The 48,367-nt window shown below is 62.9% G+C and carries 51 protein-coding genes and 1 pseudogene (1 of these 52 only partly in view); 33 read left to right on the plus strand and 19 right to left on the minus strand.

Annotation, left to right across the window (positions count from 1 at the left end; translation table 11 throughout):
- The 3 genes in view from LB536_RS14090 to LB536_RS14100 are tightly spaced (at most 53 nt apart) and all read left to right on the plus strand, a layout consistent with a single transcriptional unit that may run on beyond the window.
- A protein-coding gene (locus tag LB536_RS14090) for a Pls/PosA family non-ribosomal peptide synthetase (RefSeq protein ID WP_224593393.1) crosses the window boundary here: on the plus strand, positions 1 to 1,061 show its 3' portion. It extends 3,052 nt beyond the left edge of the window; the window shows 1,061 of its 4,113 coding nt (coding positions 3,053–4,113); its start codon lies off the left edge, out of view; the stop codon is at positions 1,059 to 1,061.
- Positions 1,062 to 1,114: 53 nt separating this feature from the next.
- Positions 1,115 to 1,567 carry a GNAT family N-acetyltransferase gene (locus tag LB536_RS14095; RefSeq protein ID WP_411966547.1) on the plus strand — a complete coding sequence of 151 codons (453 nt, stop codon included), beginning with the start codon at positions 1,115 to 1,117 and terminating at the stop codon, positions 1,565 to 1,567.
- Complete coding sequence (locus LB536_RS14100) at positions 1,564 to 2,208, plus strand: 4'-phosphopantetheinyl transferase (protein ID WP_224593397.1); 645 nt, start codon at positions 1,564 to 1,566, stop codon at positions 2,206 to 2,208. Before LB536_RS14095 ends, LB536_RS14100 begins: the two co-directional genes overlap by 4 nt.
- Before the next feature lie 3 nt (positions 2,209 to 2,211).
- Here the strand turns inward: LB536_RS14100 and LB536_RS14105 are convergent, their stop codons facing one another.
- The 3 genes from LB536_RS14105 to LB536_RS14115 all read right to left on the minus strand — a co-directional run bounded on the left by LB536_RS14105 (position 2,212) and on the right by LB536_RS14115 (position 4,687).
- Positions 2,212 to 3,312: a KamA family radical SAM protein gene (locus tag LB536_RS14105; RefSeq protein ID WP_224593399.1), complete on the minus strand. Its 1,101-nt coding sequence runs from the start codon at positions 3,310 to 3,312 to the stop codon at positions 2,212 to 2,214.
- A 284-nt stretch (positions 3,313 to 3,596) separates the two neighbouring features.
- On the minus strand, positions 3,597 to 4,493 hold the full coding sequence (locus LB536_RS14110; protein WP_224593401.1) for an NmrA family NAD(P)-binding protein: 897 nt from the start codon (positions 4,491 to 4,493) through the stop codon (positions 3,597 to 3,599).
- A complete protein-coding gene (locus LB536_RS14115; RefSeq protein ID WP_140759654.1) occupies positions 4,490 to 4,687 on the minus strand; it encodes a DUF1127 domain-containing protein in 198 nt (65 codons plus the stop codon). The genes LB536_RS14110 and LB536_RS14115 overlap by 4 nt, the downstream gene beginning before the upstream one ends.
- Positions 4,688 to 4,903: 216 nt before the next feature.
- Here LB536_RS14115 and LB536_RS14120 point away from each other — a divergent pair, with 216 nt between their 5' ends.
- Positions 4,904 to 5,833: a transcriptional regulator GcvA gene (locus LB536_RS14120; protein ID WP_224593403.1), complete on the plus strand. Its 930-nt coding sequence runs from the start codon at positions 4,904 to 4,906 to the stop codon at positions 5,831 to 5,833.
- Positions 5,834 to 5,894: 61 nt separating this feature from the next.
- Here the strand turns inward: LB536_RS14120 and LB536_RS14125 are convergent, their stop codons facing one another.
- A complete protein-coding gene (locus tag LB536_RS14125; RefSeq protein WP_224593525.1) occupies positions 5,895 to 6,347 on the minus strand; it encodes a winged helix-turn-helix transcriptional regulator in 453 nt (150 codons plus the stop codon).
- A 112-nt stretch (positions 6,348 to 6,459) separates the two neighbouring features.
- Between LB536_RS14125 and LB536_RS14130 the strand changes: the two genes are divergently transcribed.
- Positions 6,460 to 6,756: a YciI family protein gene (locus LB536_RS14130; RefSeq protein WP_027144273.1), complete on the plus strand. Its 297-nt coding sequence runs from the start codon at positions 6,460 to 6,462 to the stop codon at positions 6,754 to 6,756.
- A 50-nt stretch (positions 6,757 to 6,806) separates the two neighbouring features.
- Positions 6,807 to 7,622 (plus strand): oxidoreductase, encoded by an 816-nt coding sequence (locus tag LB536_RS14135; protein ID WP_224593405.1) that lies wholly within the window; start codon positions 6,807 to 6,809, stop codon positions 7,620 to 7,622.
- A 177-nt stretch (positions 7,623 to 7,799) separates the two neighbouring features.
- Here the strand turns inward: LB536_RS14135 and LB536_RS14140 are convergent, their stop codons facing one another.
- Positions 7,800 to 8,012 carry a tautomerase family protein gene (locus LB536_RS14140; protein ID WP_224593406.1) on the minus strand — a complete coding sequence of 71 codons (213 nt, stop codon included), beginning with the start codon at positions 8,010 to 8,012 and terminating at the stop codon, positions 7,800 to 7,802.
- Here LB536_RS14140 and LB536_RS14145 point away from each other — a divergent pair.
- The 4 genes and pseudogenes from LB536_RS14145 to LB536_RS14160 form a co-directional block, all read left to right on the plus strand.
- Positions 7,999 to 8,151: pseudogene (locus tag LB536_RS14145) on the plus strand (LysR substrate-binding domain-containing protein); the annotation flags it as partial. The gene LB536_RS14140 and the pseudogene LB536_RS14145 sit on opposite strands and share 14 nt — an antisense overlap.
- Before the next feature lie 155 nt (positions 8,152 to 8,306).
- The gene (locus LB536_RS14150) at positions 8,307 to 9,965 is read left to right on the plus strand and encodes an acyl-CoA synthetase (protein ID WP_224593408.1); all 1,659 of its coding nucleotides are present in this window, start codon (positions 8,307 to 8,309) and stop codon (positions 9,963 to 9,965) included.
- Positions 9,966 to 10,708: 743 nt separating this feature from the next.
- Positions 10,709 to 11,863: a glycosyltransferase family 9 protein gene (locus LB536_RS14155; RefSeq protein WP_224593409.1), complete on the plus strand. Its 1,155-nt coding sequence runs from the start codon at positions 10,709 to 10,711 to the stop codon at positions 11,861 to 11,863.
- Complete coding sequence (locus tag LB536_RS14160) at positions 11,860 to 12,783, plus strand: glycosyltransferase family 8 protein (RefSeq protein ID WP_181178661.1); 924 nt, start codon at positions 11,860 to 11,862, stop codon at positions 12,781 to 12,783. The genes LB536_RS14155 and LB536_RS14160 overlap by 4 nt, the downstream gene beginning before the upstream one ends.
- A gap of 305 nt (positions 12,784 to 13,088) precedes the next feature.
- Here LB536_RS14160 and LB536_RS14165 read toward each other — a convergent pair whose 3' ends face one another.
- Positions 13,089 to 13,979: a LysR family transcriptional regulator gene (locus tag LB536_RS14165; protein ID WP_224593411.1), complete on the minus strand. Its 891-nt coding sequence runs from the start codon at positions 13,977 to 13,979 to the stop codon at positions 13,089 to 13,091.
- Between the two features lie 176 nt (positions 13,980 to 14,155).
- Here LB536_RS14165 and LB536_RS14170 point away from each other — a divergent pair, with 176 nt between their 5' ends.
- Positions 14,156 to 15,091 (plus strand): DMT family transporter, encoded by a 936-nt coding sequence (locus tag LB536_RS14170; RefSeq protein WP_224593413.1) that lies wholly within the window; start codon positions 14,156 to 14,158, stop codon positions 15,089 to 15,091.
- 48 nt (positions 15,092 to 15,139) lie between these two features.
- Complete coding sequence (locus LB536_RS14175; protein ID WP_224593417.1) at positions 15,140 to 15,862, plus strand: haloacid dehalogenase type II; 723 nt, start codon at positions 15,140 to 15,142, stop codon at positions 15,860 to 15,862.
- Between the two features lie 55 nt (positions 15,863 to 15,917).
- Here the strand turns inward: LB536_RS14175 and LB536_RS14180 are convergent, their stop codons facing one another.
- Positions 15,918 to 17,927: an ABC transporter ATP-binding protein/permease gene (locus LB536_RS14180; RefSeq protein ID WP_224593537.1), complete on the minus strand. Its 2,010-nt coding sequence runs from the start codon at positions 17,925 to 17,927 to the stop codon at positions 15,918 to 15,920.
- A 174-nt stretch (positions 17,928 to 18,101) separates the two neighbouring features.
- Here LB536_RS14180 and LB536_RS14185 point away from each other — a divergent pair, with 174 nt between their 5' ends.
- From LB536_RS14185 to LB536_RS14210, 6 genes are all read left to right on the plus strand, one after another.
- Positions 18,102 to 18,980, plus strand: a complete 879-nt coding sequence (locus LB536_RS14185; RefSeq protein ID WP_224593419.1) for a hypothetical protein — start codon at positions 18,102 to 18,104, stop codon at positions 18,978 to 18,980.
- Positions 18,981 to 19,334: 354 nt separating this feature from the next.
- Entirely contained in the window at positions 19,335 to 21,221 is a 1,887-nt protein-coding gene (gene htpG, locus LB536_RS14190; RefSeq protein WP_224593423.1) for a molecular chaperone HtpG, read from the plus strand.
- Between the two features lie 219 nt (positions 21,222 to 21,440).
- A complete protein-coding gene (locus LB536_RS14195) occupies positions 21,441 to 22,319 on the plus strand; it encodes an ABC transporter permease (protein WP_140759686.1) in 879 nt (292 codons plus the stop codon).
- 13 nt (positions 22,320 to 22,332) lie between these two features.
- Positions 22,333 to 23,175, plus strand: coding sequence for an ABC transporter permease (locus LB536_RS14200; protein ID WP_224593426.1), 843 nt, complete (start codon positions 22,333 to 22,335; stop codon positions 23,173 to 23,175).
- Positions 23,172 to 24,314 carry an ABC transporter substrate-binding protein gene (locus LB536_RS14205; protein WP_140809971.1) on the plus strand — a complete coding sequence of 381 codons (1,143 nt, stop codon included), beginning with the start codon at positions 23,172 to 23,174 and terminating at the stop codon, positions 24,312 to 24,314. Before LB536_RS14200 ends, LB536_RS14205 begins: the two co-directional genes overlap by 4 nt.
- A complete protein-coding gene (locus LB536_RS14210; RefSeq protein WP_224593430.1) occupies positions 24,307 to 25,470 on the plus strand; it encodes an ABC transporter ATP-binding protein in 1,164 nt (387 codons plus the stop codon). Before LB536_RS14205 ends, LB536_RS14210 begins: the two co-directional genes overlap by 8 nt.
- Positions 25,471 to 25,489: 19 nt before the next feature.
- Here LB536_RS14210 and LB536_RS14215 read toward each other — a convergent pair whose 3' ends face one another.
- Positions 25,490 to 26,470, minus strand: a complete 981-nt coding sequence (locus tag LB536_RS14215) for a GlxA family transcriptional regulator (RefSeq protein ID WP_224593446.1) — start codon at positions 26,468 to 26,470, stop codon at positions 25,490 to 25,492.
- A gap of 166 nt (positions 26,471 to 26,636) precedes the next feature.
- Between LB536_RS14215 and LB536_RS14220 the strand changes: the two genes are divergently transcribed.
- Positions 26,637 to 27,095, plus strand: coding sequence for a hypothetical protein (locus LB536_RS14220; RefSeq protein ID WP_224593449.1), 459 nt, complete (start codon positions 26,637 to 26,639; stop codon positions 27,093 to 27,095).
- Between the two features lie 163 nt (positions 27,096 to 27,258).
- Positions 27,259 to 27,969: a hypothetical protein gene (locus LB536_RS14225; protein ID WP_224593452.1), complete on the plus strand. Its 711-nt coding sequence runs from the start codon at positions 27,259 to 27,261 to the stop codon at positions 27,967 to 27,969.
- Between the two features lie 25 nt (positions 27,970 to 27,994).
- Here the strand turns inward: LB536_RS14225 and LB536_RS14230 are convergent, their stop codons facing one another.
- Entirely contained in the window at positions 27,995 to 28,360 is a 366-nt protein-coding gene (locus tag LB536_RS14230; RefSeq protein ID WP_140759703.1) for a hypothetical protein, read from the minus strand.
- A gap of 246 nt (positions 28,361 to 28,606) precedes the next feature.
- Here LB536_RS14230 and LB536_RS14235 point away from each other — a divergent pair, with 246 nt between their 5' ends.
- The 4 genes from LB536_RS14235 to LB536_RS14250 all read left to right on the plus strand — a co-directional run bounded on the left by LB536_RS14235 (position 28,607) and on the right by LB536_RS14250 (position 32,984).
- Positions 28,607 to 29,362: a gluconate 2-dehydrogenase subunit 3 family protein gene (locus LB536_RS14235; protein WP_224593455.1), complete on the plus strand. Its 756-nt coding sequence runs from the start codon at positions 28,607 to 28,609 to the stop codon at positions 29,360 to 29,362.
- Positions 29,363 to 29,367: 5 nt separating this feature from the next.
- Entirely contained in the window at positions 29,368 to 31,134 is a 1,767-nt protein-coding gene (locus LB536_RS14240; protein WP_224593458.1) for a GMC family oxidoreductase, read from the plus strand.
- Entirely contained in the window at positions 31,131 to 32,384 is a 1,254-nt protein-coding gene (locus LB536_RS14245; RefSeq protein ID WP_224593460.1) for a c-type cytochrome, read from the plus strand. Before LB536_RS14240 ends, LB536_RS14245 begins: the two co-directional genes overlap by 4 nt.
- Before the next feature lie 159 nt (positions 32,385 to 32,543).
- Positions 32,544 to 32,984 (plus strand): hypothetical protein, encoded by a 441-nt coding sequence (locus LB536_RS14250; RefSeq protein WP_224593462.1) that lies wholly within the window; start codon positions 32,544 to 32,546, stop codon positions 32,982 to 32,984.
- Between the two features lie 68 nt (positions 32,985 to 33,052).
- On the opposite strand, the gene LB536_RS14255 is transcribed toward LB536_RS14250, so the two are convergent.
- On the minus strand, positions 33,053 to 34,675 hold the full coding sequence (locus LB536_RS14255) for an ABC-F family ATP-binding cassette domain-containing protein (protein ID WP_224593465.1): 1,623 nt from the start codon (positions 34,673 to 34,675) through the stop codon (positions 33,053 to 33,055).
- A gap of 274 nt (positions 34,676 to 34,949) precedes the next feature.
- Here LB536_RS14255 and LB536_RS14260 point away from each other — a divergent pair, with 274 nt between their 5' ends.
- The 3 genes from LB536_RS14260 to LB536_RS14270 all read left to right on the plus strand — a co-directional run bounded on the left by LB536_RS14260 (position 34,950) and on the right by LB536_RS14270 (position 36,495).
- Positions 34,950 to 35,264, plus strand: a complete 315-nt coding sequence (locus LB536_RS14260; RefSeq protein ID WP_140759718.1) for an EthD family reductase — start codon at positions 34,950 to 34,952, stop codon at positions 35,262 to 35,264.
- A 147-nt stretch (positions 35,265 to 35,411) separates the two neighbouring features.
- The gene (locus LB536_RS14265) at positions 35,412 to 35,699 is read left to right on the plus strand and encodes a hypothetical protein (protein WP_224593541.1); all 288 of its coding nucleotides are present in this window, start codon (positions 35,412 to 35,414) and stop codon (positions 35,697 to 35,699) included.
- 166 nt (positions 35,700 to 35,865) lie between these two features.
- On the plus strand, positions 35,866 to 36,495 hold the full coding sequence (locus LB536_RS14270; protein ID WP_224593466.1) for a glutathione S-transferase family protein: 630 nt from the start codon (positions 35,866 to 35,868) through the stop codon (positions 36,493 to 36,495).
- A gap of 5 nt (positions 36,496 to 36,500) precedes the next feature.
- Here LB536_RS14270 and LB536_RS14275 read toward each other — a convergent pair whose 3' ends face one another.
- Positions 36,501 to 37,100 carry a YdeI/OmpD-associated family protein gene (locus LB536_RS14275; protein ID WP_224593468.1) on the minus strand — a complete coding sequence of 200 codons (600 nt, stop codon included), beginning with the start codon at positions 37,098 to 37,100 and terminating at the stop codon, positions 36,501 to 36,503.
- Between the two features lie 195 nt (positions 37,101 to 37,295).
- On the opposite strand from LB536_RS14275, the gene LB536_RS14280 reads away from it, so the two are divergent.
- Positions 37,296 to 37,640, plus strand: coding sequence for a VOC family protein (locus LB536_RS14280; protein WP_224593470.1), 345 nt, complete (start codon positions 37,296 to 37,298; stop codon positions 37,638 to 37,640).
- A gap of 33 nt (positions 37,641 to 37,673) precedes the next feature.
- On the opposite strand, the gene LB536_RS14285 is transcribed toward LB536_RS14280, so the two are convergent.
- Positions 37,674 to 38,147 carry a cupin domain-containing protein gene (locus LB536_RS14285; RefSeq protein WP_224593471.1) on the minus strand — a complete coding sequence of 158 codons (474 nt, stop codon included), beginning with the start codon at positions 38,145 to 38,147 and terminating at the stop codon, positions 37,674 to 37,676.
- Between the two features lie 65 nt (positions 38,148 to 38,212).
- Here LB536_RS14285 and LB536_RS14290 point away from each other — a divergent pair, with 65 nt between their 5' ends.
- The gene (locus LB536_RS14290) at positions 38,213 to 38,668 is read left to right on the plus strand and encodes a MarR family winged helix-turn-helix transcriptional regulator (protein WP_224593473.1); all 456 of its coding nucleotides are present in this window, start codon (positions 38,213 to 38,215) and stop codon (positions 38,666 to 38,668) included.
- Between the two features lie 127 nt (positions 38,669 to 38,795).
- Positions 38,796 to 39,524, plus strand: coding sequence for an SDR family oxidoreductase (locus LB536_RS14295; RefSeq protein WP_224593476.1), 729 nt, complete (start codon positions 38,796 to 38,798; stop codon positions 39,522 to 39,524).
- Here LB536_RS14295 and LB536_RS14300 read toward each other — a convergent pair.
- Both LB536_RS14300 and LB536_RS14305 read right to left on the minus strand, forming a co-directional pair.
- On the minus strand, positions 39,521 to 40,507 hold the full coding sequence (locus tag LB536_RS14300) for a LysR family transcriptional regulator (protein WP_224593479.1): 987 nt from the start codon (positions 40,505 to 40,507) through the stop codon (positions 39,521 to 39,523). The two genes, LB536_RS14295 and LB536_RS14300, sit on opposite strands and share 4 nt — an antisense overlap.
- A 16-nt stretch (positions 40,508 to 40,523) precedes the next feature.
- Positions 40,524 to 41,429: a S1C family serine protease gene (locus LB536_RS14305; RefSeq protein ID WP_224593482.1), complete on the minus strand. Its 906-nt coding sequence runs from the start codon at positions 41,427 to 41,429 to the stop codon at positions 40,524 to 40,526.
- Positions 41,430 to 41,646: 217 nt separating this feature from the next.
- On the opposite strand from LB536_RS14305, the gene yghU reads away from it, so the two are divergent.
- Positions 41,647 to 42,513, plus strand: coding sequence for a glutathione-dependent disulfide-bond oxidoreductase (gene yghU, locus LB536_RS14310; RefSeq protein ID WP_140809990.1), 867 nt, complete (start codon positions 41,647 to 41,649; stop codon positions 42,511 to 42,513).
- A 97-nt stretch (positions 42,514 to 42,610) separates the two neighbouring features.
- Here the strand turns inward: yghU and LB536_RS14315 are convergent, their stop codons facing one another.
- A complete protein-coding gene (locus tag LB536_RS14315; protein WP_140759747.1) occupies positions 42,611 to 42,913 on the minus strand; it encodes a DUF1236 domain-containing protein in 303 nt (100 codons plus the stop codon).
- Between the two features lie 794 nt (positions 42,914 to 43,707).
- Here LB536_RS14315 and LB536_RS14320 point away from each other — a divergent pair.
- A complete protein-coding gene (locus tag LB536_RS14320; RefSeq protein ID WP_140759750.1) occupies positions 43,708 to 43,983 on the plus strand; it encodes a hypothetical protein in 276 nt (91 codons plus the stop codon).
- Between the two features lie 52 nt (positions 43,984 to 44,035).
- On the opposite strand, the gene LB536_RS14325 is transcribed toward LB536_RS14320, so the two are convergent.
- A complete protein-coding gene (locus LB536_RS14325) occupies positions 44,036 to 44,254 on the minus strand; it encodes an exopolysaccharide production repressor protein (RefSeq protein ID WP_318013449.1) in 219 nt (72 codons plus the stop codon).
- Positions 44,255 to 44,498: 244 nt separating this feature from the next.
- On the opposite strand from LB536_RS14325, the gene LB536_RS14330 reads away from it, so the two are divergent.
- Positions 44,499 to 45,239 carry a sulfotransferase family protein gene (locus LB536_RS14330; protein WP_224593488.1) on the plus strand — a complete coding sequence of 247 codons (741 nt, stop codon included), beginning with the start codon at positions 44,499 to 44,501 and terminating at the stop codon, positions 45,237 to 45,239.
- Positions 45,240 to 45,322: 83 nt separating this feature from the next.
- On the opposite strand, the gene LB536_RS14335 is transcribed toward LB536_RS14330, so the two are convergent.
- The 3 genes from LB536_RS14335 to LB536_RS14345 form a co-directional block, all read right to left on the minus strand.
- Positions 45,323 to 46,177 (minus strand): glycosyltransferase family 2 protein, encoded by an 855-nt coding sequence (locus tag LB536_RS14335; RefSeq protein WP_224593492.1) that lies wholly within the window; start codon positions 46,175 to 46,177, stop codon positions 45,323 to 45,325.
- Complete coding sequence (locus LB536_RS14340; protein WP_224593495.1) at positions 46,178 to 47,395, minus strand: FAD-dependent oxidoreductase; 1,218 nt, start codon at positions 47,393 to 47,395, stop codon at positions 46,178 to 46,180.
- 102 nt (positions 47,396 to 47,497) lie between these two features.
- Positions 47,498 to 47,899, minus strand: coding sequence for a sugar 3,4-ketoisomerase (locus LB536_RS14345; RefSeq protein ID WP_140759765.1), 402 nt, complete (start codon positions 47,897 to 47,899; stop codon positions 47,498 to 47,500).
- Between the last annotated feature and the right edge of the window lie 468 nt (positions 47,900 to 48,367).

Raw genomic sequence — 48,367 nt, forward strand, 5'->3', positions numbered from 1 at the left:
CCGGCTCCAATTTCGGCTCCAACCAGCAGCACGAAAACCCGCTGCTGTGCGAGATCGGCACCCAGACCATGGTGTCGGACGGGCTTTTCATGATCAACATGCACAAGTCCGCTTCCGCGTTCCGGCTTGAGCCGACGCGGATCGGCGAGCGCAACTATCTCGGCAACAACATCTACTATCCGCCGGATGGACGCACGGGCGACAACGTCCTGCTCGGCACCAAGGTGATGGTGCCCATCGACGGACCGTTGCGCGAGAATGTCGGCCTTCTGGGCTCGCCGCCCTTTGAAATCCCGCGCATGGTGAACCGCGACAAGGAACTCATCGCCGGCATCGACGAGGAAGACCGGCGCAAGCGTATCCCGCTCAAGAATCTCCACAATCTGGTGACGATCCTCCTGTTCATGGCGACGCAATGGGTCATGCTGTTCGCCACGCTGGCGATCTGGGACCGGGCGCTGAACTACTACACCGAATGGGCGGAAATCGCCCTCTTCGCGGCGGTGCTCTTGACCTCGGCGATCACCATTCCGTTCTACATCTTCGTCGAGCGGGCAAGCCTTGGTTTTCGCAAGCTGAAGCCTCGGATAACGACGATCTACGACGTCACCTTCTGGCGCCATGAGCGCCACTGGAAGCTCGCGGATTCGCCCATCGTGCGCCTGTTCGCCGGCACGCCGTTCCGGCCGATGATCCTGCGCATGCTGGGTGTCAAGGTGGGCAAGCGTGTGTATGACGGCGGGGCCAACCTGACCGAGCGTTCGCTGGTGGTGATCGGCGACGACGCCACGCTCAACGAAGGCTGCGTCATCCAGGCCCACTCGCTGGAGGAAGGCGCGTTCAAGTCCGACTTCATCCGCATCGGCGATGGCTGCACGCTGGGGCCGTCCGCCTTTGTCCATTACGGCGTGGTGATGGGCAAGGGATCGATGGTCGATGCCGATTCCTTCGTGATGAAGGGCGAGGAACTCGAGCCCAACTCCATCTGGCGCGGCAACCCGGCCAAGCTGCATCGGTTCGTCGAGCCGATCATGGAAGACTGCTCCAGGGCGTCGTCCTGACGCTTGAGCCCGATATCATCGGAGGCCAGATGGCAGAGCGATCCGGAAGCACCATGGACATCCGTATCGCTCCCGTGACCAAGGCCAATCGAGCCCTGGTCACGGCCCTGCAACTGGCCCCGGAGCAGATGGATTTCGTTGCCAGCAACGCGGACTCCCTGCGTGAAGCCGGATCCGATCGGGACGCGCGGCCGCGCGCCGTGTTGGTCGGGGACCAGCTTGTCGGATTCCTGATGTACGAGGCGCCGCGGGACGACGATGAGGCGCGCATCTACCGCTTCATGATCGACCGCGCCTGGCAGGGCCGGGGATATGGCAAGGCCGCGTTGCATAAGGTGCTGGAGGAAATCGGCGGGCTCGGCCACATCAGGCACGTGTCGATCTGCTACGAGCCGGAGAACGAAGCGGCGCGGCGGCTCTATCGTAGCGCCGGTTTCGTCGAAGAAGGTCTCGACGAGGACGGCGAAATGATCGCCGATCTCGTCCTCCCGGCCGGCGACCGATGACGCCATCAGCCGATCCGTCGGAGGAAATCGCCCTGGCGCGCGCCATGGCGGCCATGGCCCCGGCGGGGGTCCGCACCGGTTGCCGGATCATCCGCGACGGCGACGAGGCCCATCTGTTGCCGGCGGAGGCACTCTCCATCCCCGCCCGCCGGCCGGCCATGCGGCGGGCCAGTGGCGCGGCGCGCTGGATCGCGCACCGGCTGCTGGCGGATGCCGGTTTCGACGGTTTCGCCCTCTTGCGCACGCCGTCCGGTGCACCGGCCTGGCCCGAGGGGATGACGGGCTCGCTCGCGCATGACGACGACATGGCCGTGGCGGCGGTCGTGAATGTTGCCGGCATCGGCTCGCTGGGCATCGATGTCGAGCCAGCGCTGCCGCTGCCCGATGACATTTTCTCCCTCGTAGCCATTCCCGCCGACCGCATGGGTGCAGCCGACCGGCAGCTTGCAGGCCGCATCCTCTTTGCCGCCAAGGAAGCGGTCTACAAGGCTGCCTATCCGCTGGATCGCGAGGTGCTGGGCTATGAGAACATCGCCGTGGACCTCGAAACCGGCCACGCGACGACGAGCATGGGGCGCAAGGTCAGCCTCGCATACTGCATCGCCCCGCGCGTGGTCGTGCTGGGGTTTGTCGGGGAATAACCCCTATTCGCCAACTATCTCCCGATAGGTCCTCACCTGCCCGTCCAGCCCGCGTATCCGCCAGCTCTGCCCGTCCTGTCCCTCGACATGGCATGGTCCGAGCGGCACCTTCCCTCCCCCTTCCGGCAGCTCCAGCACATAGACCGGATTGCAGATGCCCGACAGGCTGGACCGCAGCGCTTCGGCCAGCGCCTGGCCTTGCGCGATGGTCGTGCGGCGATGCGCCATGCCGCGCGCGAGGTCGCCATGGTGCAGGTAATAAGGTTTTATCCCCAGCCGGTACATCAGCTCGCGGCACAGTTCTTCCAGCACCTCGACCGTGTCGTTGACGCCTTTCAGCAGAACGCTCTGGTTGAGCAGCACGAAGCCCGCCTGCCGCAAGGCGCGGCAAGCTGCTTCGGTGGCATCGGTGATCTCGCGCGCGTGGTTGAAGTGGGTGACCACCGTCACCATCAGCCGGCCCTGTAGCGCCGCGACCAGCCCTTGCGTGATGCGCGACGGCAGCGCCACCGGCACACGCGTGTGGATGCGCAAGAGCCGCACATGGGGGATAGTCTCGATGCGGGCGCGGATTTCGGCGAGCGCTGCGTCGGGCAGCGACAGCGGATCGCCGCCGGTCAGGATCACCTCGCGGATTTCGGGATGATCCGCGATATAGGCTAGCGCCGGCTCCAGCGCCTCGCGCGTATAGCCCCGGCCGATCGATGTCAGCGATTCCTTGCGGAAGCAGAACCGGCAATAGATCGCGCATTGATAGGTCGGGAACAGAAGCACCCGGTCGGCATGGCGATGCGTCAATCGCGGCACCGGGCTGAATTCGTGATCGGCGATCGGATCGCCAAGCTCGCCCTCCGCCTCCTCCAGTTCCCCAGGCGACGGGATCACCTGCGCCCGGATCGGATCGGCCGGATCGTTCCAGTCGATCAGGTCGAGATAGCTTTTTGGCGCGCGCACCTTGTGCAGCGTGGCGGCGGCTTGCGCGGCTTCGCGCTCGGCCGGCGAGAGTGGCAAGGAGGCGAGGTCGCGCACATGGCGCACGCCTGCGCGGACATCGTCCTGCCAGGCGGTGTCGGCGGCGCGGGTTGCATCTTTGAGGTTTGGCATTGGCAGGTCTCGGGCTGTTCGCCCGGACCTATCGGCCGGATGGGCTGTCGGGTCAACCATCACAGGAGGCCAACGACATCCGCCGCGCCCTATGGCGCCCCTCTGTCCTGCCGGACATCTCCCCCTCAAGGGGGGAGATTGGATGTTGCGACGGCCTTCGAAAATCTTCAAGGTTACAAGGGGAACGCCGGCGCCCGAGCTGCCAATCTCCTCACTTGAGGGGGAGATGTCCGGCAGGACAGAGGGCGGTATCGTAGAGTGCCAGCCTCTGCCAAGAACCCTAATCACAACCTCCGCCCACCCGCGCCCGCCATCGCCACAAAAGCGCTCTCAATGCTTTCAAACCTCAGCTCCGGATAAAGCGTCCCGACTTCCGGCCTGGCGGTCTCGAGCGCGGTCTCGCCGCGGATCCAGAATGCCCGCAGCAATCCCAAGCCGGGAACCGCCGCGATCAGAGCCTCAAGCTCATCGGCGCTCATCTGCTTGACGCGCGGCGAGCGGCCGCTCACTTGCCGCCACAGGTCGATCATCGCGCTCTGCGTGATCTTGTTCTGCGCGATGCGAATTTCGCTGCGAACGGCGTTGGGATCCTCCAGCGCGCGCAAGGTGACCGCCGCGATATCCTGCTCGCTGACAAACGTCGCCGGAACACTGCCGTCGCCATAGAGCGTCACCTCGTCCGGCGGCAGCGGCGACGAACCGAAGCGCGTCAGGTCGCCCAGCGTCGCCACCCAGGTCGAGAAGAAGCCGTTGGTGTAGATCACGGTATAAGGCAGGTCGGCCTCCCGGACCGCGTCGAAGACGGCCCGCTTGATGTCGAGCGGTTCGATCGAGCCGCGTGCCGCTGCGGCAAAGTCGAGGCCAAAGCCGGTCGACGGCACATAGCGGGAGACGCGGGCATCCCTGACGGCGCGCACCAGCGTCATCTCGTTGGCCGACCCGACATGCACCGAGCTGATGACGCGATCGACGTTGCCGACGGCGCGAACGAGGCTGTCATAATCGTCGAGATCGCCGACATGCACCGTGGCGCCCAATTCCATCAGAGGGCGCATCCGCGCTTCATTGACTGATGTGGCCGGCCGGACGAGGACGTGCAGGCTGTCGCCATTGCGGGCGCTGGCCTTCGCCATCTCGCTGCCGAGAAGCCCGGTCGCGCCGATGATCAATGTGCTGGTCATATCGTCCTCCCGTTGCCCAGAATTCCTTTAGCAAGAATGGAGCCGTCCCAGTCGCGTTCGAGGCCGATGTCATGCAAACGGCGATCGGAAAGCCGGGAGATCTGGCGCAGCGTGCGGCGGCGCTCGAACGCTGCCGCGCTTCGCAGGGCAAGGCCGCTCATCGCGGCGCCGATGGGTCGAAGGGTCAAGCTCATAATCCGTCTCCTGTGTCTCACTGGGCGCGAGCCTGCCGATGTCGCCCGAGCGGGGCGAGCATGACGATTGCTCACACTTGTCTGGTCAATTCAGCGCATCGATGAACCGAAAGCCCGGTATGGATGCTTGGTACGCCTGAATATTGGGCCGTTATGGGCTGGACGACAAACGACTCTTTGTGCAGGATTTGTGAGCAACGCTCACAGATCGAACCCATGCCGCGCAGATTGCCGCCCCTCACCGCTTTGCCCGCCTTCGACGCGGCGGCCAGGCATCTGAGTTTCTCCAAGGCCGCGGAGGAGCTCAACGTCACCCATGGCGCCGTCAGCCGGGCCATCCGCAACATCGAGGACAGGCTGGGCATCCAGCTCTTCGATCGCGGCACACGCTCCGTGCGCCTCACCGCTGTCGGCGCGGCCTATGCGGCGGAGGTCGGCAAGGCGCTCGACCAGATCGCCGCCGCCACCATCGCCGCAACGCCCGACCGCTCGACGCGCATCCTCAACGTCAGCACGTCGGACGGCTTCGCCGGCCGCTGGCTGGTGCCGAGGCTGCATCGCTTTCATCGCGCCAATCCCGACATCGACGTGCGGCTGGCGACCTCGGGCGTGCTGGCCGATTTCGTCAGCGACGGTATCGACATATCCATCCGCTACGGGCGCGGCGGCTATAGCGGAGTGACGGCGGAATTCCTCGCCGACGAGGAGGTCTTCCCTGTCTGCAGCCCGGAGCTCCTGCAAGGCGAGCATCCGTTGCGCCTACCCGAGGATTTGAGGCATCACAAGCTGATCCACGATGCCTTTCGCATCGACTGGGCGACATGGCTTGAACAGGCCGGCGTCGAAGGCATCGACCCCAAACGCGGCGTGCGCTTCGATTCCGCCACCTTCGCCGTCGAGGCCGCCGTACACGGCGAAGGCGTGCTGCTCGGCCGCAGCGCGCTGGTCTCGGCCGACCTCGCGGCCGGGCGGCTGGTCAGGCCCTTCGACCTCGCGCTGAAATCAGCGGCCAGCTACTACGTCGTCTATCCCGAAGGCGCGCTGCGCCAGAAAAAGGTCAGGGCCTTCCGTGACTGGCTGTTCGCCGAGATCGCGACCGACTGGGCGGGCGAAGAAGAGCGGGTGATGCGGCGAACGCCCACCTAAATTCCCCCTCCGGTCGGGCGAGATATCGCCGTCCGCTCCAGAGCGGAGGCTGCGCAACCAGTCAGCCCGACGGGTCGTCAGGCAGCTTGGGCATCACGATCTGGATGGGACGGCTGCCGATCGGCGCTCCGGTCCCGCGATCGATGCTGACCGGGTCGATTTCGGTTCCTGTCTCGGCGTCGAAGAACCGGGTGAAATTGCCACCGCCGCGGTGCTTTGCCCCCCAAGCGGCGAGCGAAAACAGCACGGGAAGCAAATCCTGACCGGCCTGGGTCAACACATATTCATCGCGTGGCGGCCGCTCTGAATATCGCCGTTTCTCCAGCAGTCCTTCTTCCGTCAGGGCTGCCAGCCGGCTGGTCAGCATCGTAGGGGCGATGCCGAGGTTCTTGCGAAATTCGTCGAAACGGCTGAGCCCCGCATGGGCGTCGCGCATGATCAGCATGCTCCACGTGTCGCCCACCGAGCCGAGGCTGCGAGCGATCAAACAGGGCTGATTGGAAAGATTCTTCACGTCGATACCATTTTGATAGTGACTTACTACTAATTTGATAGTATCAGATCCCGCGAGGCCGTTCCACCGAAAAGTGAGGTGACGGCCGGTCATCGCGCCGCTGGAGTCCCAAATGAAATTCTATCTGTGCAAGTACATCCCGCCCCGTGCCGACTTTCTCGCGACCATGACCGGCGACGAGCGGGAATGGATGAAGCAGCACGGTGCCTTTCTAGACGAGTTGCTCGACCGCGGACTGATCGTCGCCCATGGTCCGGTGATGGATCCAGGCGGCGGCTATGGCCTGTCGCTCTACCGGATCGCCGACGACCAGGACATCCAGGCGATAACCTCGCAAGACCCCATCGTGAGGAATGGCGCCGGCCATTACGAACATCACCCCATGCTTCATCTGAGCGTACGCGGCTGACAAGTCCGTCAGCACAGGCGCCATCATCATGCATCTCGAAGGATATTGAAATGAACACCAAAAATCGCGGCGTCGTCGTCGTCACTGGGGCAGCGGGTGGCATCGGCCTTGCGACCGCCAAGGCCCTTCTGTCGGCAGGCTACCGCGTCTTCGGCACGAGCCGGAAAGCCGCAACCGGGTCGCAAGCCGGGATCACCATGCTGAGCTGCGATGTAACCGATGCGGAGTCCGTCGCACGCATGGTGTCGGAGGTCATAAGTCAGGCCGGGCGCATAGACCTGCTCGTCAACAATGCTGGCAATGCCCTGATCGCGGGTGCGGAAGAATCGTCCGTCGAACAGGCAAAAGCCCTTTTCGACGTCAACGTCTTCGGCCTCATCCGTGTCACAAACGAGGTGCTGCCGATCATGCGGCGCCAGGGCAGCGGCCGCATCATCAACATCAGCTCGGTCGTCGGCTTCGTCCCCAGTCCGTTCAGCGCGCTCTATACATCCACGAAACATGCAGTCGAGGGTTATTCCGAATCACTGGATCATGAGGTCCGCCCCTTCGGCATTCGCGTCCTGCTGGTCGAACCCGCGTTCACCCGCACGGCTCTCGACCACAATGCGACGAAGCCGGACAGGATGATGAGTATCTATGATCAGGCGCGGGCAACGGCAACCGCAGTCTGGAACCATGCCATCGAAGCCGGCGATGCTCCCGAGATCGTCGGCCAGGCGGTCGTCACCGCAGCCACTGCGACATCGCCGAGGCTGCGTTATCCCGCCAGCAAGCAGGCGCGCCGCCTGTACCTGCTGCGACGGTTTGTTCCCGCGAACGCGTTCGACAAAAGCCTTCGAAAACAGATGAACCTGCCGGCGTGACAAAAGCGCGTAGCCACTGTTCGTCGGCCAGTTCTGAAACGCCAGGCTGAAGCGAGACAGGTGGACAGAAGAGCTGCCCACCCGGCCCACGCCGCTAATACATGTCGCCCCGCGGACAGAGTGAACCGTGGGGTGCGTGGCGACCAGTCGTCATATGACGGGTATCCCGTTTGTGGCCTATTCCTTGGCGCGAAAAGCTTCCAGCACGACGAACACCTCGTCGGCGCGGCCATAGCCGCCGTCGGCAACTTCCTCCACCAGCACAATCGTGTAGGGCCGCACGCCTTCGCCGAAAAAGTCGACGAACATGGCTGTCGTGCGATGGATGAGGTCTTCCTTCTGCGCCTTGGAGAGGGCCGCCTGCGGCATCTTGATGTTGGCGAATGGCACGCTGGTCGAGGTGCTGGCCGAGTACCCGCCCTCGCCGACACCACTGTCGGCGCTCTACCCACAGAACCGCCAGCTCTCGCCGCGCCTGCGCGTCTTTCTCGACTGGGCGGCACGCATCTTCGCCGAGGCGAACCTGTAAGAGCCATTCCAGGAAAACTATGTAGCGGTTTTCCGCCCGGAATTGCGTCAACACCGGGGAACAGGCACTCGCCGTTGCCCATCGGCGCCATCTGGTGTCAATGTCGCCGCGACAGCGCGCCATGGGGAGATGGCGCACCGCCAGGGAGGATTTTCATGACCACGACACAGACCGGCCTGCCGCGCTATGACGATGCCGTTGCGGGCTTTCGTATCGAGGATGAGGTTGCCAGACTGCAGGGCGACCCTGCGACCGGCATCAACGCCTATGTCGAATGCTGCGGCCGGCACACTGGCGCGAACCGCCTGGCGCTGCGCGCCATCTCGGCCGGCGGCCAACTCAGCGAATTCACCTTCGACGATCTCGACGACATGTCCGGCCGTGTCGGCAATCTGCTGAAGGGGCTGGGCGTCGGTCCCGGCGATGTCGTGTCCGGCATGCTGCCGCGCATTCCCGAACTGGTGGCGCTGATCCTCGGCGCCTGGCGCATCGGCGCCGTCTACCAGCCGCTGTTCACCGCCTTCGGCCCGAAGGCCATCGAGCATCGCCTCGGCTACAGCGCGGCTAAGCTGGTGGTGACCAATCCCGCCAATCGCGGCAAGCTCGACGAGGTCGAAAACCCTCCGCGAATCGCCACCATCCTCGGTGCGGGCGAGGCCCTGCCCCCGGGCGACATCGATTTCCGCGCCGCCCTTGCCGCCGCCTCCCCCGACTGCGATCCGGTGATGCGCAAGGGCGAAGACCTGTTCATGATGATGTCGACCTCGGGCACCACCGGCCTGCCCAAGGGCGTGCCGGTGCCGCTCAGCGCGCTCATGGCCTTCGGCACCTATATGCGCGACGCGATCGGCCTGCGCGCCGACGACGTCTTCTGGAACATCGCCGATCCGGGCTGGGCCTACGGCCTCTATTACGCCATCACGGGGCCCCTGCTGCTCGGTATCGCCACCACCTTCAACGAGGGCGCCTTCACCGCCAGGAGCACCTATGACGTCATCGAGCGGCTCGGCGTCACCAGCCTAGCCGGCTCGCCCACAGCCTTCCGCCTGCTGCTCGCCGAAGGTCCCGATGCCGCCGCGCGTGTAAAAGGCCGGCTGCGCGTGGTGAGCAGCGCCGGCGAGCCGCTCAACCCGGAAGTGATCCGCTGGTTCGACGCCCATCTCGCCGCCCCCATCCACGACCACTACGGCCAGACCGAGAACGGCATGATGGTCAACAACCACCATGGCCTCGCGCATCCCGTGCGCGCGGGCTCCGCCGGCTTCGCCATGCCGGGCTACCGCATGGTGGTACTGGACGAGGCCGGCAACGAGCTTGGCCCCAACCAGCCCGGTATCCTCGCCGTCGACATCGCCAATTCGCCGCTGCGCTGGTTCGCCGGCTACCACCAGGCGGAGACACCGGCCATTTCAGGCGGCTACTACCGCACCGGCGACACGGTGGAATACGAGCCGGACGGCTCGGTGTCCTTCATCGGCCGCGCCGACGACGTCATCACCTCATCCGGCTACCGCATCGGCCCCTTCGACGTCGAAAGCGCGCTGATCGAACACCCTGCGGTCACCGAGGCGGCGGTGGTCGGCGTACCTGACCCGCAGCGCACCGAGATCGTCAAGGCCTTCGTCATCCTGGCCCCCGCCTACCAAGGCAGCCCGGAGCTCGCCGAGGAACTGGCGCAACATGTCAAAAAACGCCTCTCAGCCCACGCCTATCCGCGCGAGATCGACTTCGTGACGGAGCTGCCGAAGACACCGAGCGGCAAGATCCAGCGGTTTCTGCTGCGCAAGGCCGAGGTGGAGAAGAGGAAGGGGTGAAGGGCTGGCGCGCGGATTGGAGTCCGTTGCGCCCGAAGTGCAGACCCTTGGCGAAGTCATGTGATGCTTTGAGTCGGACCGCGAGCAGATCGGCAGTTCTTCGAGTATCTGGCCCGATCGGGGCCAATCCGCCAACAGGCCAAAACTAGATGGCCGTAAACGGCCCTGAGGGTGCTGAACCGACCTTCGTCTAAAAGCGATGGCCCGCGAGGGAAGATTGCCAAATCGGCCTTTTGGCACGCTCGACATAGAGCGGTTCGAGTGCGCCTGTTCGCCCGTAGATGGAATAGGGCGGCGCCCAACCATCGGTCGTCGGATAGTCGTGACGTCCGCAGGAACTCAGCCCCATTATGCGGCCGCTTCGTCAAATGTGATGCAAACTCCACTATTTCGAAGGCCGATGTCCAGCTGATCGCAACGCTGCGCCTAAGTTGAGCAGCACCCTGGCCCAAGATCAGTCCGCGGCTTGGATCGAGACGTGACCTCCTAACGTCGCCACATAGGCTCGGGGGTGGAATCATGTATTGGCCGATATTCGTACGGTGGCGCCAGCCGGTTGCCAGTGCCATCGACTTCGCTGCCCATCCTTTCCAGGAACAGATGGGGCGTAATACACCATGGGGTACTTTACTAAACGCAGCGATGGTCAGGTCACATACCGAAGTTGGGAAGCGGAAAAACACTCAAACTCCCGACAACTGAGGATCCTTGCTCTCAAGCTAGATCATGTAGGCGACTTCTGGATGGCGATGGGCCCATTGAAAGAATTGCGCCGGCGGTTTTCTCACGCCCACATCACGCTTGTCGTCGGAAGCTGGAATATCGAGACCGCGAAGGAGTTCCGCCTCGCCGACGACTACATTGCTTTCGATTTCTTCTCTCGCAATCCGTCGCTCGACAAAGGGCGTGAGGAAGCTGCCAGCATCAAACCTTTGCTGCTTGGCGAATTTGACCTCGCCATAGATATGCGGGTTCCTGATGAAACAAGGCCAGTCTTGCTCGCAGTTCCGGCAAGACATCGGGCGGCGATCGTGGACCAATACCGCGTGGATGGCATCGACATTGCGATCGCGCCATTCAATTTGAAGTTACGCAGAAACGTCTTCTACAAGTTCGCCCAGAGGATAGGAATTGCTGACAGAATACCTCGGAGGTTCTTTGATTGGTTCACTGATCGCAATCAAGTGCGCCTTCAGCATGTAACAGAAATACTTTCCTTTCTGGTGGCAAAGGCCGCCGCCTATTTCGACAACGAGAACGATGCGCACAATCACCAGAATGCGGCGACAAAAGGAGCCCCTGTTGTAGTGGCTCCCTTCTCGAACTCCAACCTGCGGGATTGGCCCATTGAGTATTTTGGGCAACTCGTGGCTGCGCTCGCTGAGCGTAGCGAAGTAGTCGTCATCGGCCGGAGCGAAAGTCAGGCAGCGCTCGAGAACGTCGTGAAAATCGCCAATGATCTTGGGGCCGCCTTGGTTAGCACTGCCGTCGACCTCCCGGAGCTAGAGTTCAATCAACTCATAAAGTCGGCATCGTTGGTTGTTTCGAACAACTCGGGCACAGGGCACGTCGCCGCTCAACTTGGCCGCCCAACTGTAGGCATTTTCACCGCATCACACCTGCCGGAAATTTGGGGGTTCCAAGGCCCGCTGGTTAGCATGCTTATGAGCTCGATCGAATGCCGTGGATGCGGTTTGGATCAAGTTCGCAGATGCCCGATCGGGGTCCGCTGCAAATTCGACATCAAACCGGATCGTGTGTTTGCAGAAATAAGCTCGATGATGAACCACGTGAGGGGAAAAGTTGCCGACGCGGTGCCTTTGGCCGTGAGTACTGCGGCGATCTATCCACTGCAGATGGGTCTAGCTGGCCGCATTCTGGAAGGGGCACCGTTATGATAATCGTTACTGCAAGCGACGATAATTTTGTTCCCGGGCTTTTTGTACTCGTCTATTCAGCTTGGCTGCATAATCGTACGGCGAAATTCTTCGTCATCGATGCAGGGATAGGGCTCGCCAGCGCGGCAGAATTTCGTCGCTTTTGTGAAAGAAATGGAATTGATTGTGAGCTGGTCCAAGCAGACTGCGACCGGATTTCTAATCTGCCCACGAGAGGAAAACTGACGGCTGCTGCATATGCCCGGCTTCTCATTCCCGAGATCTTGCCCGACTGCGACAAGGCCATCTACCTGGATGCGGATACGCTCGTGGTGTCAGATCTCCGCGACCTCTGGTCGGTGGACTTGGGCGACAATTTGGTCGCCGGCGTGGTCGACGGTTTCGTGGAGCAGGAAGAGCTTGATGACGTAGGCTTGGTTCGGGACGAATACATCAACTCGGGCGTTTTGGCTATCAACCTCGACGCATGGCGCAGGGAAGGCATTGCGGATAGGATCTTTGCAAAAGCCAAGGAAACCGTAAGCTCGCGGTACCTGGACCAGACGGTCTTAAATTCGGTATCGCGCGGGCGAGTTCATTACCTGGCCAGGGAATGGAACTTCTTTTCAGAGCGGTACGTCCAGAGCGAACGGCGGCTTCCCAAGGTGATCCACTATGCTGGATCGGCTAAGCCCTGGCGCTACAAGCGCGTCCCTTTTGCGGAGGTTTTCAATTCCTATAGAATCATGTCGGGATCGAATGTTCCTGCGGCGACGGCGGCTACAAAATCCGTCCGTGCCCGGAAGATTATCCTTGGCCTCATCGGATTGAGAAGGAAATATTGGTCCTCCCTGCTGGCAAGTGTCTACTACCGCCGTCGCTTTACCAAGCCACACCTGCGAAGGTTGGAAGAGATCCGTCAAGGAGGCGCTTCGGCGTAGGCTCCACTGATCCTGGACCCATAAGTGGCGCAATATTCTCGCGGCGGTACCGGCCCTTTACCAGGTCCGCGGCTGGCGGGTGCGCCGTCGCTGCCGGCATACCGGCTCCTGGCGCGATCTCGATCTCCGGTGCTTGTCGCGCCAGAAATGTCCGCTTTCGGGCGACGGCGAAATTGAATCCTAGATGGGGCGCGAAGCAGACGCCCGGCATTGGTCGCCTCAAGAACGAAAAGAACGAGACTTCGTTGCCCGTCAGAGCGGCCTAAGCCGGCGTTCACAGTATGTCCGGCGGCAGCCTCTCGCACTCACACCGCGATCTGCAGCGTCCCGTGGCGCCGCACCTCGGCCTCTATCTCCCGCACCAGCGTCTCCAGCGCGGGGTTGCGGGGGTTGCGGGCGCGGCGGATGACGTAGGCCAGGTCGGGAGGCTTGGGGAACTGCTTGTCGACGATCTCCATGCCAGGCTGCAGATGCCGCTGGCTGAGCAGCGCGACGCCGAGCCCGGAGGTCACGCCGGCGATGATGCCGGCCGCGCTCGAACATTCGAACACGATCTCGAACACCGTTCCCTCGTCCTGGCCGAGATCGAGGCCCCAACGGCGATAGAAGCAGTTGTCGTCGAAGGACAGGAACGGGACCGGGTCTCCTTTCGCCAGGATCAGTTCGGGCGACTTCACCCAATGCAGGCTCTCGCGGAAGAGCAGGATGTCGGTGGGCCGGACCTCGTGCTGGAACACCTGGATGATGGCCGCGTCGAGCGCCCCCTCGCCCAGCAGCTTCTGCAAGGCAAGGCTCATGCGCACTTGCGTGCGCACACTCACTTCGGGATGGAGCCGGCGAAACCGCCCAAGAATGCGCGACAGGTCCGTGCAGGTCGTATCCTCGGTCATCCCCAACGCGATCTTGCCTTGCAGCGTGCTTTTCGACAGGCTCAGGATCGCCTCGTCATGGATGCCCAGGATGCGCCTGGCATAGCCCAGCAGATCCTGCCCTGAACTGGTGAACATCGGCGCATTGGCCTTGCGGCTGAGGATTTCGCAGTCGAGGCTCGCTTCCAGCCGCCTGATCTTGTGGCTGACGGCCGACTGCGACAGGCCCAGCACCTCGGCCGCACGGGTGACGCCGCCATGTTTCTCGATCGCCACCATCGCCCGCAAGGCATCGACATCCAGGCGTCGGCTCATCACTCCAGCCATGACAATCCTCGTTTGAAACGAAAGCGGCGCTCCAGTTCCTGGCGCGCAACCGGTTTTCGCGCAAATGAATATGCCAGATTTCGTGGCAATTTCATGGATGCATCGAAATTTGTCATGTGCAAACGCGTGCGTGCCGCCATAAGTCCGCCCCGGCACCCATTCAACGTAGAGACCGCATGACGCTCCCGAAACATCAGCCCCTGCTCTGGCCGCTCATGGCGGCCGCGCTTGTCGTTAGTTGGAGTTCCGGCTTCGTCGGCATCCGCTACGCCAGCGAGAGCGCCAATGTCATGCTGGTCCTGTTCTGGCGGACCCTGATGTCGGGATTGGTCCTTCTGCCCTTCGCGCTCATGGTCGGGCCGCGCATCGGCGCACGCGCCCTGATACAGCAGATTGCGTTCGGCGTGGCGATGATGTTCCTCTATCTCGGCGGCTTCGCGCTCGCCATCGGCCAGCGCGTGCCGACCGGCCTCGTCGCCCTGATCTCGGACCTCGTCCCCCTCGCCATCGCGGCACTTTCGCAGCCCATACTGGGTCACCGGCTGACATCGAGGCAATGGACCGGAACGGCGCTCGGTGTGCTCGGTGTGCTGATCGTCTCGCTGAACAGCCTCAGCCTCGGAACGGCGCCGGCCTGGGCATATATTGTGACCATCGCCTCCATGATGGTCTTTGCCCTGGCGACCGTGCTGCAGAAGCGGATGGGGACGATCGACATGCCCATCCACCAGAGCCTGTGCATCCAATGCCTGACGGCGGCGATGCTTTTTGCCGCCTGCGCCGGCTGGAATGGCGGGCTGATGCCGCCCCTCGATGGCCGGTTCGAGTGCGGCATCGCGTGGCTGGTGCTGTTTTCGACCTTCTTCTGCTACGGCGTCTATTATGTGAGCCTGCGGCTCTACAGCGCCGCCCAGGTCAGCAGCGTGATCTATCTCAGCCCACCGGTGACGATGCTCTGGGCCTGGCTGCTCTTCGGCGAGCCGCTTTCATCGGCGATGGTTCTCGGCCTTGCGGTGACGCTGTTCGGCGTCTGGCTGACGTCGTCGCGCGGCACCGCATCGAAGGCAGGTCCGAGCCCGGTCGGGCAGCCCGCCGGGCAACCGGCCGATTGATCGTGATCCCGCACCAAACCAACCATCCAACCCAAGGGAATGAACCCGATGAAGCTGACTGATTTCAAGGCCCTCACCTTCGACTGCTACGGCACCCTCATAGATTGGGAATCCGGCATGATCGACGCGCTGAAGCCGCTGACCGGGCGGGTTGGCCGCGGCCTGAGCCGCGACGATATCCTGCAGGCGCATGCAAGGCATGAATCCAGCCAGCAGAACTGGACGCCCCAAAAACGCTATTGCGACCTTCTGGCCGTCGTCTACAAGCGGCTCGCCGAGGAATGGGGCGTCGTGGCCACGCCGGAGGAATGCATCGCCTATGGCCAAAGCGTGAAGGACTGGCCGGCCTTTGCCGACACCGCAGCCGCCCTGCAATACCTCAAGCAGCACTACAGGCTGGTCATTCTCTCCAACGTCGACAATACGAGCTTCTCCTTCAGCAACAGGAAACTCGGCGTCGATTTCGATGCGATCTACACGGCGGAGGACATCGGCTCCTACAAGCCGTCGCCTCGGAATTTCGACTATATGCTCGAAAAGCTGGCGACGCTCGGGATTGGCGACAAGCAAGTCCTGCACACGGCCGAAAGCCTGTTCCACGATCACACCGTCGCCAACCGGCTGGGCCTCGCATCATGCTGGATCCACCGCCGGCACGCCGATCAGGGTTTTGGCGCCACGATGCATCCCGGCGACATGCCGAAAGTGAACTTCCGCTTCGACAGCATGGCCGACCTCGCGAAGGCACATAGGGAGGAATTGCGCGCCTGACGGAAGAGCCGCCGGGCCATCCCTCGCGCTGAAATCAGAACTCACCGGACGGCCGTCAAGTCTTCTTACGGGCGGCGCCGCGCTTTTCCGCCCGCCCACCGGAACCCCACAAGGCGCGGCTGAGCAAGCCCCTGCGCCTGCGCGGGACAAGATCGATATCGCTGACGAGCTTGGCGCCGCCCCTGCGCCGCTCGAGCGTGATCTTGCGGCTGTGGAACGCCTCCAGCTCGGCCCGGTGCGCCACGCTCAAGATGGTCACATTGGGCAGTTCTTGGATGATGGTCTCCATCATCCTGTCCTGGCTCTTCTCGTCGAGTGCCGCCGTTGCCTCATCCAGCACGACGATATCGGGCGCGTGCAGGAGGAGCCGCGCGAAGGCCAGCCGCTGCTTCTCGCCGCCCGACAGGGTCTGGTCCCATGGCGCCTCTTCGTCGATCCGGTCGCCGAGATAACCGAGCCCCACCTTGTCGAGGGCGGCCCTGATCTGTGGAACCGTCCAGTCATCGGCGGCGCCGGGATAGGCGGCCGCCCGGCGCAGCGTGCCCGAGGGAATGTAGGGACGCTGCGGCAGCATGAACAAGCGCTTGCCGGGGTGGAAATCGACGCTGCCGCCGCCCCACGGCCACAGCCCCGCTATCGCCCGCACCAGCGTGCTCTTGCCCGTACCGGACTCGCCGGCCACCAGCAGCCGCTCGCCAGGTTGGATCACGACCTCGGTTTCCTTGACCACGGCGGTGCCGTCATCGAGTGACACGGAGAGATCGTTCAGGCTGAGCATCGTATCGTCCTTGGTCTCGCCATGACTGATGCGTCCGAGCGCGTCGCTTTCTTCCGCGCGCTCGAGCCCGTCGAGCGACATCATCAGCGAGGCGATGCGCCGTGCCGAGGCGTTCCAGTCGGCGAGACGCGGGTAGTTGTCGACCAGCCATCCGAACGCGCCCTGCACTATGGCAAAGGCCGATGCCGCCTGCATGACCTGCCCAAGCGACATCGAGCCATCGAGGAATTTTGGCGCGCTCAAAAGTACCGGCACCACGGGCGCGAACAGGCTCGACCCCTGGGAGACCAGCGCCGTGCGCATGTGCTGGCCAGCAAGCATCGCCCACCGCTTCAGCACGCCGGCGAAGGTCCTGTCGATGCCGCTGCGCTCCTCCTCCTCGCCGCCGAGCAAGGCAATGCTCTCGCCGTTTTCGCGCACGCGCGTCAGCGTGTAGCGAAATTCCGCTTCCACCTGGTTCTTCTGTTCGGAGAGTTCGACGAAATGCCGGCCGATGACCACCATCGAGGTGGAAGTGATGGCGGCATAGATGACCGCGGTGATGACGAGGAAGCCTGGAATGGTGATATTCGCCCCGCCGATCGGCAGCGTCAGCGCGCCGCCGATCGTCCACAGCACGACGATGAAGGTCGAGGCCGCCAGGAAGGCGTTGAGGACGCCGGAGACGAAATCCACGGGCGATTCGGTGGCGATCCGCAGATCCTCGGATATACGGGCCTCCGGGTTCTGGTGATCGCCGCGGACGAGATTGAGCTGGTAGTAGCGGCCGTTGGTGAGCCAGCGGCCGATGACCGATGTGGTGAGCCAGGAGCGCCAGCGACGCTGGATCGTCATGCGCAGATAGACCTGCGCGACGACGAGGCTGACGCTTCCAAGCACCAGCGGCACGAACACGGCGCTCAGGAAATAGACGGTCGGCGCATTGCGCTGTTCGATGGCGTCGAAGATCGCGCGGTTCCAGACATTGATGCCGTATTGGAAGCCGACATTGACGCAGATCAGGATCAGGAGCCCGATCGTGCACGGCCAGGCGAGCTTGTCGCCGCGCCGGCTCCAGTAGCCGCGCGCGCTGATCCAGAAACGCTTCAGCAGGTATTTCTTGCGCGCCTGCTCGGCCTGTTCGGGGCTCAGCTGCGGATCGGGTTCCGCCGCCGCTGGCGGCGGCGGCGCCTCGCCCACGACTTCGGATGCGACCTCGACATCGGGTGCCTTCCGCCGGTGGGGCTTCCTGGCACCGTTTGGCTTGGCGCCGCCGGCCGGCTTCGGTTTGGGTTTGATGTCTGCCACAACGGCCATAACGGCGTGGAAATCGGAAGGTTTCATCGTCCTTCTTCATATGACGGCGTCCGGCCGTGCGAAGGCTGTCCTGGTGCCCCGATATCTGCCACGCCTCGCCAGGCCTCACCGCCGCACAATCGCCACCAAGCCACGCGAAGAGCTTGTAAAAACGGAGGTTCCGCGATGCGTCTGGTCTGGACTTTGGTGTTCGCGCTGGCGAGCGGTGCGGCCTATGCGGCTTCGCCGGAGGACGACTACATCGCCGCGCGCGACAAGGCGATATCGGCCATCGCCGCGATGGAAAGCGCGAACGCCCCTGTCGAAACGCTCGATGCGGCCAATGAGAAGGCCCGCGCCGATCTCGAACAGCGCCTTTCCGCGCTTCTCGGGCCTTTCACGGTCCAGGGTTTTCCGGCGGCCGGCACGATCAACATCGAAAGCCTCAGTTCCTCCGATGTCGGCTTCGGCATGCTGGACGGGCTGCGACACGGCACCGAGGACGGCCCCAGCATCGTGGTATCGACGCGCGGGCTGGTCGAGCGCTGGCTGCGGTCACGCGCCGCCGAGACCGACGCCGATCTCAAACTGCCCACCGACTTCGACGCGGCGCTGAAACTCGATGCCTTCTACACCCAGGCCATCGGCAGCGATGCCGCGTTCACCGGCACGCTCGACTTTACCCTGAGGAAGCCGGACGGCGCCGACATGGCGATCGCCCGCCTCGGCGGCTGGGCACAGGATGTCGGGCCGAACTACGACCAGGAGGTCGTCGTCACGGTCGTCAAGGGCAACAGCGTCATGATCGCCGAGGCGCCCGCGACCGTCCCGAAAATCGCGGCCTGCGACGCGGTCTGGACCGCCGCCGATGCCGCCGCCCAGAAATTGATCAAGCAAACCACCGGCGACAGCGACGAGAATACATCCGATGCCGCCGACGCCGCCTGGGCAAAGGGCGACAGCGACTTCCGCGCCTGCATGGGCAAGAACCTGCCCGACAACCCCGTCTTCCCCGCACTGCTCGCCCAGGCACAGACGCTTGCCGACCACATGGCGGGGAAGTAGGGCGCGGAAGCTGCCAATCTCCCCCCTCGTGGGGGAGATGCCCGGCAGGGCAGAGGGGGGCGCGAAGGATCTCGGCTTACCAAAAAACCTGGGAGCAGCACGGGGTCGGCTGAGATGTCGGCGGGACAGCGCCCCTCTCTGGCCTGCCGGCCATCTCCCCCACAAGTGGGGAGATTGGAAACTTCGGCGCCGACGCCGATTCTTGCCCCCCTTGTCACCCCCGCACCCCATTACGATATTGTCGGCGCGCTGGCCTTGCTGAACGCCGTTGCCAGCACGGTTGAAAATGGTTGAAAGGAAGTCCCGGACGCGCCATGGCGCGACGGGCGGATGAACAGCGTGGGAAACTCGGCAATGACGACAGACACAAAAGCGACGGAAACCAAGGCATTCGAGGCGGATGTTTCGCGGCTGCTGCATATGATGGTGCACTCGGTCTATTCCGATAAGGACGTCTTCCTGCGCGAATTGATCTCCAACGCCGCCGACGCCTGCGAGAAGCTGCGCTTCGAGGCAGTCAGTCGTCCGGAGTTGCTGGTCGACGATCCCAAGCCGCGAATCTCGATATCGGCCGATCCCGACAGCAAGCTGATCACCGTCGAGGACAACGGCATCGGCATGAGCCGCGACGACATGACGGAGGCCCTGGGCACGATCGCGCGCTCGGGCACGCGCGCCTTCATCGAGCGCGTCGGGTCCGGCACCGAAGACACGCAGCTCATCGGCCAGTTCGGCGTCGGCTTCTACTCCGCCTTCATGGTGGCAACCCGCGTCGACGTGATCAGCCGCCTGGCGGGAAGCGACGAAGCCTGGCGCTGGTCGTCGGATGGCAAGGGTTCCTACGAGATCGCGCCCGCCCCGCTCGAAGCCGCACCCAAACGCGGCACCCGCGTCGTGCTGCATCTCATGGACGACGCCGTGTCCTACACCGGATCCTACCGGCTCGAGCAACTGGCCAAGTCGCAGTCGGGCCATGTGCCGGTGCCGATCACGCTCATCGAGAAGCCCGGCGCCGAAGCGCGCGACATTGCCGACGGCACAGCCCTTTGGATCAGGCCGAAGAGCGAGATCAAGCCCGAGGAATACACGGATTTCTACCGCAGTGTCGCCGGCCAGTATGACGAGCCGGCCGCCACGATCCATTTCCGCGCCGAGGGCCGGCAGGAATACAGCGTGCTCGCCTTCGTGCCAAGCTCGCGTCCCTTCGATCTCTTCGACCAGGACCGCAAGGGCCGCATCAAGCTCTATGTGCGCCGCGTCTTCATCACCGACGATGCCGATCTGTTGCCGCGTTACCTGCGCTTCATGCGCGGGCTGGTCGATTCCGCCGACCTGCCGCTCAACGTCTCGCGCGAGATGATCCAGGAAAGCCCGCTGCTGGCCGCGATCCGCAAGGGCCTGACCAACCGCGTGCTCGGCGATCTCTCAAAGCTCGCGGAGAACGAGGCCGAGACCTATGCCAAAATCTGGGAAAATTTCGGCGTCGTCCTCAAGGAAGGGCTCTACGAGGATCATGAACGCCGCGAGCAGTTGCTGAAGCTTGCCCGCTTCCGTTCGACCGCCTCGGGCGAAAATTGGCGCGGCCTTGCCGACTATGTCTCGGCGATGAAGGAAGGCCAGAAGGCGATCTTCTTCATGGCCGGCGACGACCGCGCGCGGCTCGAAGCCTCGCCGCAGCTCGAAGGTTTTCGGGCACGCGGCATAGAGGTGCTGCTGCTCACCGACCCCGTCGACAGTTTCTGGACGTCGATGGCGCCGGAATTCGACGGCAAGCCGTTCAAGTCGGTTACGCAAGGGGTGGCCGAACTCTCCGAGATTCCCTTGCTCGATGATGCGAAGAAGCCGGACACGGCGGCGACGCCCGAAGTCGATGGCTTCCTGGCTTTCGTCAAGGCGGCGCTTGGCGACGCCGTGTCAGACGTCAAGCCTTCCGACCGCCTGACCGAAAGCGCGGTCTGCCTGGTCGCGCCCGAACATGGTCCCGACCGCCAGTTCGAGCGGCTGCTCAACGCCGCCGGCCGCCTCGACAAGACGGCCAAACCGATCCTCGAAATCAACCCCCGCCACGAGCGCGTGCTCGCGCTCGCCGGCCTCGGCGACGACGAGAAGGCCTTCAAGGACGATGCCGCCCACCTTCTCTACGACGAGGCGCGCGTGCTCGACGGCGACAAGCCCGCGGATGCCAGGGCGTTTTCCGAGCGCCTTGCCCGGCTGATCGCGCGGGGTATCTCGAAGGGCTGAGGAGCGCCGGCCAGCCCTCGTCGACAGGTTTGTCGATCGGGTCACGAGGCGGCGCTACGCAGCGACGCCGCCTTCAAGAATTCGACGTCTGTCGCAGCCGGCGACGAGCTGAAGTCCACTGGCTCAATCGCCTGGTGTAGACATCGCGCCTGCAATCACCCAATCTTGGCCTCGGGAACAAAACAGCGCTTCAAAGAAAGCGCGGACGTCCGGGTGCTCATGAAACGACGATGGACATTGTATGATCCACGGCTGGCCTGGATGCTCGTCGCGCCGGTGCTCCTGCTGCTGATTTTCTTCCTGGTGCTGCCGATCGCCGTGATGGGCGCCTACACCTTTTTCACCTTCGTCACCGCCGGCGTGGAAACGAGCGCGCTGACGACGGCGAACTGGCACGAATTCCTCACCGACAGCTATTATCACGGCTTCCTCCTGAAGACGTTGAGGGTCGGGGCCATGACGGCGCTGCTCTGCGGAGTGCTCGGCTATTTCCCCGCCTATTTCATCTGGGCCACGACCTTCAAGCACAAATGGCTGCTGCTGCTTTTGCTGATCGTGCCGTTCTGGATCAGCTTCACCATCCGCACCTTTTCCTGGATCAACATCCTGGGCGAACAGGGCGTCATCAACGTCGCGCTGCTCAAAATGGGCATCATCCATGAGCCCTTGCAGATGCTCTACAATGAAGGCGCGGTCATCCTGGGCATGCTGCACTTCCTGCTGCCCTACATGATCCTCAACGTCTATGTCAGCCTGGAAAGCATTGATCGCACGTTGATTTCGGCGGCTCGCTCAATGGGCTGCACGAGCGCGCAGGCGTTCCGCGAGGTCACGCTGCCCCTGTCGCTGCCCGGCCTGGCGGCGGGCCTGCTGCTCTGCTTCGTGCTGGCAGCCGGCAGCTATGTGACGCCGCAGCTCCTCGGTTCGGGCCGCGACGCGCTGTTCGGCAACCTGATCTACGACACCATCATGGGTGAGCTGAACTGGCCGATGGGCGCCACGCTTTCGATCGTGCTGTTCGTCGTGCTCGGCTTCTTCGCCGCCGTCTACACACGCTACATGGGCATGTCTCAGATCGTCAAGGGGCTGGGCGGATGACGGGGCTTGGAGGATGAGAGGAACGCGGCGCAAGCAGGAAGGCAGATGGGCCTGGCGGCTGACCGGCGTCGTCACGGTCTGCGTCTACATCTTCATGTTCGCGCCGATCGTGGCGACGGTCATCCTGTCGTTCAACGCCTCGATGTTCGGCGGCTTCCCGATGACCGGCTTCAGCCTGCAATGGTACGGCAAGCTGATGGCCAACGAGGCGGTGCTGGCCGCCTTCCGCACCTCCTTGTGGATCGCGTTGGTCACGGCGATCGTCACCACCGCCATCGGCGTCACCACGGCGTTTGCCTTGGTCCGCTTCGAATTTCGCGGCAAGCAGGCGCTGAGCACGCTGGTCATCCTGCCGGCACTGGTGCCCGAAACCATCCTGGGCGTCGGCCTGCTGGTGTTGATCAAGGCCGTCGATCAGCCGCGAACCATGCTGCTCCTGGTGCTCGGCCATATCCTGCTTGCCGTGCCCTATGTGGTGCTGATCGCCCAGGCGCGCATGATCGGCATCCGGCGCGTCTATGAGGAGGCGGCACTATCGCTTGGCGCGTCGCGCTTTTCATCCTTCCGCGAGATCACGCTGCCGCTGCTCATCCCGGCCGTGGTGGGCGGCGCCCTGCTCGCCTTCACCATCTCCTTCGACAACACCTCGGCCAGCCTGTTCTGGCGGCCGGCCGGCGTCGAAACCATGCCCACCCAGATCCTTTCCATGCTCAAGATCTCGATCAGCCCGGAAATCAACGCGCTCGGCACCGTGATGATCCTGGTGACCGTCGGCATCCCGCTCATCGGAGGCCTGATCCTGCAAAGCCTGACAAAACTGAGAAGACGTGGCGAACCAAAGGAGGAAACACAATGAAAATCACCACCACCAAGCGGCTGGAACGGCTGCACGATCGATATGCCAATGGCGACCTGAGCCGCCGCACTTTCCTGACGCTGACCGCGGCCGCGGCGGCATCGGCGGGCCTTTCCATGCCGTGGATGGGCCGGGCGCTCGCCGCGGTCCAGGAGGTTCGCTTCGACGGCTGGGGCGGCACGGTGCAGGACGCGATCGACAAGTTCGCCTTCCAGCCCTACACGGCCAAGACCAAGATCAAGGTGGTCCAGGGCACGTTCGGCGACGAGGACGAGATCATCACCAAGATCAAGACCGCCAAGCCCGGCGACTACCAGGTCATCCATTCTTCCGGCGTCAACTACTACATCAAATATGTGAATGGCGGCCTGACCTCGGAGATCAACGAGGCCAACATTCCAAATATGGCCAATGTGCTGCAGCCGATGATCGAGCCGTTCCGCAAGCTGACGCCAAAGCTTTCGGCCGTGCCCTACGACTACGGAACGACGGGCATCGCCTACAACACCAAGGTGATCTCGCCGGAGGAAGCCAAGGAAAAGGGCGCCGGGCTCCTGCTCGACAAGAAATATGCCGGCAAGGTCGGCGGCTATTCCGACATGACGACGCGCGTCTGGTACGCGGCGCTCGCCACCGGGCAGGACCCCAACAACCTCAAGGACATGGACGCCATCTGGGCCAAGGTGCGCGAGACGCGCGACCTCGCCAAGAAGTTCTGGAGCTCCGGCGCGGAACTGATGGACCTGCTTTCCAAGGGCGAGATCGTGGTGACCGACGCGTGGTCGGGCCGCGTCGCCGCGCTGCAGGACCAGGGCCATCCGATCGGCTATCTCGATCCGGCCGGCTCCTATGCCTGGATGGAGGATATGCTGATCCTGAAGGGCTCGCCCATGGCCGAGTGCGAAGAGCTGATCAACTTCATGCTTGACCCGGCGACCTCGATCGCGGTGGCCGAGGGCCAGAGCTATCCCCCGTCGCTCGACCCGAACAAGGTCAAGCTGACCGAGAAGATCGAGAAGCTGCCGGCATTCGACAAGACCGGCACCATGAAGTCGCTGACCTTCGCCGATCCGACCTACTGGGCGACCAACGAGGACGCCTGGACCAAGCAGTGGAACAGGATCTCCAAAGGTGCCTGAAAGCCAAGGCACGACACTCCATCCCCGGCCTGTCCTGGCCGGGGTAGCCGGCGCGAGCGCGGCCGCCGAGGCAAACAGCCCGGCGGTCGAGTTCCGCGACATCGACATCGCCTATGGCAAGTTCGTCGCGGTGCGCGATTTCTCGCTCTCGATCCGCAAGGGCAGCTTCGTCACCCTGCTCGGGCCCTCGGGCTGCGGCAAGACCACGATCCTGCGCTCCATCGCCGGCCTGGTCGATATTTCGGGCGGCCAGATCATGATCGACGGGCGGCGTGTCGACGACGTCCCGATCTACAAGCGCAACATCGGGCTGGTCTTTCAGAGCTACGCGCTGTTCCCGCACAAGAACGTGTTCGACAACGTCGCCTTCGGCCTGAAGTACCGCAACGTGCCGAAGCCCGAGATCGCGCGCAAGGTCGGCAAGGCGCTCGAAATGGTGCGGCTGCCGGGCAGCGAGAAGAAGCTGCCGTCGCAACTGTCGGGCGGGCAGCAGCAGCGCATCGCGCTTGCCCGCGCCATCGTCTTCGAGCCGCAGGTGCTGCTGCTGGACGAACCGCTATCGGCGCTGGACGCCAACATGCGCGAGGAGATGCGCGTCGAGATCAAGAAGATCCAGAAGGAAACCGGCATCACCGCCATCTTCGTCACGCACGACCAGGAAGAAGCGCTCTCCATGTCGGATCGCATCGTGGTGATGAACGCGGGCGCCGTGGAGCAGATCGGTACTCCGGAGGAGGTCTATGAGACGCCGGCCACGGCCTTCGTCGCCGACTTCCTTGGCAAGGCCAACATGCTTGCCGGGACCGTGAGCAGGTCCGGCCAAGGGACGGCAGCGGTGGTGCTTGGCACCGGTCAGACGATCAACGTGACCTGTCCAAGGCCGCTCGGCGACGGCAGCAAGGTCACTGTCGTGGTGCGGCCGCAGAAATTTTCGGTCGGTGCCGGAGCGAGCGCCAACCGGCTCACTGGCCGCGTCGTCTCGGCCTCGTATCTGGGCGGCAGCGCAATCTACGAGATCGACATCGGCGGCAAGACCAACCTCCGCGCCAACGCGCCGATCACCGGCCGCGTCCTTCGCGAAGGCGAAACGGCCGACCTCGGATTCGATGCCGAGGGCTGCGTTCTGCTCGACGAGGGCGGGCAGCGGATTTCATAGGCGCCGCACGTAGCGGACTTCATAGCCTCGCCGCGCCGCCTGGCATGCGGTTTGGATGCCTGAGATGGGTCGGCGTGATGCCGATCTGCTGGCGGAACACGCGGCTGAAATGACCGGCATTGGTAAAGCCGCAGCGGTAGGCGATTTCGCCGATCTGCAGGTCGCTGCCTTCGAGCAGCGACTTCGCATGATGCACTCGTAACGCGAGATACGCCGCCATCGGGCCGATGCCGAGTTCCAACCCGAAGAGCCGTTCGAGCTGGCGCCGCGAGCAGTTCAGGCGGCTCGCGATCTCGGCGACCGACAGTGTCTCCTGGAGGTTGCTCTCCATCAACAGCAAAGCGCGCTTCACCGCCCGGCTCGACGCCTCCGGAAACAGGTCGCCAACGGGCTGCACGTCCCTGCTGCTTCTGATGCGGTCGAGCACCAGGATCTTGGCGGCCTTTTCCGCCGCCTTCTGGCCGATGAACTGGGACACGAAATGGCCCGCGAGGTCGGCGGCACCCGTGCCGCCCGCGCATGTCGAGCGGCCCCGGTCGACGGAAAACAGGCTGTCGGCGTGAGCGTTGACCTCCGGGAACCGGCTGCGGAAGTCCTTGATGTGGAACCAGCTGACGGCGGCGCTGTAGCCGTCGAGCAGGCCGTAGCGCGCCAGCACGAAGCTTCCCGTGCAGAGCGCCGTCAGCGGCACCCCCTTCCCAGCTGCCCGCAACAGGAAGGCCTCCTTTTCGGAACTCAGGCTGCGGTTGGTGTCGAGCAGGCCGCCGACCACGACGACATTGTCGAAATCCTCGGGATTGCCGATGCCCCCGGTCGGCAGCAATTCGACGCCGCAACTTGCCCGGATCGGCAGACCGCGTTCGCCGACGATCTGCCAGTCGAACTCTATCCTGCGGCTGCGGTCGCCCTCATCGCCCGCCAGCCGCAGCGTGTCGATGAACAGCGACAGCGGCGACAGGGTGAAGTCGCGAACGAGGAGAAACGCAAATCGCCTGGCCATTGTTGTTCGGAACCGCCTTCTAGCTAATTCAGCCAGCACAATATGCTGGAACACCGGACGATGTGTTTGCCAAAAGCGGCACCGGACTCGCTAAGGCTGGGTAGCGCCATCTGGACACCAAAGCCTAGGATGTCGCATCCTCTTCTTGGGACAAGGGGAGACTGCAATGGCCAGCAAAGTCAGGGCTATCCCAGCTTACACCGCCAAGGATTATCCTCATATCCGCCAGCTTCCCGGAGCCGATGATATGCCGGCGACTTGGGAAGAGTGGCATGCGGCTTTCGAAGCTGCCAAGACGGAGAGGCTCCGCCGGCGCGAATTTACCCACGCCAAAGTCCTCATCAGACCTGGAAAATTCAAAGGGTGGCTTGATGACAACTCACTTTCGGCTTTGGAGCATACGAGACAGCTCTACGCTCAGGAGCTCCTGGATACGAAACTGGCGAGACGGGAAGCGGACCGCGAGATGGAGCGAATGTTAATCGTTTCACAACGACAATTGCTATTCTATCGGCCGCGACGCGTAGCGTACCACGACCCCGTCACCAAAAGCTCATTCGGTCTGATCCATGCGGTCATAGCCGGCTTATATCTCGCCTGGATGGCACATCATTGGCTTGGTTGAACCCGCGTGCGATCTCTCATAAAGCGCGGGCTAAGTTTGCAGATTTCAAACTGATGCACTACCCCCGCCTGCGCATGCCTGGGGAACTGTTGATCCTGATTTCGGTTGTCTGTCGTGCGAACGATCGTTCCACGGCAGGCACCTAATGAGCGCAAAAAGAGACATGAGCCCTGCACACAAGAAGCGCGGCTCCTTTCGGAAGATCCTGAGCGGCATCGCGGCGAAAATTGCCACCGCCCCCGATCGCAGGGCCGAGCAAGGCACGGGCACCGCATCAATGGTCGCCGAATGGCCGCTGCCACCATCCGCGACGCTTGGCTCCTCCTTGCGCCTGAAGGGGATCGAACGCGAAGTTCGAGCCAAGCTGCCGTGGACGGTGCGGAAATTTGCCAAGGCCGAGACGGGCCGCATTGTCTTGCGCATGGTGCAGACCGACGCGGATGCGTTCGAGGCCGCCTCGGCAACGATCTCCAGAACGCTGGAGGGGATCGAAGCCCTGCCCGTGCTTCCGCGAGAGGCGGAGGACATTCTCGCCATCTCCTCGCGCGAGCGTCACAAATGGCTCAGGGATGGTCGCCTGAAAAGCATCGGCACGCGCACCGTGAAGATGCGCGGGCGATCCAAGGCCGTGACCTTCCACGTCTTCGATCCACGTCACATCGAGGACATTCTCGACCGTGACCTGGCGACCGCCTGGCGGGAGGAGGATGCGCTGGAAGCGTCCGAGAACAGACGGCGCGGGGCCGGCAAGGCCGCACTGACGCGAGCTGGAAAGCGGACGGGCAAGGCGCGCAAGACCAGAAATTCGGGAAAGGACGATGCACCAAAGCTCGAAGGTTGGGACACGTTCGAGGCAGAGGGATTGCTACGTTAGAAGCAAATCCGTGGCGGTTTTCAGGTTATGGATATTTCGCCTTGTCTGGGCCGGCGGGGCTCAAATCGCCCTGTAACTCCTTCGGCAGGGGAAGGCTCGAACATTGCAGGTGCACGTTGCGGGCGAGCAGCTTTCGTTGCTTCTGCTCGTGCTCCTTGGTGGCCGCTATGATCCCCAACCCGTAGGGGCCAAGTGCGACGAATTCCCAACCTGGGTGCTGTTTTTCGCGGACCGCGTAGTCCGAAGCCCTCGCCCGGGCTTGCTGGCATTGCGGCGTCGCCCATTTCTGGTCCTGCTGCGAAAGCGAGGCTCCATAGTCGACCGGAGAGGTCGCGCATCCAGCCATCGTCGCGGCCAATGCCGACAATGCAAGCCCCGTCACAATTCTCATCCCAAACCCCTTGCCAACCACCGTAGAAAGTACACGGGCGCCTCCATCCCACAACGAGACCGCCGCGACCAGAGAGCCGGCTCGTTTCGTTGCGGTCTTCCCGCCGCCGGCTGAGAGAGAACGGGCGAAGGTTTCTCAGAACGCCGTTTCCTCGCCGCTCAATTCGTTCGGCAAGGTAAATTGGCCCTGCCAGGGAACAATCCATCATTTCGAAGGTTGGAGCGTCATATCCGATGGACGCTTCCCATGCCCGCGAACACTTTCAGTCGCCGCCAGATCCTGACAGTTGGAGCCTCGGCGGCGGCATCGGTGACGCTCGGCGCGAATACGGCCGCTGCACGGGAAATCAAAGGCGGCGTCGACGACCCCTGGCTGCCGCATCAGGCCGATGCGCCCGTGCCGCTCGAAAACCCTGGGTTTGCCTTCTTCACGCCCGCCGAGGCCGCGTTCGTGGAGTCGGCGACTGAAAGACTGATCCCTGAGGACGACCTCGGTCCCGGCGCCAAGGCGTGCGGGGTGGCACTTTTCATAGACCATCAGCTTGCCGGCGCGTATGGCCGCGCGGGCAATTGGTACATGCAGGGCCCGTGGGCAAAGGGCGAGAAAACGCAGGGCTTTCAGTCGCGAATGACGCCCGCCGATCTCTATCGCGCGGCTATCAAGGCGATCGACGAACATACGATGTCGGCGCAGGGGGGCAAGCTGTTCGCGGACCTCCCGGTTGAAGCGCAAGATGCGATGCTTTCGGACCTCGAGGGTGGCAAGGTCGATCTCGGCGGGGCAGACGCCAGGACCTTCTTCCAGATGCTTTGGCAAAACACCAAGGAAGGGATGTTTTCGGACCCGATCTATGGCGGCAACAAGGACATGGCTGGCTGGAAGATGCTGGGCTTCCCGGGCGCGCGCTACAACTACCTGGATTGGGTTGATCGGCACGGTGAACGCTATGACCAGCCGCCAGTCGGCATTCGCGGCAGGCCGGCGTGGAACGGCGCGGGATAACAGGCATGGCGCAAAGGCTTCCCGGCGTCGACGTGCTGCTGGTCGGGTTCGGCTGGACCGGGGCGATCATGGCGCAGGAGCTTACCGCCGCCGGCCACGACGTGCTGGCGATCGAGCGCGGCAGCTGGCGCGAGACCAGTACCGATTTCGCGCCGTCCTTCATCCAGGATGAATTGCGCTATCGTTACCATGGACACCTGTTCGAGCAGACCGCGCAGGAGACACTCACCTTCCGCAACACGCCAGACCAGACGGCCTTGCCGATGCGACGCCTCGGTTCGTTCCTGCCGGGTACCGGCGTCGGTGGCTCGATCCTGCACTGGAACGGCCAGGCGTTCCGTTTCCTGCCTTACGATTTCGAAATCCGCCGCCAGACTGCCGCTCGTTACGGGGAGGCGATGATCCCTCCGGATATGACGCTTCAGGACTGGGGCGTCACCTATGACGAACTGGAGCCTCACTACACGCGTTGGGAAGAGCTGTGCGGCATCTCGGGCCAGACGGGCAATCTGAAGGGGCAGAAACAGGCCGGAGGCAATCCTTTCGAAGGCCCGCGCTCCAAGCCGTACCCGACACCCCCGATGAAGCAGACTTATGGCCCCATGTTGTTCGGCGAAGCGGCCGCATCGTTGAAACTGCACCCGTTTCCATGCCCTTCGGGCAACATGTCACAAGCCTATACGAATCCGCTGGGCGTCAGCATGGCGCCCTGCACCTATTGCGGCTTCTGCGAGAAATTCGGCTGCGGGAACTATTCCAAGGCGAGCGCCCAGACGACCATCCTGCCGGTGCTCATGCAGAGGAAGAACTTCACCCTGCGGACAGAGTGCGAGGTGACGCGGATCAACCTCGACGGTTCCGGCGCGCATGCCACTGGCGTGACCTATGTCGACGCCCATGGCAACGAATTCGAGCAGCCGGCCGAGCTCGTCATCGTCTGCGCCTACATCCTGCACAACGTGCACCTTTTGATGGCCTCGGGCATCGGCACCAGATACGATCCGGCGACCGGGCAAGGAACGCTTGGCAAGAACTACTGCTACCAGCTCACCCCTTCCGTCGACGTTTTCTTCGACGACAAGCTCCTCAATCCCTTCGTCGGCGCCGGCGCTCTGGGCATGATCGTCGACGACTGGAACGGCGACAATTTCGACCATGCCGGCCTCGGCTTCATCCACGGCGGCTACATTGGCGGCTATATGACCACCGGCAGGCCGATCGAGACGGAGCTGCTGCCGGAAGGCACGCCGAAATGGGGTGCCAAATGGAAGCAGGCGTTCGTGAAGAACTACCTGACCTCTATGTCGTTGTCCCTGATGGGGTCGGTAATGCCCAACAAGGCCAACTATCTCGACCTCGACCCGACCTATCGCGACGTCTACGGGCGCCCGCTGATGCGCATGACCTACGATTTCAAGCAGAACGAGTTGAAGCTGCAGGATTTCGCCATGGGCAAGATGGTGGACATCGCAAACGCTATGAAACCACGCGAAATCAAGAAATCGCCACGCGGCCCGCACTACGACATCACGCCTTATCAGTCCACGCATAATACGGGCGGGGCGATCATGGGCGTCAACCGGCGGGAAAGCGTGGTCAACCGCTATCTCCAGCACTGGGACGTGCCGAACCTCTTCGTCGTCGGCGCCAGCGCCTTCCCTCATAACAGCGGCTATAATCCGACCGGCACGGTGAGCGCGCTTGCCCTATGGGCGGCAACGGCAATCCGCGACCAATATCTCAAGCATCCCGGCCCATTGGTCCAGTCATGAGGCAGCGCGCGCTCCTCACCCTTGCCGCCAGCGGCGCTCTGATCGGCGCGGGAATGCTGGTGTTCGGTCCGCTCGCGCATGGCCAGATCGGCGATTTCTCCAGACAGGAGCGCGGCCGCGAGCTCGTCGCCGCAGGCGATTGCGTGGCCTGCCACACGGCGCCCGACGGCAAACCCTTCGCCGGCAACAGGCCGATCGGAACGCCTTTCGGCACGATCTACTCAGCCAACATAACCCCCGACGCGGAGACCGGCATCGGCGCCTGGAACGAAGAGCAGTTCTACCGCGCGATGCATGAAGGAGTTGCCTCCGACGGCAGGCGGCTCTACCCGGCTTTCCCCTACCCGTGGTTCACCAAGGCGACGCGCGGAGACGTCGATGACATTCGCACCTATCTGCGCACGCTGGAGCCGGTGCGCTCGACGCAGCGTCCCAATGAATTCACCTGGCCGTTGAACCACCGCATCGCAATGGCAGGATGGAACCGCTTGTTCTTCACTCCAGGCGAATTCAAGCCTGACAAGAACCAGTCGGCCGACTGGAACCGTGGCGCCTATCTGGTCGAAGGCCTTGGCCATTGCGGCGCATGTCACACGCCGAAGGACGTCTTCGGCGCCGACAAGACCTCGCAACGCTACCAAGGATCCGAGATACAGAACTGGTTCGCTCCGAACCTGACCGGCGACAAGCGCACCGGCCTCGGAACTTGGAGCGATCAGGATATTGTCGCCTTCCTGAAGGCCGGCCATAACAACCGCACCACCGCATACGGCCCGATGGCTGAGGTCGTGAAAGATTCCACCTCCAAAATGAGCGATGCGGATCTGAAGGCGATTGCGATCTACCTCAAGTCGCTGCCGGCTGCCCCCGCCGAGGAGCCGTCCGCTCCCCAAGGGACTGCGATGAGCGCGGGAAAGAGCATCTATGGCGACCAATGCTCAGCTTGCCACCAACTCGGAGGTGACGGCGTAAAGAACATGTTCCCCTCGCTGAAAGGCAGCGCTGCCGTACAGTCCCGCCAGCCGCTTTCGGTCGTGCGGCTCATCCTGAACGGCGGCCATCCCGCGTCCGGTCCGGCAATTCCGAACGCGCTGTCGATGCCGTCGTTCGGGTGGAAACTCTCGGACGATCAGGTCGCCGCGGTGGCGACTTACATCCGAAATGCCTGGGGAAATCAAGCCGAGCCAGTCTCCGCTGGGGACGTCAAGGCGCTGCGCGATTCAGTGCAGGCCGTAAACAGCGCCTACTAAGGCTGAACTATTGTGGGCAGCGGTTGTCCGGGTGTTCCGGCGAGAGCGCCGTGGTCAGATTTGGACCGCCGCTTGGAACCAATGATGGGCAAGACTGTTCAGTTGTAACTTGATGCCACGCTGACATTCTTGCCGACGGCCACCTTCAGGAGCTCCATCATGACTATTTCGTCCGGATTTCGTTCAATCGCCGTAGCCGTGATCGCCACAGCGGGCGTCAGCCTTGCCAGCGCCGCGCATGCCGACAGCGGCAAGATCCGCTTCTCCGTCTACAAGGCGGCGTTCTTTGTCGGCGGTTCCGGTGGCGAGGGCACGCTGACGTTCCATGGCCGCAGATATCCGATCTCGATCGGCGGCGTCTCGGGCGGCCTCGCCTTCGGCGTCTCCAAGACCTATTTCCAGGGCACCGTGCGCCACATCAGGCGCGCCCGAGACGTGACTGGCGTCTATGGCGCGGCCGGCGGCGGCGGCGCGCTCGGCAGAGGCGCCCAGGTGATCGTGATGACCAACGACAAGGGCGCCCAGCTCGAACTCACGGGCAGACAGGTGGGCCTGCAGGTCAACGCCGATCTCAGCGGCATGAGCATCTCGCTGAGGTAGGCCATCATTTCCAGAAGCGCGTCGCCATGATCACGCGACGCGCTTCGCGCATCCAACGAAAACTCGAATTAGCTCCGCAAGCCCGGCGCTTCCTGTCCCGTGCGCTCGACATATTCGGTGTAGCCGCCGCCATAGGTGTGGATGCCTTCGGGCGTCAATTCGAGCACGCGGTTCGACAGCGCGGCCAAAAAGTGCCGGTCGTGCGAGACGAACAGCATCGTGCCTTCATATTGCGACAGCGCCTCGATCAGCATCTGCTTGGTGGTGATGTCGAGGTGGTTGGTCGGCTCGTCCAGCACCAGAAGGTTGGGCGGGTCGAACAGCATCAGCGCCATCACCAGCCGCGCCTTCTCGCCGCCCGACAGCACCCGGCATTTCTTCTCGATCTCGTCGCCGGAAAAGCCGAAACAGCCGGCGAGCGCCCGAAGCGGCGCCTGGCCGGCCTGTGGGAAATTGTCCTCGAGCGTCTGGAACACGGTGCGCTCGCCTTCCAGCAGTTCCATGGCGTGCTGGGCGAAATAGCCCATTTTCACGCTCGGTCCCCGCGCCACCGTGCCGGTGTCGGGATCGGAGGCGCCGGCCACCAGCTTGAGGAGCGTCGACTTGCCCGCGCCGTTGACGCCCATGATGCACCAGCGCTCGCGGCGGCGGACCTGGAAGTCGAGCCCGTCATAAATGGTGCGGCTGCCATAGGCCTTGTGCACGTTCTTCAAGGTCACGACATCCTCGCCGCAGCGCGGTGCCGGCTGGAACTCGAAATTCACCACCTGGCGGCGCTTTGGCGGCTCGACGCGGTCGATCTTGTCGAGCTTCTTCACCCGGCTCTGCACCTGGGCTGCATGCGAGGCGCGCGCCTTGAAGCGCTCGATAAAGGCGATCTCCTTGGCCAGCATCGCCTGCTGGCGCTCGAACTGCGCCTGTTGCTGCTTGTCGGCGATCGCCCGCTGCTGCTGATAGAATTCATAGTTGCCGGAATAGGCGGTGAGCGATCCCGCATCGATCTCGACGATCTTGTTGACGATGCGGTTCATGAACTCGCGGTCGTGCGAGGTCATCAACAGCGCGCCGTCATAGCCCTTCAAGAACTGCTCGAGCCAGATCAGGCTTTCCAGGTCGAGATGGTTCGACGGTTCGTCGAGCAGCATGACATCGGGGCGCATCAGCAGGATGCGGGCCAGCGCCACGCGCATCTTCCAGCCGCCCGACAGCTTGCCGACATCGCCGTCCATCATCTCCTGGCTGAAGCCGAGACCGTCCAGCACTTCGCGCGCACGTCCGTCCAGCGCATAGCCGTCGAGTTCCTCGAAGCGGTGCTGCGCCTCGCCATATTGTTCGATGATCTCGTCCATCCGGTCGGCCTGGTCTGGATCGGCCATGGCAGCCTCGAGTTCGGCCATCTCGGCCGCCACGTCGCTCACCGGCCCGGCGCCGTTCATCACCTCGGCCACCGCGCTGTGGCCCGCCATATCGCCGACATCCTGACTGAAATAGCCGATGGTGACGCCGCGATCGACCTGCACCTGGCCCTCGTCCGGCTGTTCCTGGCCGGTGATCATACGAAACAAAGTCGTCTTGCCGGCGCCGTTCGGTCCGACGAGGCCAATCTTCTCGCCCTTCTGCAGCGAGGCCGACGCCTCGATGAAGACAAGCTGACGGCCGTTCTGCTTGCCGATGTTTTCAAGTCTGATCATGGGAATTCCAAGGGGTATCGATGCGGAATTGGGATTTGCCCGCGCCCTTACGCGAATGACGATGCCGGGGGAAGAGGCAGAAGCGCCGCAGATGCCTGACGGGGCGCGAGGCGCCGATCTCCTCAGCGGGGGAAATCGGCTGTCTGCATAGCCGCTCTCCCCTGCCCGCGCACATAAAAATCGACCGGCGGTCGAAATCCGCCAATGTCGAACGACTTCGGGTTGGCGGCCCGCACGGCCCGACCATCGACAACAACAGGACAGGACCACGGCAATGGCCAAGATGCTTGTGATTTACAAAACCCCGGCCGATCCGGCCGCGTTCGACCGGCACTATTTCGACGTTCATATACCGCTCGCCAAGAAGCTCCCCGGCCTGCGGCGCTACGATGTCAGCAGGCGGCCCATGATCAAGCTCTCGGCGGGCGAGATGCCGTATCTGGTCGGGACATTGTATTTCGACAGCCTCGATGACATCCGCGCCGCATTCGCCAGCGAAATCGGCGTTGCCTGTGCCGCCGACCGGCGGATATTGGCCCCGGGCGACGACGATCTGACGATGCTGCTGTTCGACGCCGACGAAGTGTGAACCCAGCCTCCAGACACACTCCAGAAACAAGATTCAACATCCGGGAAAAACTGGCGAAAAGATCGTCTGCGATAACGATCCCGTGGCGGCCGGACAGCGGCCGCCGGACAACGCCAAGGGATATCGCCTGCAATGCAACGGGGATGGATGGGTGCCGTGACAGGCATTTCGCTTGCCATGCTCGCGGTCGCACAGCCGGGCGCGGAGGCGGCTGTCACCCGCAGCGAATATTGCAGCCGGCTCGGTCTTCAACTCAACGGAGCCATCCGGACCAAGGCCGAACCCGGCGCCAGCGCGGGCCAGATCGCAGAGGTAACGGCGCTCCAGGACAAGGCGAACCGGTTCTGTGCCGCGAGCAAGCAGGCGCAAGGCATCCGGACCTACGCCAACGCTCTGAAGCTCCTCGGCGTGACACCGGTCGACCTCGACCAGTGACGGCAGCCCAAAAGGTCTGGCTATTGCGCTCGGTCCCGCCGTGTCAGTTGTCGGCGTAAGCACGATCGCAGCCATCGTGCGACCGACTGCATGAATTCGTTGCGCAGGAATCGGGTGTCGGCAGGCGTCGCGCCATGCGATCGTTGATCCATCAAGAGGACCGGTCATGCTCACGCTTCACGATTATCTGCCGTCGCAGAACGGTTGGAAAGTCCGGGTCCTGCTCGGGCTGCTCAAAATCCCTCATGACAGCCACCTGGTCTCAATCTTCGAGGGCGAGAGCCATACCGACGCCTTCCTCGCACTCAATCCGGCAGGCGCGGTTCCGGTCCTTCAACTCGAGGATGGCAGCGCCATCGCCGAATCCAATGCAATCCTCGCCTACCTTGCCGAGGGCACACCCTTCCTGCCGTCAGACCGCTATCGGCGTGCCAAGGCCATGCAGTGGCTGTTCTTCGAACAGTACAATGTCGAGCCCGTCATCGGTTCGCTGCGCTTCTGGACCCTGACCGGACGGCTCGAACGCAACCATGCCATGGTTGCCGGCAAGCGCGAAGCCGGAGCCCGCACGCTCGCCGCCATGAACCGCAGCCTTGGCGAGACACCGTTCCTCGCCGGCAGCGATCTCACCATCGCCGACATCGCCGCCTATGCCTACAGCCATCTTGCCGGGGACTGCGGCTTTTCACTCGCGGGCTATCCGGCGTTCGCAGCATGGGCCAACCGCGTACGCGATGCCATCGGACCCGGCTACCCCGTCCATCCCTATAGCATCGACCCGCATTCGGGCGCCTGAGCCATCTACTTCTTTCCCTGCGGATAGATCGTCTCGCCACGCTTCAGCATTGCCACGAAGGTTTCGATCTTCTTCTTGCGGCCGGCCTCGGTCTTCATGTTGTGGGTGCGGAAGGCGAGCGAGAAGCGGTTCTGTGCGCTGAGCTTTTCCAGCATGGCCTTGGCCGCCGGCTCGGCATCGATCGCCGTTTGCAAATCATCGGGGATTTTCATCTCCTTGCCACTGCCATAGGCGCGCGCCCAGCGCCCGTCGGCCTTGGCTGCCTCGACCTCTCTCAACCCATGCTCGGTCATGCGGCCCTCCTCGACGAGGCGCGCGACATTGTCGACGTTGATCTTGCTCCAGATGCTCTTTTTGCCGCGCGGCGTGTAGCGCTGCAGGAAACTGTTCTCGTCCAGCCCCTTCCGCACGGCATCGATCCAGCCGAAGCACAGCACGACATCGATGGCTTCCTTCGGCGTGATCGACTTCAGTCCCGACCCCACCTTGTGCACCTTGATCCACACTTCGGTTTCCGTGGCGTGGTGTTCGCTGAGCCAGGCGTAAAAGCTCGCCGCGTCGGGAAATTCCCGCACCTTGTCGGGATCGACCTTGACCGGCGCCATCAGTGCGCTTGCCCAATCAGTGTCGTTGTCGCTAGCGTTGCTGTCATCTTGCCTCCGGCATCGTGCGATTCCCGGCATCATGGCATGGTTCACTACCAATTTTCGTCAGCAGTAAGGGGCACGCTGCGCCAGGCAACGGAACGCACCATCCATCGCCGCGTTCCGGCAGGAGTGCAATCGCCATGGAGGATCGCGATGGCCGTGCAGACGGTTTTTGCCCATGTCAGCTGCTCCGACCTCGAGCCCAGCATCGGTTGGTACGAAAGACTCTTCGGCAAGCCGCCGCTGCGCCGGCCGATGCCCGGCCTTGCCGGATGGCAGTTCACGGAAAGCGCCGAGGTGCAGCTCTTCGAGGACAAGGAAAAAGCCGGCACCTCGACGCTGACGCTCGGCGTCCTGCCGCTGGCGCCGGAGCGGCAGCGACTGGTGGATGCAGGTCTCGAACCCGGCCCGATCGAGAAAGCCGACAATTTCTGGATCATGCGCATGCGCGATCCCGATGGCAATCTGGTGGTGTTCGCGAGTGCGGAGCGGGAATAGAGCCGCCGCAGCCCCAGGAGCTGAGCTCGCGCTCTACGCCGGTGTCGGTGCCGCCGGCGTCAGGCCGTGGCGGCGCATGATCTCCATCATGCTGGCCTTGTCCGGCGGGCCACCGGCGGCGGCATGGAACATTGCGAAAATCTCGCGAAAATAGTCTGGGCCGATCGCCGCCGGTGTCACGACACACAGTACCGTTGCGTCGTCGGCACCCTTGTTGTCGAAGCGGTGGACGGCGCCACGCGGAATGCATAGCGCCTCTCCCGGTCCGACATCGATCGCCTTGCCGTCGACGGTCCAGGTCAGCACCCCGTCAACACCGTAGATCGTCTCTTCATAGTGATCGTGGCTGTGCGCCGGCGCCAGCAGCCGCGCTCCGCCAGCCACTTTCAACTCGAAGGCGGCGATGCTGCCGTTCGAACTGTCGCCCGTCACCAGGAAGCGAATCGATAGCATCTTGTCGCCGATGGTCTCTTCGGCCGGATTGACCTGAAGATTCATGGATGACATTGCGCAAACTCCTCCGGTAAATTACATTTACTAGCAATCAGTAAACTCAATTTACCGGATCGTCAATGGCCACCTCCACCGAAGTACTGCAGACCAAGACCGAGGACCTGTTGATTGGCGCCTTGCTGCGCGTGCCTGCCCAGGCAATCCAGCGCCGGCTGATCAAGGAGCTCAACGCCGCCGGTTTCGACGAATTGCGCCTGCCGCACATGGCGGTGCTGCAGTTTCCCGGCCCGGATGGCGCGCGGCCCGGCACGATCGCCGAGCGTGCCGGCATGAGCAAGCAGGCGATCAACCAGTTGCTCAGCAGTCTGGAAAGCTATGGCTATCTCCTTCGCTCCGACGGCGAAGGCAGCGCGCGCGTGGTGCGGTCCACCGAGCGCGGCCACGCCGCTTTCTCGAAAATGGTCGACATATTGCGTGACATCGAAGAGGAGTGGCGCACCGAACTCGGACCGGAGCGCTTTGCCCAACTGAAAGCACTGCTGTTCGTCGTCTGGGACAGCCCGCTGGTGCGCTGAGATGGCGCTCATATGCCGCCGGCACCATCGGCATCTCCGATGACACCATCGGTTTCTTCCGTTTCCGCTTTCCGCCTCGACCTGCCAATCCCCTGCCCTTGTCCCAATCCAGCAAAGGCAGAGCGAAATGCATCTTTCAAACCAGAAAATCCTGATCGTCGGCGGCGGCTCCGGCATGGGTCTCGCGCTTGCAAGGCGCTGCCTCGAAGCCGGGGCAAAAGTCGTCATCGCCGGGCGCGGCGAAGACAGGCTGCGGCAGGCACGCGAGGCGCTGGGCAATCCCGCCGCCCTCGAAGCAGCCATTGTCGACATCACGCGGGAAGACCAGGTCGCGGCCTTGTTCGCCGAGATCGGCGGTCTCGACCATATCGTCAGCACCGCCGCCGACATCGAAGGCGCCTACCGGCTGTTGCCGGAGCTCGATCTCGAGGCGGCGCGACGCGTGGTCGACAGCAAGCTCTTCGGCCCGTTGCTGCTCGCCAAGCACGGCGCGCCAGGGCTGGCCGTGACCGGCTCGATAACCTTCGTTTCCGGCATCGCCGCCTATCGCCCGGCCGCGCGCGGCTCGGTCGTTGCCGCCGTCAATGCCGCGCTCGAAGGGCTGGTGCGGGCGTTGGCGATAGAACTCGCACCGGTCCGCGTCAACGCCGTCTCGCCCGGCTGGGTCGATACCGGGATTTGGGCGCAGGTGGCCGGCGACAGGAAGGCAGAGACGCTTGCGGCGATGGCCGAGCGGCTGCCGGTCGGCAGGATCGGCCAGCCCGAGGACATCGCCGACGCCATTTTCTTCCTCATGGGCAATGGTTTTACGACCGGCACGACGCTGCATGTCGAGGGCGGGCATCGCTTGGTCTAGCTGACGACGGCTTTCCCGGAATTGTTTGCAAACAAGGCCTTGGGGCGGTTCGCCGATTCAGATCCTGAGCCGGCACCGGAGCTTGCCGGCGCCAGTGTGTCGCGCGCGGCGGCAAGCAGGTGCCGGAGCGCCGGCGGCTGGACGCGCCGGCGCCGCCAGATCATCGTCAGCGGCGCCGCTTGGGCTCGGCCAGGCCACGGCAGTTCGATCAGTTCACCACGCTCGAGCGCGTCGCTGACAGCCAGACGTGGAACGAGGCCCAGCCCCACGCCGGCCGCCACCAGCCGGGCAATGGCGCCGATGCTGCCGACTTCGGCGGCAAGTTCCGAGGCACCGATGCCCGCCTCGGCGAAGGCGGTATCGAACATGTGCCGGTAGATGCATCCAGGCTCCGTCGCCACGAAACGTTTTGCGGCAAGGGCGTCAAGGTCGCACGGAACCAGGTTCTGCCCCGGCGCTGCGACCAGCACCAGCGGTTCGGCCGCTATCGTGTGCCTGGCGAAGCGTTGATCGGCACCGCCCTTCGAGGCATCGCGGCGATCGAAGCAGAAGGCGACATCGATGTCGCCGTCCTCCAGCTGGCGCAGCAGCGTGCCGCTGTCGGTCACCTTCATCCGCACCGCAATGTCGGGATGACTGGCCTGGAACCCTGGCAGCCAGGGCGCCAGCCGGGCCGAGGCAATCGTCTCCAGCGCACCGATGGTCAACGCGCCGCTGGTCTGCCCGGACGCCTCCTGAACAGCGGCACGCGCCTCGCCGTCGAGCCGCAGCAATTCTTCCGCGACGGGCTTCAGCGCCAGACCGGCCGGCGTCAGTTCCAGCCCCGATTTCGAGCGTGTGAACAAGACAGCACCCAGCTCGGCCTCCAGCGACTGGATCTGGTCGCTGACGCTCGACTGGGCGAGATGAACCGTCTCGGCGGCGCGCGTGATGTTGCGGCTGCGCGCCACGGCAAGAAAGGTCTTGAGCAGTCTGGGATGCATTATCGATGCAACGCCGCTACTGCAGCTGCGGCTTCTTCAAAAAACTGCCGCGATCGGCGGACTTGACGCGCAGCCAGGTCTCGCGGCCGTCACGCACCACCCGCATCGGGATCTCGGCACCGGCCGAACCGCTTTCCCAAAGCTTGCGATAGAAATCGGCGAGCCCATCGACCGTACCGTCGCGGACCTCGGAAATGATGTCGCCTTCGCGAAGGCCGGCCTTGGCCGCCGGGCCGCCCTCGGTCACACTCATCACCACCACCTTGCCGTCGCTTTCGGCCGAGAGCGCGCCGAGCCACGGGCGCGGCGGCTTGGCCACGTGGCCACGCGTGAGCAGGTCGTCGAGGATCGGCGGCAACAGGTCGATCGGCACCACCATGTTGATATCGGCAACCTCGCCGGCGCGGCTCATCTGCAGGCGCAGCGAACCGATGCCGAGCAGCGCCCCCTCGGCGTTGAACAACGGCGCGCCGCCCCAGGACGGATGCGCCGGCGCGATGAAGATCGCCTCGTCGAGCAGATACTCCCAATAGCCGGCGAATTCCTGCTTGGTGACGATCTTGGCCTCGACCGCCCGACCGATGCCGTCGGCAAGCACCACCGAGTCGCCGATCCTGGCCTTGCCGGCATCGCCCAGCGCGACTGCCGGCAGACCGGTGGGCGCCAGCGCCTGAACGAGGCCGAAGCCCGATTCCTGGTCGTAGGCCAGCGCGTGCGCCGGGATGACGCGCCCGTCATGCGAGGTCAGCCAGACTTCCTCCGCCTCGGTGATGAGATAGCCGATGGTCAGCACCAGCCCGTCATCGCGGATGACGACCCCGCTGCCTTCCCGGAGTGTGCCCAGCGCGCCGGCGGTAAACGCGTCCTCCGGAACGGTCGCCCGCACGGCAACCACGGAGCGCGGATTGGGATTGATGGTCATGATTTTGTCCTGCGATGCGAATGCCTGGCGGCTTCTTCTATAGGTATGCCACGGGGGAGATGCTGCAAGGGGTGAGAAGCGGTGGCCATAGGGCGAACGCCCGGCAGGGCGATGCGTCGCGCCCCGCATTGACAATAGTTCAACACAAGTTGAACTTCTCTCTCCGCAGCCCTAGCTATGGGTGACCTGCCCCTCCTTCCACGATACGAGAGCCGACATGACCGAATACACCCCGCCGAAAGTATGGACCTGGAACAAGGGCAATGGCGGCGCCTTTGCCAGCATCAACCGGCCGATCGCCGGACCGACGCATGACAAGGATTTGCCCGTCGGCAAGCACCCCCTGCAGCTTTATTCGCTGGCGACGCCAAACGGCGTCAAGGTGACGGTGATGCTGGAAGAGCTCCTGGCACTTGGCCACGAGGGCGCCGAATACGATGCGTGGCTGATCCGCATCAACGATGGCGACCAGTTCGGCAGCGGCTTCGTCGATATCAACCCGAATTCCAAGATCCCGGCGCTGATGGATCGCAGCGGCAAGACCCCGGTGCGCGTCTTCGAATCCGGCTCGATCCTGGTCTATCTCGCCGAAAAATTTGGCGAATTCCTGCCGGCCGAACAGCCGGCCCGTGCCGAAGTCCTGTCCTGGTTGTTCTGGCAGATGGGCTCGGCCCCCTATCTGGGCGGCGGCTTCGGCCATTTCTACGCCTATGCGCCGGCAAAGTTCGAATATGCCATCGACCGCTTCTCGATGGAGGTTAAGCGTCAGCTCGACGTGCTCGACCGCCGTCTGGCCGAGGTGGAATATCTTGGCGGCACCGGCTATTCGATCGCCGACATGGCGGTCTGGCCCTGGTACGGCGGGCTGGCGCTCGGCCGGCAGTATAATGATTCCGCCACCTTCCTTTCGGTGCACGAGTATAAGAACGTGCAGCGCTGGGCGAAGGCGATCGACAAACGACCTGCGGTAAAGCGTGGCCGCATGGTCAACCGCGCCTTCGGCGAACCGGCCATGCAGCTGCACGAACGCCATGATGCCAGCGATTTCGACACGAAGACACAGGACAAGCTGGCCGCCGAGTAGATTCGGGACAGCTGTCGAAGGCCGGCGTCAAAATAAAAAAAGCCCATCACCAGTGTTAAAATCGGTGACGGGCTTTTTGCTTGATGCGTGAGACGGATCAGTGCAGCACCTCGACGACCTGACGGGTATCGGGGTCGACCAGCACGGTCTCGTCATTGATCACTGCCACGCGGTACCTGACGTTGGGAACTTCGCGCAGTTCGACCTTGTCCGGTACCGGCGAGCCGAGCTTGAGTTCGACGCCGAGCAGGTTCACCGACGCCAGCGGCTCTCTCTTGATGTATTCGCGCACGACCGTTTCCTGCTCTGGCTGCACAACGACGGTGCTGTCCGCCAGGGCCACGCCGGCACCGCCCAGCAGGACGATGGCAGCCGCGGCACTCGTAAGATAACGTTTCATGACAATCTCCATGGTTGGCGATTCCAGTCCCGCCCTGGAGGAAAACTCGTCCGTAACCCGGAGGTTCCATCCCTTTTCTTGAAATAAATATGGCAAATAACCAACAATATGCCACATTCTTTTAGCGCCGAGCGTGAGGATGTCAGCAAAGATATGCTTTGCGTGCGCCAGAAATTTCTACATGTTATTGACAGAGGCAAAAAACGTCATGCCTTGAAAAGGCGACCGAAGACGTCTTCCGTGGATGGTTCGGTTCGCACACCGCCTTGCCGATAACTAACGTGTTGCAGCCGGGTGTCGTTCCGAGGACCTGCCGAGCGTCCAAAAAAGGCTCGCCCTGCCGGGAGCAGGGCGAGCCACCAACGGACCGGCGGAGGTGGCGCCTCACCGGGTCACGGCACGAAAACGCCGGCGTCGGCATCCGGTTCCAGCGGGGCGCGTAGCGTGGCTGCACCGGATGCAACGATGTCGACTTCATGGCGTTGGTGTCCTGTATTTTTCCGGATGAAATTTCCAGCACGGATATCGCGCCATGGCTCCCCGTCCTCCCGTGACCAAGCACCCCTTCACGCTGGTGTTTGTCATTTTCGCGTTCATGGCGCCGCTTGTCGGCCTTGCCTGGGGCGCTCACGAATGGATAGGCTGGTAGCCAACCGGTCGAAGCGGCTTTCAGCGCATCCCTCACCAAAACGTTACCGTTCAATAATATAAGCAGCCTCTAAATGACCATGGGCTGATGGTATTAAACACGAGCTGTCGCCAAACCGGCGGCCGGAACAGGGGAGGATGGATCCATGAATATCAAAACTGTCTGCCTGGGAGTGTTGGCTGCCACCGTGATTGCCGGCTCGGCACTTGCTGGCATTCTCGACGAGCCGAAGATGATGGCACCCTTCTTCACCGACAAGACCATGAAGACCATGAAGTCGGACGCTGCCATGAAGAAGGTCTGGGCGAAAATGTCGAAGAAGAACCAGACCGCGATGATGAAGGAATGCCAGGACGCCGCGATGAGCAAGCCGCATGCCGAATTCTGCGCCAAGCTGAACGCGCTGGCCGGCCACGCCTGACGTCTTTAGGCAAGGGATGGCGGACCCGCGAGGTTCGCCATCCCAGCCGAGTTCAAAGCCGGACGCGATCCCTACGCAGCGGAGGTAAGGTGTTGACCGAATCCTCGCTTGCGGCGGCGTCTTGTTCACGCCTGTAGATCAGCCCCAGGACGAGCACGAAGTAGCCGACCTGCAAGACAACCAACGTCACCACTGTCCAGGCAAGCGCCTCCCAGAACGAACCGGTGGCCATATAGGCCCAGACCGCGCTAAGGATCGTGGTCGCTGACATCCCGACGAGAAATGGCCCAAAATACATCAGCCTTCAAGATCGCCGAAACCGTTCCTGTCCCGGCGACTCCCTCCAAATCTCCACACCTGCACACAGGCTTTCATTATTTTAGCAACTACGCAAGTACGCGATCTCCGGCTCGACATCCACGTAGAAATTCGTTGCGCGGCGGCCTTGGCAGGAGCAGTTTGGTGCTCACTGACCGCGGTAATCGGGAAAAGAAGAAGACCGGGGGGATCGGGGAATGACGCTCAAGCTTATCGGAGCCGGTTTCGGCCGCACCGGCACATGGTCGACCTTTGCCGCGCTGAACAAGCTCGGCCTGCCCTGCTACCACATGCAGGAAGTGATCATGAACAAGGCCAATAAGGGCCATCTCGATTTCTGGCGCATGGTGGCCAACAGCCCGCCAGGCACCCAGCACGATTGGAACCACGTGTTCGCCAACTATACGGCCACCGTCGACAATCCAGGCTGCTGCGTCTGGAAGGAATTGATGGCCGCCTATCCCGACGCCAAGGTGCTGCTGACGCTGCACCCGCGCGGCGCCGAAGCGTGGTATGAAAGCACCATCGATACGATCTACTTCACCGAGAACCTATGGCAGTTCAAGATCCTGGAATGGCTCACGCCGTTTGGCCGGAAGTTCGGCGACATGTCGCGCAAGCTCATCTGGGGCCGCACACTGGCCGGCGTCATGGGCGACCGCGACAAGGCGGTGGCCCGCTACGTCAGCTATGTCGACGAAGTGAAGGCCGCCGTACCGCCGGAAAAGCTGCTGGTCTACAAGGTCAGTGAAGGCTGGGGTCCGCTCTGTCATTTTCTCGACGTGGCGCAGCCGAACGAGCCCTTCCCCAACCTGAACGACCGCGAAACGATCAAGAAGATCATCCGCGACATCATCAAGGGCTCCTACATCATGCTAGGGCTGACGGTGGCCGCCATCGCAGCGGTGATCGCGGCATTGTGGTGGTGGCTGGGCTAGACTCGCCGCAAAAAATTGAGATGCGTGGATCAATGGTCATCTGCGGCAACGCCGATGTGATCGCCTTGGAGCTCGGCTTGGTCTCATCGCCTGAATTGCGCCGCCTTGCGACGCCTTCGCAATCGCCATGGCCTCGTCATCATGGCGGTCAGAAGGATCGCACGCTGCGCCCAGGGAAGGCTGCTGTGCCAGATTTCCCTGAGCCCCGCGGCCCTGAGGGCTCTTCGTTGGGTTCGGTGGTGGGTCCAGGCCTTGCTGATGCTCCCTGTGCGATAATACTTGTGACATAGCACCTGCGGCACACGCACAAAGGCGCCGAGCAACGACAGATGCAGAAGCCAAGTCCAGTCGGCGCAGTATTCGCCTTGGCTGTTGGGCTTTATCCCGCCGCTGCGATGGAATGCCCATGCCCTGAACAGCCCGCGATTGGGGACCCACCAGCCATGCGGCTGCTGCGCCATAACGAGGCCCCGCGACAGGCTACCATGAAGTCCCGACAACCGGTCGAAGGTGCTGGTCGCGCTGTCGCCGTTGACCTCGATCACTTCCACGTCGCTATAGGCCAGCACCGCCGAAGGGTTGTCCTGCAACGCTCGCACAAGCGTTTCCACATACGTTGGATCGACAACGTCATCATGGAAGGCAAAGAACATCAACTCGCCTTCTGCACTGGCCATGAGGTCGTTGGTGTTCCTTAGCCACCCGAGATTGTGTTGCCGGTTGAGGACACGCACATTGCGGTCCCCTGCGGCGAATTTAGCGACGATCTGCGGCGTGGTATCGGTCGAGCGGTCCTCGCCGATCAATATCTCCAGGTTCGGCCATGTCTGGGAGGCGAGACTGTCAAGCGTGCGGGAAATGAACGCGGCCGCATTATGGCACGGCACCAAAGCCGTAACCCGTGGGTGCCAGCCGGGCTGGGTGTGTGTGTCATGCATTCAGCCAACGCCGTAAAGTTGCTTTGCCAGCATGTCAGCAAGCCAGGGAGCAGTCGAATATTTTCCCGTGTCGACGGACAGATAATTGCCGCGCCGGGCAGTGCCAAACAGATCACGGCGGTGAATCGTGGCGCCGAGGTCGCTGAGAGAGCCTTGCCCCTGTGCAAAGACGAACCCGCCCCGGATGTCGATTGTCTGTGCCGCTTCGAAGAGGCGAGAGGCGTCCGGGATCAACCTGGTGATCTCCGTGCGAACCTCATCGACGAAGAACTGTCTCCGATTCATGGCGATTTCGTCGGGTTGTGCTAACGTCAATGCGCCGCTTTGCGCAACCAAGCCAGTTGGGTACCATGAGATATAGAAACGACGCCCGTCATAATTCTTGATGTCGCCAAAAGGACCGAGCGCAATCACCGATGATACAACATCGACCGGCTGGCCGGTGCAGCCGAACAGGCTAAGGCGATATCGGTGAGACCAGCCGGGGCTTGGTTCGATACCCGCAAGCCGATCGATTGCAAGCCGGCCTTCCCAAAGGCAGTTGACGACAACGTCGAATGTCTCCCTCCCGGTCTCAGCCGCAACCCGCCATTGCCCTTCGATTCCATCTGTCGGCGTCGCCGAGAGGATTTTCGACCTCATTCGCAGCGAAATGTTCGGTTCGCTCCTCACCACCTCGACCATCCGATCGGCGATCCACTGAGTATCGACCGATCGCTCAGGCACCCGGAACCCGGCGACGATGTCGTCACTATCTGTCATTGCGGCAAGCTCGGCTCGCGAAAGACGCACGGAACCAGCTTTTGACACGTCGACCAGATATTGCGATGCGTCCGGATGCTCACGCAGCAGCGCATCCACTTTACGAAATGTGCCAGACAGCGTCTGCGCATCGACTACCGAACGGCGATGGACAAGGTAGACATCGTCAGCCGGGGTCGTGTGTGGCCGAAGATCTTCGTCGAGCAATTGCGAGATGAGCTTCCCGAAACGCAGCCCGCCCGGAATGACATGCCTTGCCGTGCGCATCGAGGGGTCGGCACCATAGAGGTAGCCCAAGTGGATCTTCCCCTCGTTCCAACGGCTGGCGCAGCTGAGCGGCTCGTCCTCCTTGTCGAAGAGCGTAACCGCGCAACCCAGTCTTGCCATCATGATGGCAAGGCTGGCGCCCATGATCCCGGCGCCAAGGATCGCCACTCTGCCGCGAGTGAGCTTCATGGGCAACAAACCGCAGCGCACCGCCGCACGGCGGCCTCTGCGCAAAGCACCTGCCGGCCTTCAGTCATGGCTGCCAATTGTCTCGGAGACACACTTCCGTGGTCATTGGCCCGACTCCACATCCAACAAATAGCCCTTCGGGTCATACTCCGTATCGCTGAAAACGATCATGGTCGGATTGTCGCCGTGATACGTCTGGCTCGACCAGACCGGCGCTTCGATGAGCACGGCCTTGTTTGTTGAATCCAGAACGATCTGCTCGACCTCCTCCCGATACCGAAGCGCAATGTATATCTCTCCGGAGACATGCATGAACAGCTGTCGCCCCGTACGATGACCATGTCCTCCCCTTGTCGTCCCGTGCGGTGCGGTGACCACAAACGCCCGCCGCGGTTGAAAGCCGAATCTGCCGAACTGAACGAGCGTCAGGACCCCCCTGGCGTCACCATGAACCGATATTGAGATTTCTGCGACCTTGCCGCCAAACAAGACCCGGTCCGCCATCGTGCCCTCTCCCAAGCCTGTTATCCTGCCGGGTGTGCGGCCAGGATGGCGATGTCGTTCTTCGATTTGGATAATGATAGCAGCGCCGGCTGCCGCACAATTATTTTCTAATGCATGTCGCCCGGAAGTGGCCTCGGCTCCGGATAGCGACGTGCATAAAATCAGAAGCTTACAGCAGGTCAGGCGAATCCTATTCGCCGCGACATGCTGTAACCGATCAACCAAAACAAGGCCGTTACGGCTGGCGCTTCGGCGCCGCTGCCAAAGCGACAGCGCGCGACCATGCGACTTGGTTTATGCCAGGGCTGACCCCGGGAATTGACCGGGGTACTGCCGGACGGGTCACCAGTCCATGGCCGTCCGACCAGACTTCCCCTTCTCACATGGTGGTCAGGGCTGCGAATCCAGGTTAACGGGGAAGTTGACCGAGGATTGAGGCGAGGTAGTCGGGGCTCCATCCGGCCTTTT

Source organism: Mesorhizobium sp. ES1-3 (assembly GCF_020164795.1).
Classification (GTDB): domain Bacteria; phylum Pseudomonadota; class Alphaproteobacteria; order Rhizobiales; family Rhizobiaceae; genus Mesorhizobium.

Bases quoted from the DNA above. Each gene is read 5' to 3' on its own strand.
- LB536_RS14095 (WP_411966547.1), top strand. From the start codon at position 1,115: ATGGACATCCGTATCGCTCCCGTGACCAAGGCCAATCGAGCCCTGGTC.
- LB536_RS14100 (WP_224593397.1), top strand. From the start codon at position 1,564: ATGACGCCATCAGCCGATCCGTCGGAGGAAATCGCCCTGGCGCGCGCC.
- LB536_RS14105 (WP_224593399.1), bottom strand. From the start codon at position 3,312: ATGCCAAACCTCAAAGATGCAACCCGCGCCGCCGACACCGCCTGGCAG.
- LB536_RS14110 (WP_224593401.1), bottom strand. From the start codon at position 4,493: ATGACCAGCACATTGATCATCGGCGCGACCGGGCTTCTCGGCAGCGAG.
- LB536_RS14115 (WP_140759654.1), bottom strand. From the start codon at position 4,687: ATGAGCTTGACCCTTCGACCCATCGGCGCCGCGATGAGCGGCCTTGCC.
- LB536_RS14120 (WP_224593403.1), top strand. From the start codon at position 4,904: ATGCCGCGCAGATTGCCGCCCCTCACCGCTTTGCCCGCCTTCGACGCG.
- LB536_RS14130 (WP_027144273.1), top strand. From the start codon at position 6,460: ATGAAATTCTATCTGTGCAAGTACATCCCGCCCCGTGCCGACTTTCTC.
- LB536_RS14135 (WP_224593405.1), top strand. From the start codon at position 6,807: ATGAACACCAAAAATCGCGGCGTCGTCGTCGTCACTGGGGCAGCGGGT.
- LB536_RS14150 (WP_224593408.1), top strand. From the start codon at position 8,307: ATGACCACGACACAGACCGGCCTGCCGCGCTATGACGATGCCGTTGCG.
- LB536_RS14155 (WP_224593409.1), top strand. From the start codon at position 10,709: ATGGCGATGGGCCCATTGAAAGAATTGCGCCGGCGGTTTTCTCACGCC.
- LB536_RS14160 (WP_181178661.1), top strand. From the start codon at position 11,860: ATGATAATCGTTACTGCAAGCGACGATAATTTTGTTCCCGGGCTTTTT.
- LB536_RS14165 (WP_224593411.1), bottom strand. From the start codon at position 13,979: ATGGCTGGAGTGATGAGCCGACGCCTGGATGTCGATGCCTTGCGGGCG.
- LB536_RS14170 (WP_224593413.1), top strand. From the start codon at position 14,156: ATGACGCTCCCGAAACATCAGCCCCTGCTCTGGCCGCTCATGGCGGCC.
- LB536_RS14175 (WP_224593417.1), top strand. From the start codon at position 15,140: ATGAAGCTGACTGATTTCAAGGCCCTCACCTTCGACTGCTACGGCACC.
- LB536_RS14185 (WP_224593419.1), top strand. From the start codon at position 18,102: ATGCGTCTGGTCTGGACTTTGGTGTTCGCGCTGGCGAGCGGTGCGGCC.
- htpG (WP_224593423.1), top strand. From the start codon at position 19,335: ATGACGACAGACACAAAAGCGACGGAAACCAAGGCATTCGAGGCGGAT.
- LB536_RS14195 (WP_140759686.1), top strand. From the start codon at position 21,441: ATGAAACGACGATGGACATTGTATGATCCACGGCTGGCCTGGATGCTC.
- LB536_RS14200 (WP_224593426.1), top strand. From the start codon at position 22,333: ATGAGAGGAACGCGGCGCAAGCAGGAAGGCAGATGGGCCTGGCGGCTG.
- LB536_RS14205 (WP_140809971.1), top strand. From the start codon at position 23,172: ATGAAAATCACCACCACCAAGCGGCTGGAACGGCTGCACGATCGATAT.
- LB536_RS14215 (WP_224593446.1), bottom strand. From the start codon at position 26,470: ATGGCCAGGCGATTTGCGTTTCTCCTCGTTCGCGACTTCACCCTGTCG.
- LB536_RS14220 (WP_224593449.1), top strand. From the start codon at position 26,637: ATGGCCAGCAAAGTCAGGGCTATCCCAGCTTACACCGCCAAGGATTAT.
- LB536_RS14225 (WP_224593452.1), top strand. From the start codon at position 27,259: ATGAGCCCTGCACACAAGAAGCGCGGCTCCTTTCGGAAGATCCTGAGC.
- LB536_RS14230 (WP_140759703.1), bottom strand. From the start codon at position 28,360: ATGAGAATTGTGACGGGGCTTGCATTGTCGGCATTGGCCGCGACGATG.
- LB536_RS14235 (WP_224593455.1), top strand. From the start codon at position 28,607: ATGCCCGCGAACACTTTCAGTCGCCGCCAGATCCTGACAGTTGGAGCC.
- LB536_RS14240 (WP_224593458.1), top strand. From the start codon at position 29,368: ATGGCGCAAAGGCTTCCCGGCGTCGACGTGCTGCTGGTCGGGTTCGGC.
- LB536_RS14245 (WP_224593460.1), top strand. From the start codon at position 31,131: ATGAGGCAGCGCGCGCTCCTCACCCTTGCCGCCAGCGGCGCTCTGATC.
- LB536_RS14250 (WP_224593462.1), top strand. From the start codon at position 32,544: ATGACTATTTCGTCCGGATTTCGTTCAATCGCCGTAGCCGTGATCGCC.
- LB536_RS14255 (WP_224593465.1), bottom strand. From the start codon at position 34,675: ATGATCAGACTTGAAAACATCGGCAAGCAGAACGGCCGTCAGCTTGTC.
- LB536_RS14260 (WP_140759718.1), top strand. From the start codon at position 34,950: ATGGCCAAGATGCTTGTGATTTACAAAACCCCGGCCGATCCGGCCGCG.
- LB536_RS14265 (WP_224593541.1), top strand. From the start codon at position 35,412: ATGGGTGCCGTGACAGGCATTTCGCTTGCCATGCTCGCGGTCGCACAG.
- LB536_RS14270 (WP_224593466.1), top strand. From the start codon at position 35,866: ATGCTCACGCTTCACGATTATCTGCCGTCGCAGAACGGTTGGAAAGTC.
- LB536_RS14275 (WP_224593468.1), bottom strand. From the start codon at position 37,100: ATGGCGCCGGTCAAGGTCGATCCCGACAAGGTGCGGGAATTTCCCGAC.
- LB536_RS14280 (WP_224593470.1), top strand. From the start codon at position 37,296: ATGGCCGTGCAGACGGTTTTTGCCCATGTCAGCTGCTCCGACCTCGAG.
- LB536_RS14285 (WP_224593471.1), bottom strand. From the start codon at position 38,147: ATGTCATCCATGAATCTTCAGGTCAATCCGGCCGAAGAGACCATCGGC.
- LB536_RS14290 (WP_224593473.1), top strand. From the start codon at position 38,213: ATGGCCACCTCCACCGAAGTACTGCAGACCAAGACCGAGGACCTGTTG.
- LB536_RS14295 (WP_224593476.1), top strand. From the start codon at position 38,796: ATGCATCTTTCAAACCAGAAAATCCTGATCGTCGGCGGCGGCTCCGGC.
- LB536_RS14300 (WP_224593479.1), bottom strand. From the start codon at position 40,507: ATGCATCCCAGACTGCTCAAGACCTTTCTTGCCGTGGCGCGCAGCCGC.
- LB536_RS14305 (WP_224593482.1), bottom strand. From the start codon at position 41,429: ATGACCATCAATCCCAATCCGCGCTCCGTGGTTGCCGTGCGGGCGACC.
- yghU (WP_140809990.1), top strand. From the start codon at position 41,647: ATGACCGAATACACCCCGCCGAAAGTATGGACCTGGAACAAGGGCAAT.
- LB536_RS14315 (WP_140759747.1), bottom strand. From the start codon at position 42,913: ATGAAACGTTATCTTACGAGTGCCGCGGCTGCCATCGTCCTGCTGGGC.
- LB536_RS14320 (WP_140759750.1), top strand. From the start codon at position 43,708: ATGAATATCAAAACTGTCTGCCTGGGAGTGTTGGCTGCCACCGTGATT.
- LB536_RS14325 (WP_318013449.1), bottom strand. From the start codon at position 44,254: ATGTCAGCGACCACGATCCTTAGCGCGGTCTGGGCCTATATGGCCACC.
- LB536_RS14330 (WP_224593488.1), top strand. From the start codon at position 44,499: ATGACGCTCAAGCTTATCGGAGCCGGTTTCGGCCGCACCGGCACATGG.
- LB536_RS14335 (WP_224593492.1), bottom strand. From the start codon at position 46,177: ATGCATGACACACACACCCAGCCCGGCTGGCACCCACGGGTTACGGCT.
- LB536_RS14340 (WP_224593495.1), bottom strand. From the start codon at position 47,395: ATGAAGCTCACTCGCGGCAGAGTGGCGATCCTTGGCGCCGGGATCATG.
- LB536_RS14345 (WP_140759765.1), bottom strand. From the start codon at position 47,899: ATGGCGGACCGGGTCTTGTTTGGCGGCAAGGTCGCAGAAATCTCAATA.